Annotated in this window: 55 protein-coding genes, 4 tRNA genes and 1 riboswitch (2 of these 60 running past the window's edge); of the genes, 32 read left to right on the top strand and 27 right to left on the bottom strand. The window is 71.7% G+C overall.

The window, feature by feature from the left end:
- The 3 genes from Psi01_RS17045 to Psi01_RS17035 all read right to left on the bottom strand — a co-directional run.
- Window positions 1-674, bottom strand: partial view of an enoyl-CoA hydratase/isomerase family protein gene (locus Psi01_RS17045; RefSeq protein WP_307819240.1) — the 5' portion only. 82 nt of this gene lie to the left of the window's left edge; the window shows 674 of its 756 coding nt (coding positions 1-674); it begins with the start codon at window positions 672-674; its stop codon lies beyond the left edge, outside the window.
- 70 nt (window positions 675-744) lie between these two features.
- Entirely contained in the window at window positions 745-963 is a 219-nt protein-coding gene (locus Psi01_RS17040) for an alpha/beta fold hydrolase (protein ID WP_204065000.1), read from the bottom strand.
- A gap of 46 nt (window positions 964-1,009) precedes the next feature.
- Window positions 1,010-2,575: a serine hydrolase domain-containing protein gene (locus tag Psi01_RS17035; RefSeq protein WP_204064999.1), complete on the bottom strand. Its 1,566-nt coding sequence runs from the start codon at window positions 2,573-2,575 to the stop codon at window positions 1,010-1,012.
- Between the two features lie 260 nt (window positions 2,576-2,835).
- Between Psi01_RS17035 and Psi01_RS17030 the strand changes: the two genes are divergently transcribed.
- Entirely contained in the window at window positions 2,836-4,548 is a 1,713-nt protein-coding gene (locus tag Psi01_RS17030; RefSeq protein ID WP_239127778.1) for a hypothetical protein, read from the top strand.
- A gap of 37 nt (window positions 4,549-4,585) precedes the next feature.
- Here the strand turns inward: Psi01_RS17030 and Psi01_RS17025 are convergent, their stop codons facing one another.
- The 6 genes from Psi01_RS17025 to Psi01_RS17000 all read right to left on the bottom strand — a co-directional run bounded on the left by Psi01_RS17025 (window position 4,586) and on the right by Psi01_RS17000 (window position 12,566).
- The gene (locus tag Psi01_RS17025) at window positions 4,586-5,608 is read right to left on the bottom strand and encodes a mechanosensitive ion channel family protein (protein ID WP_204064998.1); all 1,023 of its coding nucleotides are present in this window, start codon (window positions 5,606-5,608) and stop codon (window positions 4,586-4,588) included.
- Between the two features lie 62 nt (window positions 5,609-5,670).
- Entirely contained in the window at window positions 5,671-6,666 is a 996-nt protein-coding gene (locus Psi01_RS17020) for a ribonucleotide-diphosphate reductase subunit beta (protein WP_204064997.1), read from the bottom strand.
- 56 nt (window positions 6,667-6,722) lie between these two features.
- Window positions 6,723-8,978: a ribonucleoside-diphosphate reductase subunit alpha gene (locus tag Psi01_RS17015; protein ID WP_204064996.1), complete on the bottom strand. Its 2,256-nt coding sequence runs from the start codon at window positions 8,976-8,978 to the stop codon at window positions 6,723-6,725.
- Between the two features lie 113 nt (window positions 8,979-9,091).
- Window positions 9,092-9,288: riboswitch (cobalamin riboswitch) on the bottom strand.
- 5 nt (window positions 9,289-9,293) lie between these two features.
- Window positions 9,294-10,316, bottom strand: coding sequence for a Bug family tripartite tricarboxylate transporter substrate binding protein (locus Psi01_RS17010; protein ID WP_204064995.1), 1,023 nt, complete (start codon window positions 10,314-10,316; stop codon window positions 9,294-9,296).
- Window positions 10,317-10,402: 86 nt separating this feature from the next.
- A complete protein-coding gene (glmS, locus tag Psi01_RS17005) occupies window positions 10,403-12,223 on the bottom strand; it encodes a glutamine--fructose-6-phosphate transaminase (isomerizing) (RefSeq protein ID WP_204064994.1) in 1,821 nt (606 codons plus the stop codon).
- A 73-nt stretch (window positions 12,224-12,296) separates the two neighbouring features.
- Window positions 12,297-12,566: a hypothetical protein gene (locus Psi01_RS17000; RefSeq protein WP_204064993.1), complete on the bottom strand. Its 270-nt coding sequence runs from the start codon at window positions 12,564-12,566 to the stop codon at window positions 12,297-12,299.
- A gap of 213 nt (window positions 12,567-12,779) precedes the next feature.
- Here Psi01_RS17000 and Psi01_RS16995 point away from each other — a divergent pair, with 213 nt between their 5' ends.
- A complete protein-coding gene (locus Psi01_RS16995; protein WP_239127777.1) occupies window positions 12,780-14,648 on the top strand; it encodes an N-acetylmuramoyl-L-alanine amidase in 1,869 nt (622 codons plus the stop codon).
- A gap of 20 nt (window positions 14,649-14,668) precedes the next feature.
- Here the strand turns inward: Psi01_RS16995 and Psi01_RS16990 are convergent, their stop codons facing one another.
- Window positions 14,669-16,150, bottom strand: coding sequence for an Nramp family divalent metal transporter (locus Psi01_RS16990; protein WP_204064991.1), 1,482 nt, complete (start codon window positions 16,148-16,150; stop codon window positions 14,669-14,671).
- 201 nt (window positions 16,151-16,351) lie between these two features.
- On the opposite strand from Psi01_RS16990, the gene Psi01_RS16985 reads away from it, so the two are divergent.
- The 12 genes from Psi01_RS16985 to pcp all read left to right on the top strand — a co-directional run bounded on the left by Psi01_RS16985 (window position 16,352) and on the right by pcp (window position 24,511).
- A tRNA-Gly gene (locus Psi01_RS16985) sits at window positions 16,352-16,423 on the top strand.
- A 24-nt stretch (window positions 16,424-16,447) separates the two neighbouring features.
- Window positions 16,448-16,518, top strand: a tRNA-Cys gene (locus Psi01_RS16980).
- A 76-nt stretch (window positions 16,519-16,594) separates the two neighbouring features.
- Window positions 16,595-16,666: transfer RNA gene (locus tag Psi01_RS16975), tRNA-Gly, on the top strand.
- A gap of 14 nt (window positions 16,667-16,680) precedes the next feature.
- Window positions 16,681-16,755 (top strand) — tRNA-Val (locus tag Psi01_RS16970).
- Between the two features lie 298 nt (window positions 16,756-17,053).
- The gene (locus tag Psi01_RS16965) at window positions 17,054-17,287 is read left to right on the top strand and encodes a hypothetical protein (RefSeq protein WP_204064990.1); all 234 of its coding nucleotides are present in this window, start codon (window positions 17,054-17,056) and stop codon (window positions 17,285-17,287) included.
- A 214-nt stretch (window positions 17,288-17,501) separates the two neighbouring features.
- Window positions 17,502-18,005 (top strand): flavodoxin domain-containing protein, encoded by a 504-nt coding sequence (locus Psi01_RS16960; RefSeq protein WP_204064989.1) that lies wholly within the window; start codon window positions 17,502-17,504, stop codon window positions 18,003-18,005.
- Window positions 18,006-18,174: 169 nt separating this feature from the next.
- Window positions 18,175-19,017, top strand: coding sequence for a hypothetical protein (locus tag Psi01_RS16955; RefSeq protein WP_204064988.1), 843 nt, complete (start codon window positions 18,175-18,177; stop codon window positions 19,015-19,017).
- Between the two features lie 117 nt (window positions 19,018-19,134).
- Window positions 19,135-19,851, top strand: a complete 717-nt coding sequence (locus Psi01_RS16950) for a nuclease-related domain-containing protein (protein ID WP_204064987.1) — start codon at window positions 19,135-19,137, stop codon at window positions 19,849-19,851.
- A gap of 129 nt (window positions 19,852-19,980) precedes the next feature.
- Window positions 19,981-20,850: a hypothetical protein gene (locus tag Psi01_RS16945; RefSeq protein ID WP_239127776.1), complete on the top strand. Its 870-nt coding sequence runs from the start codon at window positions 19,981-19,983 to the stop codon at window positions 20,848-20,850.
- Between the two features lie 55 nt (window positions 20,851-20,905).
- Entirely contained in the window at window positions 20,906-21,799 is an 894-nt protein-coding gene (locus tag Psi01_RS16940; RefSeq protein WP_239127775.1) for a hypothetical protein, read from the top strand.
- Window positions 21,800-21,928: 129 nt separating this feature from the next.
- On the top strand, window positions 21,929-23,836 hold the full coding sequence (locus tag Psi01_RS16935) for an endonuclease/exonuclease/phosphatase family protein (RefSeq protein ID WP_204064986.1): 1,908 nt from the start codon (window positions 21,929-21,931) through the stop codon (window positions 23,834-23,836).
- 33 nt (window positions 23,837-23,869) lie between these two features.
- Window positions 23,870-24,511, top strand: coding sequence for a pyroglutamyl-peptidase I (pcp, locus tag Psi01_RS16930; RefSeq protein ID WP_204064985.1), 642 nt, complete (start codon window positions 23,870-23,872; stop codon window positions 24,509-24,511).
- 40 nt (window positions 24,512-24,551) lie between these two features.
- On the opposite strand, the gene Psi01_RS16925 is transcribed toward pcp, so the two are convergent.
- The gene (locus Psi01_RS16925; protein ID WP_204064984.1) at window positions 24,552-25,589 is read right to left on the bottom strand and encodes a hypothetical protein; all 1,038 of its coding nucleotides are present in this window, start codon (window positions 25,587-25,589) and stop codon (window positions 24,552-24,554) included.
- A gap of 93 nt (window positions 25,590-25,682) precedes the next feature.
- The gene (locus tag Psi01_RS16920) at window positions 25,683-27,113 is read right to left on the bottom strand and encodes a glutamate-cysteine ligase family protein (RefSeq protein WP_204064983.1); all 1,431 of its coding nucleotides are present in this window, start codon (window positions 27,111-27,113) and stop codon (window positions 25,683-25,685) included.
- A gap of 197 nt (window positions 27,114-27,310) precedes the next feature.
- On the opposite strand from Psi01_RS16920, the gene Psi01_RS16915 reads away from it, so the two are divergent.
- The gene (locus tag Psi01_RS16915; protein WP_204064982.1) at window positions 27,311-28,198 is read left to right on the top strand and encodes a hypothetical protein; all 888 of its coding nucleotides are present in this window, start codon (window positions 27,311-27,313) and stop codon (window positions 28,196-28,198) included.
- Between the two features lie 103 nt (window positions 28,199-28,301).
- Here Psi01_RS16915 and Psi01_RS16910 read toward each other — a convergent pair whose 3' ends face one another.
- Window positions 28,302-29,009: an SDR family oxidoreductase gene (locus tag Psi01_RS16910; protein WP_204064981.1), complete on the bottom strand. Its 708-nt coding sequence runs from the start codon at window positions 29,007-29,009 to the stop codon at window positions 28,302-28,304.
- 102 nt (window positions 29,010-29,111) lie between these two features.
- On the opposite strand from Psi01_RS16910, the gene Psi01_RS16905 reads away from it, so the two are divergent.
- Entirely contained in the window at window positions 29,112-29,942 is an 831-nt protein-coding gene (locus Psi01_RS16905; protein ID WP_204064980.1) for a helix-turn-helix transcriptional regulator, read from the top strand.
- 27 nt (window positions 29,943-29,969) lie between these two features.
- On the opposite strand, the gene Psi01_RS16900 is transcribed toward Psi01_RS16905, so the two are convergent.
- Window positions 29,970-30,548: a carboxymuconolactone decarboxylase family protein gene (locus tag Psi01_RS16900; RefSeq protein WP_239127774.1), complete on the bottom strand. Its 579-nt coding sequence runs from the start codon at window positions 30,546-30,548 to the stop codon at window positions 29,970-29,972.
- Window positions 30,549-30,579: 31 nt separating this feature from the next.
- Between Psi01_RS16900 and Psi01_RS16895 the strand changes: the two genes are divergently transcribed.
- Complete coding sequence (locus Psi01_RS16895; protein WP_204064979.1) at window positions 30,580-31,341, top strand: SDR family NAD(P)-dependent oxidoreductase; 762 nt, start codon at window positions 30,580-30,582, stop codon at window positions 31,339-31,341.
- An 88-nt stretch (window positions 31,342-31,429) separates the two neighbouring features.
- On the opposite strand, the gene Psi01_RS16890 is transcribed toward Psi01_RS16895, so the two are convergent.
- Entirely contained in the window at window positions 31,430-32,530 is a 1,101-nt protein-coding gene (locus Psi01_RS16890) for a class I SAM-dependent methyltransferase (protein ID WP_204064978.1), read from the bottom strand.
- A 231-nt stretch (window positions 32,531-32,761) separates the two neighbouring features.
- On the opposite strand from Psi01_RS16890, the gene Psi01_RS16885 reads away from it, so the two are divergent.
- The gene (locus Psi01_RS16885) at window positions 32,762-34,696 is read left to right on the top strand and encodes a S9 family peptidase (protein ID WP_204064977.1); all 1,935 of its coding nucleotides are present in this window, start codon (window positions 32,762-32,764) and stop codon (window positions 34,694-34,696) included.
- 81 nt (window positions 34,697-34,777) lie between these two features.
- Here Psi01_RS16885 and Psi01_RS16880 read toward each other — a convergent pair whose 3' ends face one another.
- The 4 genes from Psi01_RS16880 to Psi01_RS16865 all read right to left on the bottom strand — a co-directional run bounded on the left by Psi01_RS16880 (window position 34,778) and on the right by Psi01_RS16865 (window position 38,155).
- On the bottom strand, window positions 34,778-35,716 hold the full coding sequence (locus tag Psi01_RS16880; protein WP_204064976.1) for an MBL fold metallo-hydrolase: 939 nt from the start codon (window positions 35,714-35,716) through the stop codon (window positions 34,778-34,780).
- Window positions 35,717-35,804: 88 nt separating this feature from the next.
- Window positions 35,805-36,653 (bottom strand): SDR family oxidoreductase, encoded by an 849-nt coding sequence (locus tag Psi01_RS16875; RefSeq protein ID WP_204064975.1) that lies wholly within the window; start codon window positions 36,651-36,653, stop codon window positions 35,805-35,807.
- 151 nt (window positions 36,654-36,804) lie between these two features.
- Entirely contained in the window at window positions 36,805-37,575 is a 771-nt protein-coding gene (locus tag Psi01_RS16870) for an alpha/beta fold hydrolase (RefSeq protein ID WP_204064974.1), read from the bottom strand.
- Between the two features lie 94 nt (window positions 37,576-37,669).
- Window positions 37,670-38,155 (bottom strand): hypothetical protein, encoded by a 486-nt coding sequence (locus Psi01_RS16865; protein ID WP_204064973.1) that lies wholly within the window; start codon window positions 38,153-38,155, stop codon window positions 37,670-37,672.
- Between the two features lie 119 nt (window positions 38,156-38,274).
- Here Psi01_RS16865 and Psi01_RS16860 point away from each other — a divergent pair, with 119 nt between their 5' ends.
- From Psi01_RS16860 to Psi01_RS16845, 4 genes are all read left to right on the top strand, one after another.
- Window positions 38,275-38,688: an SRPBCC family protein gene (locus tag Psi01_RS16860; protein WP_204064972.1), complete on the top strand. Its 414-nt coding sequence runs from the start codon at window positions 38,275-38,277 to the stop codon at window positions 38,686-38,688.
- A 111-nt stretch (window positions 38,689-38,799) separates the two neighbouring features.
- A complete protein-coding gene (locus Psi01_RS16855) occupies window positions 38,800-39,162 on the top strand; it encodes a hypothetical protein (RefSeq protein WP_204064971.1) in 363 nt (120 codons plus the stop codon).
- A gap of 324 nt (window positions 39,163-39,486) precedes the next feature.
- The gene (locus Psi01_RS16850) at window positions 39,487-39,633 is read left to right on the top strand and encodes a hypothetical protein (protein WP_204064970.1); all 147 of its coding nucleotides are present in this window, start codon (window positions 39,487-39,489) and stop codon (window positions 39,631-39,633) included.
- 184 nt (window positions 39,634-39,817) lie between these two features.
- Window positions 39,818-40,165, top strand: coding sequence for a DoxX family protein (locus Psi01_RS16845; protein ID WP_204064969.1), 348 nt, complete (start codon window positions 39,818-39,820; stop codon window positions 40,163-40,165).
- Between the two features lie 66 nt (window positions 40,166-40,231).
- Here the strand turns inward: Psi01_RS16845 and Psi01_RS16840 are convergent, their stop codons facing one another.
- Complete coding sequence (locus Psi01_RS16840; protein ID WP_204064968.1) at window positions 40,232-40,594, bottom strand: hypothetical protein; 363 nt, start codon at window positions 40,592-40,594, stop codon at window positions 40,232-40,234.
- A 323-nt stretch (window positions 40,595-40,917) separates the two neighbouring features.
- On the opposite strand from Psi01_RS16840, the gene Psi01_RS16835 reads away from it, so the two are divergent.
- Entirely contained in the window at window positions 40,918-41,892 is a 975-nt protein-coding gene (locus Psi01_RS16835) for an aldo/keto reductase (RefSeq protein WP_204065083.1), read from the top strand.
- Window positions 41,893-41,981: 89 nt separating this feature from the next.
- On the opposite strand, the gene Psi01_RS16830 is transcribed toward Psi01_RS16835, so the two are convergent.
- Window positions 41,982-44,072: a WD40 repeat domain-containing protein gene (locus Psi01_RS16830; RefSeq protein ID WP_204064967.1), complete on the bottom strand. Its 2,091-nt coding sequence runs from the start codon at window positions 44,070-44,072 to the stop codon at window positions 41,982-41,984.
- Window positions 44,073-44,207: 135 nt separating this feature from the next.
- Window positions 44,208-45,029 (bottom strand): DUF5995 family protein, encoded by an 822-nt coding sequence (locus Psi01_RS16825; protein ID WP_204064966.1) that lies wholly within the window; start codon window positions 45,027-45,029, stop codon window positions 44,208-44,210.
- A gap of 131 nt (window positions 45,030-45,160) precedes the next feature.
- Here Psi01_RS16825 and Psi01_RS16820 point away from each other — a divergent pair, with 131 nt between their 5' ends.
- From Psi01_RS16820 to Psi01_RS16805, 4 genes are all read left to right on the top strand, one after another.
- Window positions 45,161-46,546: a phenylacetate--CoA ligase family protein gene (locus Psi01_RS16820; protein ID WP_239127773.1), complete on the top strand. Its 1,386-nt coding sequence runs from the start codon at window positions 45,161-45,163 to the stop codon at window positions 46,544-46,546.
- A 47-nt stretch (window positions 46,547-46,593) separates the two neighbouring features.
- A complete protein-coding gene (locus Psi01_RS16815; protein WP_204064965.1) occupies window positions 46,594-47,025 on the top strand; it encodes a hypothetical protein in 432 nt (143 codons plus the stop codon).
- 280 nt (window positions 47,026-47,305) lie between these two features.
- Window positions 47,306-47,503 (top strand): hypothetical protein, encoded by a 198-nt coding sequence (locus Psi01_RS16810; protein ID WP_204064964.1) that lies wholly within the window; start codon window positions 47,306-47,308, stop codon window positions 47,501-47,503.
- A 107-nt stretch (window positions 47,504-47,610) separates the two neighbouring features.
- A complete protein-coding gene (locus Psi01_RS16805) occupies window positions 47,611-47,937 on the top strand; it encodes a hypothetical protein (RefSeq protein WP_204064963.1) in 327 nt (108 codons plus the stop codon).
- Between the two features lie 11 nt (window positions 47,938-47,948).
- Here the strand turns inward: Psi01_RS16805 and Psi01_RS16800 are convergent, their stop codons facing one another.
- The gene (locus Psi01_RS16800) at window positions 47,949-48,371 is read right to left on the bottom strand and encodes a type II toxin-antitoxin system VapC family toxin (protein WP_204064962.1); all 423 of its coding nucleotides are present in this window, start codon (window positions 48,369-48,371) and stop codon (window positions 47,949-47,951) included.
- Entirely contained in the window at window positions 48,371-48,607 is a 237-nt protein-coding gene (locus Psi01_RS16795) for a type II toxin-antitoxin system Phd/YefM family antitoxin (protein ID WP_239127772.1), read from the bottom strand. Before Psi01_RS16795 ends, Psi01_RS16800 begins: the two co-directional genes overlap by 1 nt.
- Window positions 48,608-48,799: 192 nt before the next feature.
- Between Psi01_RS16795 and Psi01_RS16790 the strand changes: the two genes are divergently transcribed.
- Entirely contained in the window at window positions 48,800-49,291 is a 492-nt protein-coding gene (locus tag Psi01_RS16790; protein ID WP_204064961.1) for an RICIN domain-containing protein, read from the top strand.
- Window positions 49,292-49,411: 120 nt separating this feature from the next.
- Entirely contained in the window at window positions 49,412-50,263 is an 852-nt protein-coding gene (locus tag Psi01_RS16785; RefSeq protein WP_204064960.1) for a nucleotide exchange factor GrpE, read from the top strand.
- A 47-nt stretch (window positions 50,264-50,310) separates the two neighbouring features.
- On the opposite strand, the gene Psi01_RS16780 is transcribed toward Psi01_RS16785, so the two are convergent.
- The 3 genes from Psi01_RS16780 to Psi01_RS16770 form a co-directional block, all read right to left on the bottom strand.
- A complete protein-coding gene (locus Psi01_RS16780) occupies window positions 50,311-51,153 on the bottom strand; it encodes a class I SAM-dependent methyltransferase (RefSeq protein WP_204064959.1) in 843 nt (280 codons plus the stop codon).
- A gap of 104 nt (window positions 51,154-51,257) precedes the next feature.
- Window positions 51,258-51,509 (bottom strand): TfoX/Sxy family protein, encoded by a 252-nt coding sequence (locus Psi01_RS16775; protein WP_204064958.1) that lies wholly within the window; start codon window positions 51,507-51,509, stop codon window positions 51,258-51,260.
- A 43-nt stretch (window positions 51,510-51,552) separates the two neighbouring features.
- A complete protein-coding gene (locus Psi01_RS16770) occupies window positions 51,553-52,515 on the bottom strand; it encodes a serine hydrolase domain-containing protein (protein ID WP_204064957.1) in 963 nt (320 codons plus the stop codon).
- Between the two features lie 208 nt (window positions 52,516-52,723).
- Here Psi01_RS16770 and Psi01_RS16765 point away from each other — a divergent pair, with 208 nt between their 5' ends.
- From Psi01_RS16765 to Psi01_RS16755, 3 genes are all read left to right on the top strand, one after another.
- Window positions 52,724-52,885, top strand: coding sequence for a hypothetical protein (locus tag Psi01_RS16765; protein ID WP_204064956.1), 162 nt, complete (start codon window positions 52,724-52,726; stop codon window positions 52,883-52,885).
- 366 nt (window positions 52,886-53,251) lie between these two features.
- Window positions 53,252-54,415 carry an ATP-grasp domain-containing protein gene (locus Psi01_RS16760; protein ID WP_204064955.1) on the top strand — a complete coding sequence of 388 codons (1,164 nt, stop codon included), beginning with the start codon at window positions 53,252-53,254 and terminating at the stop codon, window positions 54,413-54,415.
- Window positions 54,403-55,386: the 5' portion of a SagB/ThcOx family dehydrogenase gene (locus Psi01_RS16755; RefSeq protein WP_204064954.1), read on the top strand. The gene runs 99 nt beyond the window's last position; the window shows 984 of its 1,083 coding nt (coding positions 1-984); it begins with the start codon at window positions 54,403-54,405; its stop codon lies beyond the right edge, outside the window. The genes Psi01_RS16760 and Psi01_RS16755 overlap by 13 nt, the downstream gene beginning before the upstream one ends.

Raw genomic sequence — 55,386 nt, 5'->3', positions numbered from 1 at the left:
TGCCACTCCCGGAAGCGGGCCTCGTCGGCGCGGCCGTCTACGACCTCCTTGCTGGCGGCCAGGGTGAGCTGGGAGCGCGAGGCCATGGTGCGGGCCAGGCCGTACACCCGCTCCGCCAGGGACTCGGGCGGCAGGACCTCGTCCACCAGGCCGAGGCGCAGGGCGTGACCGGCGTCGATCTGGTCGGCGGAGTAGAGCAGGAGCTTGGCGGCCGACGGGCCGACGTGCTCGACCAGGCGACGGGTGGACGACAGCGGATAGACGATGCCGAGCTTGGCCGGGGTGATTGCGAACCGGGCGTCCCGCGCGGCGATGCGCAGGTCGCAGGCCAGGGCGAGCTGGCAGCCGCCGCCCACGCAGAAGCCCTCGATCATCGCGATCACCGGCTTGGGGAACTCGGTCAGCGCCCGTTCGGCGATGACGGTGGCCCCGGTGCCGTCGCCGTTCTCGGCGAGCCCGGCGATCTCCGAGATGTCGGCCCCGGCGCAGAAGGTGCCGCCCGCCCCGGTGAGCACGAGCACCCGCACGGCCGGGTCCTGCGCCAGCGGCGCCAGGATGCCCGGCAGCGCCCGCCACATGCCGGCGCTCATCGCGTTGCGCTTTTCCGGGCGGTCGATCCGCAACGTGGCGACGTGGTCGTCGATGGACAGCGCGAAACCGTCGGAGATCTGCACGGCATAGATTCTCCCGGCCCGCTTCCGCGATCACGATCCGGGCCCCGCCGGGGGACGACGGGCGGGCCGATCACGTGACCGCGACGTCCGTGGAGACGAAGTCCCCGACCAGCCGCATGACCTCGTCGGTCCGCTCGTCACGCGGGTTGTGCCCGGCGCGCTCGATGATCTCCAGGCGGGCTCCCGGGATCCCCGCGGCGAGCTGGCCCTGGTCCTCGGGCGGGAACACGCAGTCGCCCCGTCCGGCGATCACCAGCGCGGGCGTCCTGACCTCGCCCAGACGGTCCATGACCGTCCAGCCCTTCAACAGCCGGCTGAAGGCGAATCTGTGGGCCTCAGCGCGCCCGCCGTCCGCACCTCGGCCCGATCCGGGTGCGGACGCCGGGGCGGCCCCTCCGCCTTCCGCGGGGGCGCCCGATGAACGATGTCGGCTGCCCTCCGAGGTCCACGTGCATGGCCGCCGTGCCGTCCGGGGCGGCGCCGAACACGACGCGCAGGCTCGGCGACCCGGGCCCCGGGAGGTCGAGCCGGAACACCCGGGGATCGTCCTCGTCGTCGGGGCACAGCGGGAGACCCCGGTAGAGGGACGGGACGGGCGTCAGCGCCCGGATCATCAGGCGCCCGCCTCGGACGAACACCTCGACGCCGCCGGGTATCGCCAGACGCCCCCGCAGGTCCGAGATCCGCGGAGGCATCCGGTAGCGGCCGCAGAGCTCCGCCCAGACCTCGGGGCGCTGGGGGATGTCCGTGCGCACGACCTCGTCGGGCACCTCCAGCAGATGGCGCAGCAGCCGCCTGAACTCCGTCTCCATCCATCCGAACGCTCCCTTGGAGCCGTTGGTGAAGGCGACGACGCCGACGCCGTCGTCCGGCGCGAGGAACACCGCCGAGTTGAAGCCGGGCAGGATCCCGTCGTGCCCGGCCACCGGGTGCCGGCCCGCCCGGCCGCTGAAGAACCCGAGCCCCCACCCCGGAACCCGGGGATCCGGCCGGAAATGGGGCTCGTACATCATGTCGAGGGTGTCCGGCCGCAGGACGGAGCCGTTCTCGCCGGCGCCCCCGCCCGTGAGGGCCGCGGCGAGACGGGCGACGTCCCGGGTGGTCGAGTAGACCCCGCCGGCTCCCGCGCCGATCCAGTCCCGGTCGGGTACGGCCTTCGCACCGCGGCGCCCCAGCTCGTAACCGGTCGCCAGGCGCGAGGCGAGCCGTGCGGAGCGGGTGAGGCCGGTGTCCGTCATGCCGAGGGGGTCGAAGATCCGCTCGCGGAAGTAGCGCTCCAGGCTCATCCCGCTCACGTCCTCGACGATCTGGCCGAGCGTGGCGTACCCGTGGTTGGAGTAGGCGAAGACCGTGCCGGGCTCGGCCACGATCGGCAGGCCCGCGCGGTAGTACTCGGCCAGCGACGGCAACGGCTCCCCGACCGGCACGCTGAGCTGGGGAGGACGGCCCCCGAACGGCCCGGCCTCGGGATGGAGCAGGTCGGACAGGTGCCGCACCTCCGCGATCCCGGCGGTGTGGGTCAGGAGATGGCGTACCGTCGCCGGCCCGAACCCGGCGTGCGCCGGGACCAGCGCGTAGGCGCGGAGGTAGTCGCCGGCCGGCGCGTCGAGGTCGACGAGGCCCTGCTCGTGCAGCTGCATCACCGCGATCGCGGTGACGGGCTTGGTGACGGACCCGATCCTGAAGACCGTGTCCTCGGTGACCGGCGTGTCCGAGGCGATGTCCGCCAGTCCGTGGCCGTGGAAGGAAACGAGCGATCCGTCGCGGACCACGCCGACGGCCAGGCCGACGCATGGGTGCCGGTTGAGCATCTCCGCGACCGCCGTGCGCAGCCGGGATTCACCGATCGCGGGAAGCCCGCGGCCCGCCTCACACTCGGGGCAGGTGGCTTGACGTGTCATTGCTCACCTCTCCTTCGGCGCCGGAGGTGCAACGCGCGACACGCCGAGACCCTCGGCCGCCGCTGTCATCGTTTCCGCGGAATGCGGGTCCGCCCAGAGGCGAAAGGCCCGCATCGGCCGGGACGGATCGCGGGCGGCCCGGTGCAATACCGTGATCCCGTCCGCCGCCGTCACCGTCCGGGCGTCGAGCGCCCGGACGTGAACGGCCCTGAACCGGTTTTCCGAAACAGGTCCCAGACCGGAAAGGCCAGGAGATCACCGTGCCCCCGTTTCCGTCCTCCCTGTCCCCCGCCTCGCGCAGGATGCGGCCCGATCGGCGGCTCGGGCGGCTCAACCCGGCCGAGCGGCTGCTGTGGGAGGCCTACCCGACGGGTGCGTGGGTGGATCTGCGGACCGGTGACCCGGCGGTCGACGACCCGGCGAACGGGGCGTCGTGGGGCCCGGAGCGCACGGTCCGGGCGGAGGTCCTGACCGCGCTGCTGCTCGGCGCGCAGGAGGCGGAGCCGGGCACGACCCCGGGCGTACGGCTGGCGGGCGCGCGGATCACCGGCCCGCTGGACCTGTCCGACGCCACCGTCACGGTCAAGCTCCACCTCCTGAACTGCGCCATCCCCGACACCGTCGACTTCACCGACGCGACCACCCGCGGCATGCGCTTCCGCGGCTGCGCGATGGGCCGGGTCCGTGGGGCGCGCAGCACCGTCGACGGACTGCTGGAGTTCGACGGCTCCGCCGTCGGCGGCCTCCGGCTGGACAACGCGCACATCACCGGCCAGTTCCGGCTGGCCGGGACGCGCCTGGCCCCTCCCGAGCAGGGGAACCGGACGCCGGTGGGCGGCCCTCCGCAGGACATCACGCATCCGTTCACCGAGGAGGAGGTCCGGCGCCGGGGCCACGACCGGTACCAGTGGGCGCTGTGGGCGGGCGGGCTGACCGTGGACGGCGGCGCGTTCCTGCGGCGCCTGAACGCCACCGGCGGGCTGCGCATGGTGGGCGCGAAGTTCCACGGCGGCCTCTATCTTCAGGAGGCGTCGATCACCGCCACCGACCCCGGCGGCTCCCCCGCCACCGAACCGGCCGCAGAACCGGCCACAGCACCGGCCGCCGGATCCGCCGCCGAGCCGGCCGCTGAGTCCGCCGCCACCAGGGTGTACGCCGTCTACGCCGACTTCCTGGAGGCCTCGGCCGCCGAGTTCAGCGCCGGGTTCACCGCGGCGGGCACCGTACGGCTGCGCGGGGCGCGGATCAACGGCGTGCTCTCCTTCGACCAGGCGGTGCTCAAGGCGCCCGACCGGTCCCTGCACCTGAGCCACATGCAGGTGGACGAGCTGATCCTCAAACCGGTGGAGATCGAGGGCGAGATCAACCTCAGCTACTCGCGGATCGGCGTGCTGATGGACAGGCTGTCGGCCTACCCGGACCACGTGCACCTGAACGGGTTGACCTACGAGGCGCTGCGCGGGCCGTGGACCGTGGCCGAGCGGCTCTCGTGGCTCTGCCGGGACCCGGGCGGTTACCGGCCGCAGCCGTACGAGCAGCTGGCCGCCTGGTACCGGCGGATCGGTCACGAGCCGGACGCCCGCCGGGTGCTGCTGGCCAAGCAGCGCGAGCGCCGTGCCACGCTCCGGCCCACCGGCCGCCTGTGGGGGCGTCTGCTGGACTCAGCCGTCGGGTACGGCTACCGCCCCTGGATGGCCGGGCTCTGGGCGGCGGTGCTGCTGGTCGCGGGCACGGTCGTCTTCTCCGCCGTCCCTCCGGCGCAGATCGACCCCGGCGAGGTCCGGAACTTCAACGCCTTCGTCTACACGCTGGATCTGCTGGTCCCGGTGAGCGTCTTCGAGCAGCGCGGCGCCTGGGAGCCGGTCGGGTGGACGCGGTGGCTGGCCTGGACGCTGGTCGCCTCCGGCTGGATCCTGGCCACCGCGCTGATCGCCGGGGCCGCCCGGGTGCTCCGTCCTTCGAGCGCCCCCTGACCCGCCGGGCGCACCCGGGGACGGACGTCCCCCGCCGTCAGCGGGGGGCGTCCACCCGGAGCCTGGGCAGCGACTCCGGGTACTTCTCCCTGATGAAGTTGACCATGTGCTCGCGCATGTCGCACCTGAGGTCGAAGGCGCTGGCGGAGTCGGCGGCGCTCATCAGCGCGCGGACCTCCAGCAGGCCGTTGGGGAGGGTGTCGGTGACCTGCAGGACCCAGTCCTTCTGGTCCCAGAGCGGGTTCTCGCGCAGGGCCCGGTAGAGCTCGGTGCGCAGCTCGTCCACCGGGACCGACCAGTCCACCCGCAGGAGCACCGTGCCGATCACCCGGCTGCCGTGCCGGGTCCAGTTCTCGAAGGCGTTGGTGGTGAAGTAGGAGACGGGCAGGACCAGCCGCCGCTCGTCCCACAGCCGCAGGACCACGTAGGTGAGGGTCAGCTCCTCGATGCGGCCCCACTCGTTCTGCACCACGACCACGTCGTCCAGCCGGATCGCGTCGCTGAAGGCCAGCTGCAGCCCGGCCAGCATGTTGCCCAGGGTGGACTGCGCCGCGATGCCGGCCACCACGCCGGCGATGCCCGCCGAGGCCAGCAGTCCCGCGCCGAGCGCGCGCACCTGGGGGAAGCTGAAGAGCATCGCGCCCAGCGCCACCACGATGATCACCGCCGCGGCGACCCGGCGGACCAGCGCGATCTGGGTGCGGATGCGCCGGGCCCGCCGGTTGCGCTCGCCCTCGACGGTGACCAGCCGGTCGAGCACGACGTCGGTGACCGCGTAGGCGGCCTGGATCACCAGCCATGTGACGGAGGCGATCATCGCGATGCTGATGGCCCGCTGGATCGCCTGGTTGGCCGAGCCGTCGGCCATCCCCGGCTCGTAGACCGTGTAGACGGCCGCCACGATGGCGGTGGCGAAGCCGGGCCAGGTGCAGCGCTGCACCAGTGGCCCGGCCAGGACCGACCTCTCTCCGATCAGGCGGGAACGCAGCAGTCTCCGTACCAGTTCCACGGCCGCGACGGCCGCGAGCACGGACACCAGCAGAATGATCCATTCCGACACCGGGCAGGGCCTCCTCTCCTCGTCGTCGACCAGAGGGGGTTGCCCAGTACAAAACCGTCTATTCAGAAGCTTTCGTCGAAAGTGACATTCCCCTCAACTGCCACTTGATACGCCGAAACCCTCCGCTCGAAGAAGTTCGCCAGCTCCTGCACGTCCTGGAACTCCATGAACGCGAAGGGGTTGGCGGTGCCGTACCGGACGGGCAGGCCCAGCCGGGTCAGGCGCTGGTCGGCCACGTACTCCAGGTAGCGCCGCATCTGCTCCGCGCTCATCCCGGGCATCCCCTCGCCGCACAGGTCGACGGCGAAGGCCAGCTCGGCCGCCACGGCCTCCTCCAGCATCCGCGTCACCTGCTCGCCGAGCTTGTCGTCGAACAGCTCGGGCTCCTCGGCCCTGACGGTGTCCACCACGCTGAAGGCGAACTCCATGTGCATGGACTCGTCACGGAAGACCCAGTTCGTCCCGGTGGCCAGGCCGCCGAGCAGGCCGCGCGAGCGGAACCAGTAGACGTAGGCGAAGGCGCCGTAGAAGAACAGCCCCTCGATGCAGGCGGCGAAGCAGATCAGGTTGAGCAGGAAGGCCCGCCGGTCCTCCTCCGTCTCCAGCCGCTCCAGCCCGCCGAGCGAGTCGATCCAGCGGAAGCAGAACTCGGCCTTGTCCCGGATGGAGGGGATGTGCTCGACCGCGGCGAAGGCTTTGACGCGCTCGTCGTGGTCGGGCAGGTAGGTGTCCAGCAGGGTCAGGTAGAACTGGACGTGCACGGCCTCCTCGAACAGCTGCCGGCTGAGGTACAGCCGCGCCTCGGGCGCGTTGACGTGCTGGTAGAGGTTGAGCACCAGGTTGTTGGCCACGATCGAGTCGCCGGTCGCGAAGAACGCGACGAGGCGGTTGATCAGGTGCCGCTCCTGGGGGGTCATCCGCGCCAGGTCCGCCAGGTCGGAGTGGAGGTCGACCTCCTCCACCGTCCAGGTGTTGCGGATGGCGGCGCGGTAGCGCTCGTAGAAGTCCGGATAGCGCATGGGCCGCAGGGTCAGGTCCATGCCGGGGTCGAGCAACATCGGGCGGTGCCTCTCGGGGAGTCGGTCGTCTTACGGGATGGTCGTGCGCCGGGCGCCTACTGGCAGGCGTCGCAGTACTCGGGGTTCTCCAGCGAGCACGCGACGGCCTCGGGGTCGGCGACGGGTGCGGGGACGGGCACGGCGGCGGGCTGGGCCACGGTGGTCTGGGCGATCCGGGTGGCCGGACGCGAGCGCAGGTAGTAGGTGGTCTTCAGGCCCGCCTTCCAGGCGTAGGCGTACATCGAGGAGAGCTTGCCGATCGTCGGCGTGGCCATGAAGAGGTTCAGCGACTGCGACTGGTCGATGTACGGCGTGCGCGCGGCGGCCAGGTCGATCAGCGCCTTCTGCGGCAGCTCCCAGGCGGTCCGGTACAGGAGCTTCAGGTCGGCCGGGATCTCGGGGATGTCCTGGACCGAGCCGTCCGCCCGCTTGATCGCGTCGCGGACCGCCGGGGTCCACAGCCCGCGCTCCTGAAGGTCGCCGACGAGATAGCGGTTGACCTGGAGGAACTCACCCGACAGGGTCTCGCGCTTGAAGACGTTGGAGACCTGGGGCTCGATGCACTCGTAGCAGCCCGCGATGGAGGCGATCGTGGCGGTCGGCGCGATGGCGATCATCAGCGAGTTGCGCAGACCGGTCTCGGCGATCTTCGCGCGGAGCGCGTCCCACTCCGGGGAGGTCGCGGCGCCGTAGTGGTCCGGGTGGAGCACCCCGCCGGCGGCCCGGGTGTCGCCGTAGGAGGGGTGGCGGCCCCGCTCGGCGGCCAGGTCGGCCGAGGTGTCATAGGCGGCCAGCGCGATCTCCTCAGCGATCCGGGTGGACAGCGCCAGCGCCCCGGGCGAGTCGAACGGCAGGCGCAGCGCGAAGAACACATCCGCCAGCCCCATCACGCCCAGCCCGATCGGCCGCCACCGCCGGTTGGCGGCCTCGGCCTCGGGGGTGGGATAGAAGCCCAGGTCGATGGTGCGGTCCAGGAAGCGCACGGCGGTGCGGACGGTACGGCGCAGCCGCTGCCAGTCCAGCCCGTCCCCGCCGTCCAGGTGGGCGGCGAGGTTGACGGAGCCGAGGTTGCACACGGCGGTCTCGGCGTCGCTGGTGACCTCCAGGATCTCGGTGCAGAGGTTGGACAGGTGGATGACGTTCTCCGGGCGGGCCGTCTGGTTGGAGGTGCGGTTGGCCGCGTCCTTGAAGGTCATCCAGCCGTTTCCGGTCTGGGCGAGGGTGCGCATCATCCGGCCGTAGAGGGTCCGGGCCGGGATCCGCCGGACGGCCTTCCCCTCGGCCTCGGCGGCCCGGTAGGCCTCGTCGAAGGCGGGGCCGTACAGGTCGGTGAGGTGCGGGACCTGCTTGGGGTCGAACAGCGACCACATCGAGTCGGCCTCGACCCGGCGCATGAACTCGTCCGGCACCCAGTTGGCCAGGTTGAGGTTGTGGGTGCGGCGGGCGTCCTCGCCGGTGTTGTCGCGCAGCTCCAGGAACTCCTCGACGTCGGCGTGCCAGGTCTCCAGATAGACGCAGGCCGCGCCCTTGCGGCGGCCGCCCTGGTTGACCGCCGCGACGCTGGAGTCCAGGGTGCGCAGCCACGGCACGATGCCGTTGGAGTGGCCGTTGGTGCCCCGGATCAGCGAGCCCCGGGAGCGCACCCGGGTCCAGGAGACGCCGATCCCTCCGGCGTACTTCGACAACCGCGCGACCTGCCCGTACCGCTCGTAGATCGCCTCCAGCTCGTCGCGCGGCGAGTCGAGCAGGAAGCACGACGACAGCTGCGGGCGGCGGGCGCCGGAGTTGAACAGGGTCGGCGAGCTGGGCAGATAGGACAGGCTCGCCATGAGGCCGTACAGCTCGGCGGCCTCGGCGACGGTCTCCGACAGGCCGCAGGCCACCCGGAGGAAGAAGTGCTGCGGGCGCTCCAGGACCTTGCGGGTCTCCGGGTGGCGCAGCAGGTAGCGGTCGTAGACGGTGCGCAGGCCGAAGTACTCGAACGCGGTCTCCCCGGTGATCAGCGCGTCCAGCTCCGCGGCGTGGGCGGCGACGAACGCGGCGAGCCGGTCGGCGACCAGCCCGGCCGCGTGGGTGGCGGCCACCGACTCCGAGAAGGTCCGCACGCCGTGCCCGGCCGCCTCGTCGGCGATCAGCTCGGCCAGCAGCCTGGCGGCGACCCGGGAGTTCTCCGGGTCGGCGATCACCCGGGCGGCGGCCTCCTCGATGGCCAGCCTGCGGTCGGCCGCCGTACCCACCTCACCCGCCGTGTCGGCTGTCGCCCCGGCGGCGGTCTCGGCGGTCTCGGCTGCCTCGGCCAAGGTCTGTGTCACGTGCTACCCCTCGCGTCCCCATGCGTACGGCTTCGCGGGACGGGCACACGGCAGAGGGCGGTTCACGGGCACGCCGGGACCGCCGTCGTCCGCGGGCCCTCCCTCGAGGCCCTGGACTGATCACGTCACCGGCAGGTCTTCGGACTCACGGGCGTCACACGCGTTCCTACTGGCCGTCGCTTCCCAGGTCTCCCCAGTGCTCGACTGACGGCGGTCGTTCCCGTTCACCGCTGCGGGGCAGTCCCGGATTCCCACCGGGTTCCCTCTTGCCTCGCCCCTCGCGGGGCGAACCAGCAACGAGGAAGGATCCTACATCTAGTGGCTCTCGACGCAAGCAGCCCCACACCTTGTGTCGGATGCGCTCAGCAAGCCGAGGTCGTAGAGCACGTCCCGGGTACGCCGGGTCTCGGTGGTCAGCCACTGGCGGAAGTCGCCGCCGCTGAGGTAGAAGCGGTCCCAGCCCTGCGCCGCGCACAGCGCCTGCCAGCGCGGGGAGGCGTCGATGCGGTCACACAGCGCGACGGCGGCCTCGTCGTCCGCCTCGCTCATCCGCCGGGGGCCCAGCACCCCGCACCAGTCGCTGTACTCCAGCCGGATCTCCAGCTCCAGCAGGGTCGGCGCGTCGATCCCCTCGATCCGGTCGGCGGCCGAGACCGCCAGAGGGCGCAGGCGGCCCGCGGCGATGTCGGCGGAGAAGGACCGGGCCGGCCCCATGAGAGCGGCCAGCCGCCCGCTGTGCAGGGCTTCCAGGGCGTCGGCGGAGTCGAGGTAGCCGACGTAGTCGAGCAGCCGGACGTCCACCCCGAGGCACTGGCCGATCATGCCGTAGAGGACGTGGTCGGAGCCGCCCGCGTCGCGGCCGCCGACGGCGGGCCCGGCCGGGTCGCGGCGGAGCGCGGCGGCCAGATCCTCGAAGGAGCGCAGGGGCGAGCCGTCGGCGACCACCAGCGCCACCCAGTCGCCCACCAGCCGGGCCAGCGGGGTCGCGGACTCGACCAAACTGATGCCGCCCGACATCTCGGCCCCGGTGACCGTCGACATCCCGGCCACCAGCAGCCTGCCCTGCCGGGCGAACGGCACGGAGGTGGCGGCGAAGGAGTCGAGCAGGCTCACGACGGTCTCACCCGGCCGGTTGCCGACCCCGGCCGCGGCGGCGAGCCCCTCTGCGGCGACGACCGAGGACAGGGCCCGTGCGATGCGGTCCCACCGCTCCCCGCGCGCACCGGGCGTGACGAAGGACAGCCGGCCCGTCACCGGGCCCGGGGCGTCGTCCCGGCCGCATCCGGCCGCGGCGGCCAGCATCAAGGCGCCGAGCGTGAAGAATCTCCTGCGATGCATCGGCGCCCTCCCCCGAGGTTCCTTCACAGAAGGTTACATGAGCACTACTCTGCGCCATGGACCGGGTGGAGGAGGGCGCCCGGGGGTCACTCCACAGTGACGCTCTTGGCCAGGTTGCGCGGCTTGTCGACGTCGCGCTCCAGGGCCACCGCGGCGTGGTAGGCGAACAACTGCAGCGGGATGCTCAGCAGGATCGGGTCCAGCTCGACCTCGTTCTTGGGCACCACCAGGCAGTCCTCGGCCAGCTTGGGGTCGGCCACCCGGTGCCCGACCATGATCACCTGGCCGCCGCGGGCGCGGATCTCGCCCAGCGCGGTGAGGTTCTTGTCCAGCAGCTCGTCGTCGGGGACGATCGCCACGGTCGGCATCTCGGGGCCGATCAGCGCCAGCGGCCCGTGCTTGAGCTCGCTGGCCGGGTAGGCCTCGGCGTGCACGTAGGAGATCTCCTTGAGTTTCTGCGCGCCCTCGCGGGCCACCGGATAGCCGCGGACCCGGCCGATGAACATCATGCTCGGCGCGGAGGCGTGCTTGCGCGCGAGCTCCTTGATCTCCGGCTCCAGCGCGAGGATCTCCTTGATCTGGTCGGGCAGGCGGCGCAGCCCCTCGCAGATGCGGCGGCCGTCGGCCGGCGACAGGTCGCGCACCCGGCCCATGTGCAGGGCCAGCAGCGCGAAGGCCACGGCGGTGGAGGTGAACGCCTTGGTGCTGGCGACCGAGACCTCGGGGCCGGCGTGCAGGTAGACACCGCCGTCGCACTCGCGGGCGATGGCGCTGCCGACGGTGTTGACGATGCCCAGCACCCGGCCACCCTTGCGCTTGAGCTCCTGGACGGCGGCCAGGGTGTCGTAGGTCTCGCCCGACTGGCTGATGGCCACGTACAGGGTGTCGGGCTCCACGACGGGGTTGCGGTAGCGGAACTCGCTGGCCGGCTCGGCGTCGGCCGGGACGCGGGCCAGCTCCTCGATGAGCTGCGCGCCGATCTGGCCGGAGTAGTAGGCCGAGCCGCAGCCGATGATCTTCACGCGGCGGAAGGACCTGATCTCCCGGGCGTCCATGTTGAGGCCGCCCAGGTGGGCGACGTTGAAGCGCTCGTCGAGACGGCCGCGCAGAGTGCGGGCGACGGTGTCGGGCTGCTCGGAGATCTCCTTGAGCAGGTAGTGCTCGTAGCCGCCGGTGTCGTAGTTCGCGGTCTCCCAGTCGACGGTGAGCGGCTCCTTGGCGGTCTCCCGGGCGTCGCTGGCGAAGGTGTGGAAGCCGTCGGCCTTCAGCACCGCCAGCTCGCCGTCCTCCAGGTGCACCACCTGGCGGGTGTAGCGCACCAGCGCGGCCACGTCGGAGGCGGCGAACATCTCCCGCTCGCCGATGCCCAGCACGATCGGGCTGCCGTTGCGGGCCACGACGATCTCACCGGGGCGCTCGGCGTCGATCACCGCGATGCCGTAGGTGCCGACGACCCGCTTGAGCGCGGTCCGCACGGCCTCGTCCAGCGAGTCGGACTCCTTGACGGTCCGGGCGATCAGGTGGGCCAGCACCTCGGTGTCGGTCTCGGACAGGAAGACCGCGCCGTCGGCCTCCAGCTTGGCGCGCAGCTCGTCGGCGTTCTCGATGACGCCGTTGTGCACGACCGCGATGCGCTCGTCGTTGGACAGGTGCGGGTGGGCGTTCTCGTCGCTGGGCACGCCGTGGGTGGCCCAGCGGGTGTGGCCGATGCCGGTGGCGCCCTTGAAGCGCGCCGGTACGGCCGCCGCCAGGTCGGCGACCCGGCCCTTGACCTTGCGCATCTTCAGGCCCTTGTTGACGACGACCACACCGGCCGAGTCATAGCCCCGGTACTCCAGGCGCTGCAGGCCCTCCAGCAGGATCGGCGCCGCGTCCTTCGGCCCGATGTAGGCCACGATTCCACACATTCAGCTATTCCTTCGCTGTCGACGGCACATCCGCAGACTTACCTGTTGGTGCTCGGTTATCCGTTTGTGACTGCTACCCGTAGACGATCCTGCGCAGCTGGCGCAGGGAGAGCTCGGGCGCCGCCACCCTCCGGCCCGGGAGTTCGGCGGCGATCCGAGGGAAGATCTCGTCGTTGGCCAGCCCCCTGCCCCGCAGCTCGGCGTGACGCCGCCGGACGAACTCCTCCACGGGCTCCGAGAAGTACGCCAGCACGTCGGCCACCACCCGCGCGGCCTCACCCGGGCGGAGCGAGCTCGTCCGGGTCAGGTGGGCGATCAGATCCTCGTGCTGATGCCAGGTCATGGACACAGATCTGGACGATATGCATCCGGCTCGCCGTTCTCCAAGTTCCCTGCCCGAATTCGGGCAGAGATTGACCACTTCCCTTCCCACCCAAACACATCCGTGACTCTAGGTAACGGATAGCGACCAAGGGTAGTCATTGGGGCGGGAGGAACTACTATGCGACGTCTGTCAGGTACCGCAGCTCTTGCCGCTCTCGCCGTTATGATCCCCATGGCTCCGGGGAACGCCGCCCTCCGGGAGGACCCCCCCGACGGCCTGCAGGCCGCCTTCGCCCGGGCCGCCGAGGACTACGGCGTGCCGCGGAGCGTGCTGCTCGCGGTCTCCTACCTGGAGTCCCGCTGGGACGGAAACGGCGGGCTGCCCAGCGTCTCGGGGGGTTACGGCCCGATGCACCTGGTCGACGGGCGGCTCGCCGTACCGCCGGAGTCCGGTGGACACCACCACGGCGAGGAGGACCCGCGCGGCGACGAGACGCGGCCGATGAGGCCTCCGGCCCCGGCGCCCGCCGCGCCCCAACCGCTGGAGGACACCCTGGGCCTGGCGTCCCGGCTGACCGGCATCCCCGCCGACCGGCTGCGCGAGGACCCCGCCGCCAACGTCCGGGGCGGCGCCGCGCTCCTGGCCGAGTACCAGCGGCGGACCGGCGGGCCCGCGGACGACGACCCGGCCCGCTGGTACGGGGCGGTGGCCCGTTACGCGGGCTCGGACGACGCGGGGGCGGCGGCCGTCTTCGCCGACGAGGTCTACGCGACGATCCGCACCGGCGCCGCGCGGGTCACCGACGGGGGAGAGCGGGTGGTCCTGCCGTCCGACCCGTCGGCGAACCCGCCGGCCGGCTCGCCCGAGCGGCTGGGCCTGCGCAGGGCGGCCGGGGCCGCCGCTGCCGCCGGGCCCGACTGCCCGGCCTCGGTCTCCTGCGTGTGGCTGCCCTCGCCGTACAAGCGGCTCAAGAAGAAGGGCCACTACGGCAACCACGACCGTCTCCAGGTGCCCCGGAAGATCGACTACATCGTCATCCACGACGGCGAGAGCAGCTTCCGCTCAATGATCAACTCGGTGCGCAACCCGACCTACCTGAGCTGGCACTTCACGCTGCGCTCCGGCGACGGCCGCATCGCCCAGCACCTGCGCGGCCAGGACATCGGCTGGCACGCCGGCAACTGGGACGTCAACTCCCGCTCCATCGGGCTGGAGCACGAGGGCTATCTGGCCAGGGGCGGTGCCTGGTACACCGAGGCGATGTACCGGGCCTCGGCGAAGCTGGTCAGGCATCTGGCCAGGAAGTACGGCGTGCCGCTGGACCGGGCGCACATCGTCGGCCACGACAACGTGCCCGGACCCACCCGGGCGTCGGTGCGGAGCATGCACAACGACCCGGGGCCCTTCTGGGACTGGGCGCACTACTTCGAGCTGCTCGGCCGCCCGCTGGCGCGGGTGGCCCGCTCGGGCGGCCTGCCCTCGCGCTCGGTGATGATCCTGCCGAGGTTCGCCGCCCACCGGCAGCGCTTCACCGGCTGCGGGGGCGGGTGCCCCGCGCGGGGCTCCTCCTCCGTCTGGCTGCACACCCGGCCCTCCGCCACCGCTCCGCTGGTCAAGGACATCGGCAAGCACCCCGGGGGCCGCTCCAGCTACGGCGTGCAGGACCACGCCGCGCGCGCCTCGACGGGCCAGCGCTACGCCGTGGCCGACCGCCGGGGCGCCTGGACGGCGATCTGGTATCTCGGCCAGAAGGCCTGGTTCCACGACCCGAAGGGCGCCCGCACCGCCGTGCGCGCCGCCGGGCCGCTGGTGACGCCCCGGCCCGGCGTGTCCTCGGTGAAGCTGTACGGCAGGGGCTACCCCGAGCCGGGGGCCTACCGCGGGGTCAGCCCGCAGAAGCTCACCCCGCTGCAGTACGTCATGCCGGCCGGCCAGCGCTACAGCGTCGGCCTGGTCCGCCGCGGCTCCTATCTGCGGGCCGTCACCTTCGACACCTCCAAGCACCGGCTGATCACCGGCGGCACGGTCTACTACCAGGTCCAGTTCGGCCACCGGTTCGCGTTCGTGCGGGCCGCGGACGTCACGCTCCTGCGGCGCTGAGCCCTTCGCGGGGGACCCGGTCAGAAGGTCAGCAGCGGGTCCCCCACGAAGTCGGCGATGAAGTTGACGAAGAAGAACCCGAAGAACAGGAAGTTGAGGACCAGGATCACGTAGTGCCACCAGCGGGGGCGGGCGGCGCGGGGCAGCCGGCTGTTGAGGTACATCAGCAGGAACGGATAGATCAGCGCGCCCAGGTTGGACATGTTCGCCGACCACTGCACCAGGCTGATCGGCAATGCCTGGAAGACGATGATGCTGATGACCACCAGCAGCACGATCATGAAGGGGTAGTAGAACCGGCGCGGGTCGCCCTCGATCAGGGCGCGGAGCCGGGGGCTGGTGGCGTGGGCGGCGTCGGTGGTCACCCGGACCATCGCCTCGAAGATGCCGAGCTGGGTGGAGAACAGGATCAGCACGCCCAGCACCAGGGTGACGTAGAACAGGAACGGGCCGTACTCGGCGCGCAGCACGCCCGCGACGAAGGTGGGGACGTTGGCCTGGGTGGGCCGCTGGCCGGAGAGCTCGACCGCCCGGGCCATCAGGATCGTGGGCAGCAGCATGCCGAACATGGCGCCGACGAAGAACACGCCCCACATGTCGATCATGAGCAGCCGGTACCAGCGCTTCCACAGCGCCGTGTTCCGCTCGTCCTCGGGGAAGGTGACGCCGCTGGACAGCAGCTCCCGGCGCTCGCCGCGCAGGCCGGCGATGAACCCGGCCCGGTGGCCCATGCCGTACCCCTTGTCCCGATAGTGACCCATGACGTACCAGTTGAGGCCGGAGGCCAGGGCGGTGAACCCGGCCAGCGCGCCGATCTGGGTCGCGGTGATCCCGGCGGGCGGGGCGGCGGGGGTGACGAAGCCGCGGATCGCCTCCCACCACTGGCCGAAGGGGACGACGAACAGGTCGATGAGGAGCAGGCTGACGAGGATCGTGCCGACCATGACCCAGTTCGCCAGCTCCAGCGCCCGGCTGATCCGCCGGGCGGAGGCGGTGATGAGGAAGACGAGCACGAGCAGCGCGACGGCCCACCACTCGGGCTCGGTCGATTCGGCGGGCGGCACCTGGCCGTGGATGAGCGCGTAGACGCCCTGCCCGGCGGCGCTCGCCCAGCCGCCCGCGATGAAGGCGAAGATGACGATGAAGACGGAGATCGGCACCCAGAGCAGATAGCCGGGCGGCACCCGCCCCCAGCCGACGACGGGCACCTCCCCCGTCGCGATCACGTAACGCGAGCACTCGACGTTGTAGAAGGTCTGCAGGATCGCGGAGACGAGGATCACCCAGCCGACGCCGACGAACCCGTACTGCCCGACGGCCTGGGGACCGAGCAGCCACTCCCCGCTGCCGATGGAGATACCCAGGGCGATCAGGCTGGGCCCGACCGCGAACTTGAACAGCTCCTTCGCTCCGAGCCGGCGTACCCCGAAGACCTCCTCGGGCTCGGGGAGGTCGGTGACGACCAGGGCGGGGCGGCTGACTCCGAGCTGACGTTCCGTCACTTCCGGCGGATTTTCGGTCACGAGGCGCCTCCCAGGTTCCGGCCGTCCCCCCTCGCTCACCTTGAGCGTGCGCCCCTCCCCAGCGCGGATCAAGGCCCAATTGACGGGCCGTTCCGCATGACCGGCCCCCCGATGCGCGCACGCACCTCCGAAAAGGCGCTAGAGTTTCTCCGTGCCCCGGGCGAATTCACCGGGAAACATGCGGAAGTGGCTCAGTGGTAGAGCATCACCTTGCCAAGGTGAGGGTCGCGGGTTCGAATCCCGTCTTCCGCTCGGCGGATCCCTCGGGATCCGGCTGGTGGAGTGGCCGAGAGGCGAGGCAACGGCCTGCAAAGCCGTGTACACGGGTTCAAATCCCGTCTCCACCTCAGCTCGCGGACATCGGAGCCTCCGGGATCCGGTAAAGTGAAGCACGACTGCGAAGGGGCGACCCGGAGCAGGCACGCGGAAGTGGCTCAGTGGTAGAGCATCACCTTGCCAAGGTGAGGGTCGCGGGTTCGAATCCCGTCTTCCGCTCTGATCTCACCCGAGGACGATTAGCTCAGCGGGAGAGCGCTTCCCTGACACGGAAGAGGTCACTGGTTCAATCCCAGTATCGTCCACCACCCGGCCGGTTCCCCGGCCCCGCCGAAAGCCCCGGTCCACGACCGGGGCTTTCGCCGTTTCTCTCCGGCCTTCTCGCCCTGATCCCAGACATGGCCCTTTCCGGGTCCTCGCTGCCGGCGGCCTGATGGGGCGCCACAGGTGCGCGGTGATCCCGGTGGTCACCCACCCCAACGAGGCGGTCGCCGCCCGTTACGACCGGCCGATGTCCCCGACGAGCGAGGCCGCACTTACTACGATTACCTGCGAGGACAGCTCCCAGAGCCGGTCCGTGCGCAACCGGATGAGGTCACGAGCACCGTGACCCCGGAGGCCGAGACGCCGTTCGAGCGGCTGATGCGGAGGCGCGAGGCTATCAGCGAGACCCGCGCAAAGGCGGAGATGCTGATCGTCATCCTGGAAGCCCGCGGGATCGCCCTTCAGCCCGCCCAGCGCGAGAAAGTCGACTCCTGCACCGATCCCGTCCTGCTGACCATCTGGGCGACCCGCGCGATGACGGCCTCCGATCCGGCCGAGATCTTCGAGGACCGCTGAGGCCCGCACACGGCCGACACGGTCACGCCGCTCCGGGCCGGTCACCCCCTCAAGCCGCGTGGCGATCGGACCGGGTGCACCGAGGGACCATCGGCTTCCTCTTCCGGGACCTCCGGCCCGGGTCAAAGCGCGACTCCGGGCGAATGCTGAAGACATGACCGTCACCGGATGAGCGATCGGGGTGCCGTACCCCGTCCTGCGGAGGGGATCTGTCATGAGGGTTCTGGTCGCCTACGGATCGAAGAACTGGTCCACCGCGGGCATCGCCGACATGATCGCTGAGGCTCTCGCGGCCGAAGGGCTGGAAGCGGAGGCGCGTCCGGCCGACGAGGTGCGTGCGGTGGCGGGATACGACGCCGTGGTGCTCGGCGGGGCGCTCTACAACAACCGCTGGCACCACGCCGCGCGCAGGTTCGCCCGGCGCCATGCCGCGCCGCTGGCAGGCAAGCCGGTCTGGCTGTTCTCCAGCGGGCCGCTCGACGACTCCGCCGACCGGACGCAGGTCCCGGCGGTGCGCCAGGCCGACGCTGTACGGCACGCCCTCGGCGCGCGCGAACACGTCACGTTCGGCGGCTGCCTCACCGACCAGGCCAAGGGGTTCATCGCCCGCTCGATCGTCCGCAACGGCCGGGGCGGCGACTTCCGCAACCCGGAGCGGATCGCGGAGTGGTCCAGGAAGATCGCCGCAGAGCTCCGCCACACCGCCGAGAGCCGCTGAGGTCCGGATCCGATGGGACGCGAACCCGATCCGACCTGCCCGGCCACATCCGGAGCAGGGCCGAAGGTCCCCGCGTCCCCGGCCATCGGCTTGGCCGGTGGCGGCCGTTCGGCCCTGCTCCGGGTGCGGGCGTGATGTGATGCCGGGAAGAGAGCCCGTGGAGCGCATCATGAAGATTCGATTCGTCGCAGCTCTTCCCATCCTGCTGGCGTCGGCGGCCGGGTGCGGTGGCGCGGGCCCGCCTCAGGCCACGGTGACGGCGACGAGCACCGTCACCGCCTCGGCCACTGTCACCGCCGCGACCACCGCCACCGCCACTGCCACCGCCTCGGCCACCGCTACTGTCCGCGCGACCGTCGCCCCGTCGTCCCCGGGCCGGGAAGAGTTCCTGGTGGCCGGGTACTACCAGCCGCTGTGGCCGTTCGCGGACGCCCGGCAGGCCCGTGAGTGGACGGCTAGATACCGCTCCCAAGGTCACCAGCCGTGGCATCTGGACGCCGCCTTCACCGCTCGGGCGTTCACCCGGGACTACCTGGGCTACAAGCAGATCGACCAGATCGTGTCCACCAGGCTCGAAGGACGCCATGCGCGCGTGAGCGTGGGTTTTCGCAGCTCGGAGAGCAGGCGCCCGCTGACGGCGGCCGTCATCCATCTCGTGCGGTACGGCACCGGCAAACACGCGCCGTGGGAGGTGGTGGGCACCGACGACACCACGTTCACCCTGACCACTCCCGAGTACGGCAGCGCCGTGCGCTCACCCGTGACCGTGGGCGGGCGCATCACCGGCGTCGACGAGAGCATCCGGGTCCGCGTCCACCAGCTGTGGTCCGCCGGACCGCTCGGCGAGACGGCCGGAACGCCGGCGGGAGGCGAGAAGCAGCCCTGGTCGACGCGGGTGGCCTTCAAGGGCCGGCCGGGCCGGGTGGCCACCGTCGTCGCCACGACCGGCGGCCACATAGCCGAGGTGGAGCGCTTCGCCGTCACCGGGGTCACGGTGATGGCCACGCCGTGAGCGGGCCTGTCACGGTCCTCCGCGCCCTTCCTCACACCCCGATGGTCACCCACAGTGTTCGGTGTGTCACGATACTGAATCAATGAGTGCGTATCCGCGGTGGAGGGGGAGCCGAGGATGAACGGTCCGGCGGTGTGCGGTGCCCCGCTTGTGGCGCGGCGCCGGGTGGTGCGGAGCTTCGTACGCGAGCGGGAGCTGGTGCCGCGGGGGGCGGTCGTCGCCCTCGTCTTCGCCGTGGCGGCGTGGACGTGGAACTGGCGTGCGGGCGTGACCGCCGCCGCCCTCGCCGTACTGGCCGACCTGCTGTACCGCCGGCGCGTCCGGCCGCGGGACGCCGCCTCACCCGGGGAGCGGGCCACCGCGCGGATACTCCGCGCCCTGCAGCGGCGCGGCTACGTGGTCCTGCACGACCGGGCGCTGCCGGGCGTCGAGGACAAACTCGCCCACCTGGTCCTCGGGCCGACCGGCGTCTACGTCGTGGGCTCCGGGGTCTGGCACCGGCACGCCCGGGTCGCCAGCAGCAAGGGCCGGTTGTGGATCGGGCGCTCCCCCGCCGACGATCATGTGCGCGCCGCGGCGTCCGGGGCGCAGGCGGTCGCCGACATGCTGAGGTACGGCCACGGCCGGCCGGTGGAGGTCACCCCGCTGGTGGCGGTGCACGGCACGCGACTGCCCCGCGGATGCTCGTTCATGGCCTCGAAGGTCATGCTGATGCGCGCGGCCCGGGTGCCGGGCTGGATCACCCACCGGCCCGTGCGGTTCGACGCCGGGGAGGTCGCGGCCCTGGGCGCGGTCGCCGAGCGCCTGCTCCCCCCGTACGGCGACCGCGGCTGAGCGAAGAAGAAGGGACCGAGTATCCCGGCAGGCGTCACGCATACCCCATCACGATGCACCATGGAAGGACGCATCACCCGAAAGCGGGGTGATGGATATGCTTTCGGCTTCGGCGAAGGGGGCTAGCCCGTGCTGCGTGTGGTGGTCGATCCGGAAGTGCCCGCCGAGGTGGCCAACCTCATGCGCCGGAACGGACCGCTGCTCTCCAGGTTCCACAACGGCTGGGACCCCGAGGCGGGAACCGGCATCCCCGGCGCGGTCATGGGGGTCTTCGGGGCGACGACCGTGCTGGCGCTGGGGACCATGTTCCTGGTGGGCCCGGGGGCGTTTCCCCTGCTCCTGCTGATGATCGTCGAGCTGTTCATCCTCCTGGTCGTGTACCTCGCCAGGAAGCCCCTGCCCGCCGACTCCATAGAGCGCGTGCTGTTCCGTCACTCGCGCCAGTGGAAGGGCCGCTTCCTGGTCCTGGAGGACTTCGACCATCCGTCGAGGGAACTGCTCGGCCGGGTCCAGCGGGCCATCGACCGCATCCTGCGCTCCCGGGTCAACGCCATGGGCCTGCTGGACAGCGTGCGCAACTCGGTGATGCTCCCCGCCGAGGAGTGGGAGATCGCCCGGCTGCTGGCCAAGCTGTCGGCCCTGCGCGCCAAGCACCGCGACCTCGCCAGGAGCGGCAGGACCCCGGAGGTGGTCGCGGCGATGCAGCCGCTGGAGCGGGCCCTGGCCGCCAGCGAGGCCGCCGTCGTCGCCCGCGTCGAAGCCCTGGAGCGCTACGCCCGCCACGTCGAGGAGGCCGAGCGCGCGCTGCTGTCCCAGCACCAGCTGGAGGCCCTGCGCTCCCACCTGCCGGAGTACGAGCAGCTCCTGGCCGAGGCCGGCGCCGGCAGGCTGATGGCTCCGGAGATCGGGCACCTGGCGCAGGACGCCGACCGGCTGCAGCAGGCGCTGCGCGACAGCGTGCGCTCGGCGCACGAGGCATTCCGCTATCTCGACGGATAGCCGAAAATATAAGCTTTCTTGACTACGGTATAACCGGAGGAGGGGGAGCCACCAGGTGCAGTATGTGGTTGTCGATCCGGAAGTGCCCGCGGACGTCGCCGACCTGTTCCGCCGGCATGGGCCCCTGCTGTCCCGCATCCGCGCAGGCTGGACCCCCGAACCGCAACCCGTGACCCCCAAGCTCGCGACCCGGCTCCTGCAGGCCGGCGGGGCGACCGCCGCACTCTTCCTGCTGGGCGTCGTCCTGCTCGCCGACGGCGGGCACATCCTCATGTTCGTCACCGCGCTCCTGATCTTCGTGGCCTTCGTCGGCCATCTCGCCGCCAAGGAGCCGATGGAGACCGACCCCGAGGAGCACGACGTCTACCGCCACGCCCGCTGGTACGAGGGCCGTTTCCTGCTGCCGGAGGACTTCGACTACCCCGCCGAGCTGTTGCGCGAGCGCACCCGGCAGGCGGTCGAGTACGTCCTGTCCTCCGGGGTCCACGTCAGCGGGATGCTCGACGGCGTGCGCAACTCGGTGATGCTGCCCGCGCAGGAGTGGGAGATCTCCCGGCTGCTGGCCAAGCTGTCGGCCCTGCGCGGCGAGCACCGCCGCCTGGTCAGCGAGGGCAACAGCCCCGAGGTGGTCGCGGCGATGCAGCCGCTGGAGCGGGCCCTGGCCGCCAGCGAGGCCGCCGTCGCCGCCCGCGTCGAGGCCCTGGAGCGCTACGCCCGCCACGTCGAGGAGGCCGAGCGCGCGCTGCGCGCCCACGAGCAGATCGAGGTGCTCCGGTCCCGGCTGCCGAAGTACGAGGAGCTCCTGGCAGAGACGGGCGCCGACGCGCTGGCCGTACCGCAGATCGACCATCTGGCCCAGGACGCGGGCCGGCTCGAGCAGGCGCTGCGCGACAGCGTGCGCTCGGCGCACGAGGCGTTCCGCTATCTCGACGGCCCCGCCCAGGCCTGATCCGCCCGGCTCCCCGCATCCACCCGATCCACCGGGAGCCCCGGCCCGATTCGCCGTACGACTCCGGTGATCTCTCTTGCCGGGACGGCCCAAGGAAGCGAGGATGGCTCATATTCCTTGGAGGTGGACATGCGAATCCGCCCGGACGTCGCCCTGGGCGTGCTCGTTCTGACCGATGTGCTGCGGGTCTTCCTGCCGTCGCTGATCACGCTCTTCGGCCGGGCCGGCAGCACGCCGGCCGAGATGATGGGCCTGTACGCCCTGTCGTGGTTCGTGGCGGCCTTCCTGGCGGTGCCGCTGGCCCGGCTGGTTCCGGCCCCGCGGATCGCGCTGGGCGCCGGGGCGCTGCTGCTGGCCGCCCGGGCCGTGCTGCAGCTGACCGACGGCGGCGACGCGCAGCTGTACACCGCGAGCGCCGGCGTGCTGGCCGGGCTGGTCTGGCTGGTCGCCGTGGCCATGACCGCCGCAGACGCCCGGCCCGCGCTGTCCGGGGTGGCCGCGGGGCTCGTGCTCTCCACCGTGGTCCACTCCGCGCTCGACGGCGTCGACCTGATGTGGCGTCCCGGAGGGCTGCCGCGGGCACTGGTGATCGTCGAGCTCGCGCTGTTCGCGATCTTCCTGGTGCGTGCCCGGCACACGGAGCGCCCGGTGAAGATCGGGGACGCGGAGCACCCGGTGGACCTCCGGGAGAGGGCGGGCGCCCCGCGCGCCTGGCTGCTGGTCGGACCGGCGCTGCTGCTGTGGGGCCTGTACACCGGCAACGCCGCCTACGCCCAGTCCGCGGCGGGAGCCCCGGCCTGGGTGGCGGCGATCGTGGCGGGGTTCGCGGTGCTGTCGCTGCGGCCCGCCGTACTCCCGTGGCGCTCGCACCCGCTGCTGCCCGGCGCGGTCCTGGTCGTCTCCGCCGTGGCGTTCGCCTTCCTGCACCCGGTGATCGGCGGCATCCACGGCGTCTCCCCGCCGTGGCTGATCGCCGCCCAGGTGCTCGGCCAGCTGGCGCTGGTCGCCTGCCTCGTCTACGCCGCGGCCTCCCCGCCGCCCGCCGGGGCCGACCGGCCCGCCCGGCGCGGCCTGGCCGCCGCCGGAGGCATGCTGGTGTTCGTCGTGCTGACCTTCGCCTACTACGCCGCCTACGACCTCTACCTGCCCAACGACTGGGTGCCGATCGCCGCGGCGCTGCTGGTGGCCGCCGTGAGTGCGACCGGGGGCCTGCGCCGCCTGGAGCCGGGCTCCGGGCCTCGGCTTCCCGTGACCGCGGCGGGCGCCGTGGCCGCCGCCGCGCTGGTGGCCGCCGTCCCGCTCTGGCAGGATCCGGTCCCCGCCTGGCAGCCGCCCGGCGAGGGCCTGCGGGTCGCGGCCTACAACATCCGGATGGGGTACGGCGAGCCCGGCCGGCTCTCTCTGGAGCAGCAGGCCGACACGCTCAGGCAGCTGAGGCCGCACGTGATCGTGCTCAGCGAGGCCGACCGGGGCTGGCTGCTCAACGGCGCCCACGACGACGTGCGGCTCATCGCCGAACGGCTCGGCATGCGTTTCGTCTGGGCCCCGGCCGCCGACGAGGTGTGGGGCGACGCCGTGCTGACGAACCTGCCGATCACCTCGATCCGCAACCACGTGCTCGTCCAGGGCGGGCCCACCGGCGCGCAGGCGGTCGAGGTCGGGGTGCGGTGGCGGGGACGGGAGATCACCGTGATCGGCACCCACCTGCAGCCGCCGCCCGGCTGGCGCGAACTCGACCAGGTGGGGCAGCTGGCGGGGATCGTCCGGCGGGCCGCGGCCTCCCGCCCGGTGGTCGTGGCCGGCGACCTCAACATCGAGCCGTCGGACCCCGCCTGGAAGGTGCTGATGGACGCCGGGCTGACCGACCCCATCGCCCCGGTCAGGCCGTTCAACACGATCCCCTCCCCCGGCCGCTCGGTGGAGCAGATCGACCACGTGCTGGTCACGCCGGGATTCACCGGCGCGGACCAGGCCAACCCGAACGTCCAGCACTCGGACCACCGCCCCATTGCCGTCACACTTATGCCCGATAAGTAAGGTTCGTCCTATGACGAACCACGCGGAGCGGCGATGAGGGCACTGCTCACCGGCTTCGAGCCGTTCGACGGCGCGACCGTCAACCCGTCCTGGGAGGCCGTGCGGCTCGTGGCGGAGGCGCCTCCCGTGCAGCTGACCGTGCACGCCGTACAGCTGCCGTGCGTCTTCGGCGAGGCGACGGAGCGCCTGCGTGAGGCGATCCTGGAGCACGAGCCCGAGGTGGTCGTGTGCGTCGGGCAGGCGGGCGGGCGCCACGCCGTCACGGTCGAGCGCGTCGCGATCAACCTGGACGACGCCCGCATCCCGGACAACGCGGGGGCACAGCCGATCGACCAGCCGATCGTCCCCGGCGGCCCGGCCGCCTACTTCGCCACGCTCCCGGTCAAGGCGTGCGTGGCCGCCGCCAGGAAGGCGGGGATCCCGGCGAGCCTGTCGCACACCGCGGGGACGTTCGTCTGCAACCACGTCTTCTACGGCCTCATGCACCTGATCGCCACGGAGTTCCCCGAACTCCGCGGCGGGTTCGTGCATGTGCCGTACGCCCCGCAGCAGGTGCTCGACCACGGCGAGCCGTCGATGCCGGTGCAGCTGGTCGCCGAGGCGCTGACCGCGATCGTGACGGCCGCGCTCCTGCTCCACGACGACCTGCGGCTGGTCGGGGGCGCCATCCACTGAACGCCGCCGGGGTCTGCGGGTCTGCCCGGGCCTACCGGGCCTACAGGGGGACGCCGTACACCACGCGGCGCCCGGGGAACTCGCTCACGCTCCAGACCTGCTCGCGCACCCGGGTGAGGTCCTCGGGGCCGACCGGGTACGGCCGCCGGGTCACGGCTTCGCCGGCCACCACCAGTGTGCCGTTGCCCCTCGATCCGGCGGTCTGGCTCAGATACCAGGTGCGGCCGTGGGAGAGGGCGCCCTGGATCTTCTGCACGGGCATGGCGTAGGCGTCGACGGCCGCGGCCAGGCCGTCGCCGTCGGCCGCCAGGGTGCCGTCGGCCGACAGCCGCCAGCGCGCCACCCGCCCGACCTTGGTCGGGTCGTCGACGTACTCCCCGGAGACGAGCAGGTCGGGCTCGGCCGTACGGTCGACGGCGGCGAAGGAGAAGCGGACGGTGCCGGTCGTCGTGTTCCAGGAACCGGCCTGCGGCATCACGTAGCGGTAGCCGAAGGCGTTGTACACCCCGTCGCGCCTGCCGATGGCGGCGCCGTCCTCGCCGTTCACCTCGTAGATGTGCCGGACGTCGAAGACCCGCAGGCCCCGTACGGTGTCGGCGACGTAGAGCAGGTCCCCGTACCAGGCCACGCCTCCGGCGTGGATGTTGATCGGGACGATGTTCCCGTCCGGGCGGACGTCCACGAGCAGGACGTGCCGGTAGCGCAGCGTCGCGGTGTTCATGAAGGACAGGCGGATCCCCCGCTCCGGAGCGTCCACGGGCTTGAAGTACCAGCTCACCACGAACACGCTGCCGGACACGCCCGCGTCGGCGGCGCTGGTCAGCCCCTGCGGATACCAGTCGGCGACGTCGTTGTCGGCGGCGTCGAAGGTGTACCAGTCGGCCGGGCGGGGCCTCATCGAGCCGAACGCCCCCGCCCCCTCCGGACCCTTCCTGGCGGTGACCCGGTTGGCCTTGGCCAGCACGGTGCTCAGCGGCACGCGATCGAGCTCGCGCTCCAGCACGGCGATCCCGGGAGGCGGGCCCCCGCCCCTCCTCAGCTGGAACGGCTCCGCAGGTACGGCCTTCATACCACTCATGGAACTCCTTCCCCGTTTTCACCAGTCTGGCGGATCATGGTGTGGAGTTCATGAGTATGCCGTGATCGTCTCCTTTCCGATCACCGTGGCCGGTCACCGGGGCCAGGTGTGCACCGGCTCCCCGGTCAGCGCCAGCTCCCTGTAGCGCGTCACCACCCGGGCCGCGTCGCCGTCCATCGCGGCCAGCGCCTCCCGCTGCCAGACCGACCCGGTACGGCGCCGCGTCACCCGCTCCCGGATGATCTCCAGCATCCGCTCGGACTCCTCCGGCTGCACCCCGACCCGGTCGAGACCGGCCCTGGCCACCGGGAGCAGCTCCAGCGCCAGCTCCGCGGCGGGCTTGTCCTCCTGCAGGCCCGGCCAGCACAGCGAGGCGTCCAGGCCGTCGATCGCCGCCCGGTAGAAGTTGCGGTAGGCGGAGGAGAACGGGAACTCCTCGACCGGCTCGACGGCCAGGGCCGAGGTGAGCCCGAGCAGGAAGGCTGAGTTGGCCACCATGTCCACGGCGGTCGGCCCGGCGGGCAACGCCCGCATCTCCACGCGCAGGTGGCCCCCGTCCGCCGGATCGTAGACCGGCCGGTTCCACTGCCAGACCGTGCCCTGGTGGAGCCGGAGCTCGGCCAAGGCGGGGGCCTGCCCGCTCCCGGGAGCCTGCGGCTCCTGCGAGGTCATCGGCAGGATCGGCTCGTAGTCGCGCACGCACGCCGCGAACAGGTCCTCGGCGCTCTCCACCCAGCCGGATCCGAAGGCCACCCGCCGGTCCCTGCGCCCGAGCCGCTCCAGGTCGCGGTCGTCGGCCGACTCCTCGAACAGCGCGATCCTGGTCTCCTCCCACAGCCGCCGGCCCATGAACGTCGGGGAGTTGCCGCTGACCGCGAGGACCGGCCCGGTGGCCAGCTGGGCGGCGTTGTAGACGCGGGCGAAGTCGCCGGGGGCCGTGCGCAGGTGGATCTGCCAGGAGGTGTTGGCGCTCTCCAGGATCACGCCCTTGACCTCCAGCTCCAGCTTCTCCGCCCCGTGGATGCGCACCCGGTACGGCTCGACCCGCAGCCGCCGCATGCCCCGGCTCAACGCCCGGTAGCGGCTCTCGTCGCTCATCGTCTCGTGGCTGAAGTCCAGCTCGCTGAGCGTGGGCAGGATGCCGATGGCCACCACCTGGCCGCCCTCGGCCGCCGCCGCGGCGTCCACCTTGGCGACGACCTCGTGCAGTTCCCGCTCCAGGGCGGTGAAGGGCCTGCCCGCCAGCGGCAGCGGGGTCAGGTTGGCCTCCAGGTTGAACCTGCCGAGCTCAAGAGTGAGCCGGTCGTCGCCCGCGACGTCGCGCACCTCCTGGTTGCGCGGGAGCGGGTGCCCGTCGGGAGTGGTGAGGAACAGCTCCACCTCGGCCCCGATCGTCGCAGGCCCCGTCCCGAACCCCGGCCGGGCCAGCAGCTCGTGAAGCTCGGCGAGCTGTTCCCCCAGCCGCTCCCCGAAGCGGGCGAACTCCGCCTCGGAGTAACGATCCTTGTCGACCTGCTGACCCATCACACCATCCGTTCAATCCGTCCTGGCCTATGTCTCCCGTCTTCCCCGATGCCGCCTTCTAATCTGCGCGAGACATAAATCACCCCTGCGCAGACCGGGAGGAAAGGACCGGGACCGTAATGAACCGGCCGGTGGCCGGGCCGGGAAGGGCGTTGTTCACTGAAGCTCGGGTCGCCGCGACGACGAGGAGGTCGGTCATGGCCGTCGAGAACGCGCAATACGACAGGAACAACCCGGACAACAGCGAACTGGCGAAGGCATTCTTCCAGGAAGTCGACAGGGCGACCCAGCAGGCTTACCTGCACGCGGTCTCCGTACCGAGTCTCGGCCCGCTGACCGGCCTGAACGGCTACACCCGCAGGTGGGGAGAGATGTGGGCCGACTTCCTGCAGGGCAAGGCCGTCATGTGCATGGCCGCCTGCTTCGGCTACGTGATCGAGACGTTCGTCAGCGACCAGCGATCGGGCCTCGCCCACAGGATCCCCGACGGATACACCGTCACCCCGCAGATGACCCACGGCGGCACCCGGCCGGATCTCGTGCTCGCGGAGAAGAGCGGAAGGGAGATCGCCTGGGTGGACCTGACCGCGTCACAGAGCGTGGACCACATCTTCGACAAGGCGGGCTGGTCGAAGCAGATCTCGATCTTCGCGGAGGTCACCTATCCGTCGCTCGACCCGCAGTCCCTCACGCTCATGCGGCAGAACAAGGACAACACGGGGACTCTGAGCCAGCAGGAGTTCGACCAGCGGATAAAGCAGGCAGCCGAGACGTACGCCCAGGTGAGGAAGGAGTGGCTGTCGATCGGGGAGATCATGAGCCTCAAGTTCCTGGGGGACGAGATCGGCCGCTCCGCCGAGGAGCAGAGGCTCAACCCGGAGATCCGCCAGGACCACATCTCCGAGGAGATTCGGTGGTACTTCAACCTGCCCGTACCGCCCGACAAGAAGCTGGTGCCCAGCATCCTGACCGCGCTGGGAGTGCGGCCCGCGTCGTGGGGCTTCACCACGGGCTACCCCGCAAGTCAGCGGGCCGGTGAGACCTGGCTGATCGACAACGCTCCCCAGTTGCTGAAGCAGGGCTGAGCCCTCCGTCCGGGCGGCAGGGCCCGCCGGGACTGCGCGGACGGGGACCGGGACGGCCGGCGAAGGCACGGCCGCCCCGATCCCCACCTCCGGCGGGCACCCGTCACCAGGGGGCGGTGCCGGTCTCCTCGAAGAACCCGCCGGTCGGGCCGTCGGCGTCCAGCAGAGCCAGCCGTACGGCGACCGCCGCGCCCTGCTCGGGGTCGCGGGGACCGCTGTGGCCGTTCATGTCCGTGGAGCAGTAGCCGGGGTCGGCGGCGTTGACCTTGACGGGGGTGCCGGCCAGTTCCTTGGCGTAGGACACGGTGATCATGTTCAGCGCCGCCTTGGAGGAGTTGTAGGCCAGGTAGTTGGCGGCCCAGAACTCATCCTGCGGATCGGTCATGCGCGCCAGCGAGGCCAGCCCGCTGGAGACGTTGACGATCCGGCCCGCCGCCGACCGGCGCAGCAGCGGCAGCATCGCGTTGGTGACGGCGACCACGCCGAAGACGTTGGTCTCGTAGGTGGCGCGCAGCGCGTCCACCGGGGTCGCGCTGGGCGCCGCCGGATCGTCCTGCGAGACCATGATCCCGGCGTTGTTGACGAGGATGTCGAGCACGCCGTACTCCTCCTCGATCCACTTGGCGGCGGAGGCGACGGACTCGGCGGAGGTCACGTCGAGCTGGACGGAGCGGACCCCCAGCTCCTCGGCGGCCCGCTGCCCGCGCCCGGCGTCCCTGGCCCCGACCAGGACGGTGGCTCCCTTCTCGGCGAGGAGCCTGGCGGTCTGGTATCCGATGCCCTTGTTGGCACCCGTGATGAGAGCGATCATGCGTCTCACCGTGCCGGGGTCCGGGCCGGGGCGGGAGAGACCCGGGGAGGCTGGGATCGGCGGTACCACCCACGGCGGCCCGCGAGCGGCCATCCTGGAGGCATGAACCGCAGCGAGCTCGCCGAATTCCTCCGCAACCGCCGCGCCCGCCTGACTCCGCGCGAGGCCGGTCTTCCCGAGGCCGGGCCCCGGCGCACCCCGGGCCTGCGCCGCCAGGAGGTGGCCCAGCTCGCGGGCATGTCGATCGACTACTACATCCGGCTGGAGCAGGCCCGCGGTCCCCGCCCGTCCCGCCAGGTGCTGGGCGCGCTGGCCCGCGCGCTGATGCTGACCGGCGACGAGCGCGCGCACCTGTTCCACCTGGCCGGGGAGGCCGCGGCGCCCGGTGGCGGACCGTCCCGGGAGGTGCCGGAGGGGGTGCTGAACCTGCTGGAGTCGCTGGAGGACACCCCCGCCTACGTGCTCGACGCCAAGTACGACGTCCTCGCCTGGAACCGGCTGGCGGGCATGCTGCACGACCTGGACGACGCCGCGCCGCAGGACCTCAACATGGTCCGCGGGGTCTTCGGCTCCTCCGACCTGCGCATGGGGCTCTGCGAGCCGGAGCGGGGCGGCTTCGCCCGGACCGCGGTCGCCGACCTGCGCGCCGCCACCGCGCGTTATCCCGGCGACCCGTCGATCGGCGAGCTGGTGACGGAGATGCTGGCCGCCAGCCCGGAGTTCGGCCGGCTGTGGGCGGCGCACGACGTGGACGTCCAGCGCGACCAGCGCAAGCAGATGCACCACCCGCTGATCGGCATGATCGAGGTGTGGTGCCAGGTGCTGCACCTTCCCGACCGGGACCAGCGGGTGGTCCTGTACACCACCGCCCCCGGCTCCCCTTCCCACGACGCGCTGCGGATGCTCAGGATGCTGCAGGACGCGCCGCGCTGACCCCGACCGGCCGGTACGGCAGGCGGGTCACGGGATCCGGCCGGGTTCCTCGACGGGCACGCGCAGGGTGTTCAGGACGACGGCGAGCATGTCGTAGTGGGCCACGAGCATGACGAGCTCGATCCGGCCGGGTTCGTCGTAGCGGGCGCACAGCGCCTGCCAGGTGGCGTCGGCGAGGTCGCCGCGCGCGTGGAGCTCGTCGGCGACGTCGAGGACCAGCCGGTCGGCGGGATCCCACTCGTGGCCGCGAGCCGCCGCGGGACCGTCGTCCCCCGTCCGGGCCGTCGCGGGATCACCGGGTGCCCCGGTCGCCCGGACGGCCTCGATCTCGGCGTCGGTCAGGCCCGCCTCGCGCGCCAGCCGTACGTGCTGGGCCCACTCGTAGGCGCTGCCGCGGTGGTGCGCGGTGCGCAGGATCGCCAGCTCGCGGTCCCTGGCCGGCAGCGTGCCGTACAGCAGCGCGGCGCCGAAGCCGATCCACGCCTGGAACAGGGCGGGATGGCGGGCCAGGGTGGTGAAGACGTGGTAGGGGCCGGTTCCCTCGACCACCCGGGTGAGGAACGGGTCCCACTGCTCGGGCGGCAGCGGCTCGACTCGGGGATTCACGGACCAGAGGTTACTTACTACGATCACCGTTGTGAACGATCGCTTGGTAGGTAAACGTGTGCTCGTCGTGGGCGCGGGGACCCGCCCCTCCTCCGAGCCGGACGCGCCGCCCGGCAACGGCAGAGCGATCGCGGTCGAGGCCGCGCGGCAGGGCGCCGCGGTGGTCTGCGCCGACGTGGACGACAAGTCGGCCGCCGAGACCGCCGAGTGGATCACCCGCGAGGGCGGGCGGGCCGAGGTGGTCGCCGTGGACCTCGCCGACGGCGACGCCTGCGAGGCGCTGGCCGGCCGGGTGGGCGCCGTGGACGGGATCGTGCTCAACGCCGCGATCGGCGCCGGGCTCGCCCTGGCCGGGACCGGCGCGGACGACTGGGACCGGGTGTTCGCGGTCAACCTGCGCGGCCACTTCCTGATCTGCAAGGGCGCGCTGCCGCTGCTGAGGTCCGGCGCGTCGATCGTCTTCATCGGCTCGGTGGCCGGACTGCGTCCCGGCAGCCTGATCCCGGCCTACGACGCCTCCAAGGCCGGGCTCGTCGGCCTGGCCAAGCACGTCGCGCTGGAGGGCGCGGGCCTGGGGATCAGGGCCAACCTGGTCGCCCCCGGCCTGATCGACACGCCTCTCGGGCGGGACGCGGCCAAGCTCTGGGAGCACCGGGACCGGGTGATGATCCCGATGGGCCGTCAGGGCACCGCCTGGGAGGTGGCGAGCGTGGTGACCTTCCTGCTGTCGGCCGAGGCGGGCTACGTCACCGGCCAGGTCCTGGCCGTGGACGGCGGTCTCACGCTGCTGTGACGGCCCGGGTCTGCCGGTGAGCCTCGGGCTCGACCGGTGGACCCGGGATCGGCCGGTGCGCCGCGTGGTCGGCCGACGGGCCGAGTGATCAGCCGACGGGCTCGGACGCGCCGGTCAGGCGGCGGACCTTCATGCCCGCGCCCCACTTCTCGATCGCCTCCTCGTCGGCGAACGCCAGCGCGCGCAGCATGTTCCCGCCGTCGGCGAGCTCGACGTTGCGGCGCAGCCGCCGCCGCATCGGCTCGGGCAGCCTGGTGGTGCCCGCCTCGACCGTGTCGCCGTAGAAGGGCGCGAAGGTCACTCCGGCGAATCCGGTACGGCGCAGCAGCGCCGGCATCGTCTCGGCCGAGTAGAACATCAGGTGGTTCTTGGTGAACCCGTTCCACTTGCTGCCGTAGGCCTTGAGCTGCAGGGAGGCCGCGTTGACCGTCAGGATCAGCAGCACCCCGCCCGGCCCCAGCAGGCCGCGGAAGGTGCGGAAGTCCTGGATCGGCCGGGGCAGGTGGGCCAGGACCGACCAGAGGGTGATCACGTCGAAGCCGCCCCCGGCGATCTCCGGCACCTCCTCCGGGACGCCGTAGTAGGCCCGGGCCCGGGTGAGCCGCCGGTTGGCCTCCTCCACCGAGTCGGGCGACAGGTCGATGCCGACCGCGTCGAATCCCCGCTGCTCGGCCAGCTCCAGGAACAGCCCCGACCCGCACCCGAAGTCCAGCAGCCGGCGGTCCCTGTCTCCGTCGCGTCCCTGGTCGAAGACCGGGCTGAAGGCGTCCATGGTCAGCCGGTAGCGGCGCTGACGGCCGGCCGCGTAGTTCCCGGTCAGGAAGCCGCTGTAGTTCTTGGCGTACAGGTCGCCCAGGCGCTCGGGCCGGATGTTGGGGTTGCGGTACAGGAAGCCGCACGCCGGGCAGCGCACCACCCGGTAGCTCCAGCTGATCTTCTTGCCCTTGCCCCCGGTGGGGCGGAACAGCGGCTGCTGGCGGGTGTCGCCGCACAGGTGGCAGGTGATGAACTCCTCGATCTCCCCCAGTTCCATCTGCTTCTGGAACTCCTCCAGGGTGATGACCGGGGCCCGGCGCAGTCTCATGCGCCATTGCATCTCGCGGGCGAGGCGCTCGCCCGGGCGAACGTAGATCCGCTGCCCCCAGGGCACGCGGTCGTAGCGGGAGCCGTACACAACGCGGGAAATCACTCTTCTGGCAGAGACCACGGAATGTCCATTCACCGGCTTTTCTCCCAACGTGTCACGACATCACTGATCGCTCAACCGTTACCCGTGATCCGATATGCACAGCCCCAAATCCCGACATGCCGCTCTTCAGATGATCCTCATGGAGGGGTAAGACCTGTCCGTCAAGGGATGAGAAATATGGCTTTCCGCAACCAGTGACCGGTTCGTCCCCCAGTGATAGCGTCCCAGGTCATGCGCCCAGAAGACCTCGCCCTACTGCACGTCCCCGGCACCGTCGCCCTCCACGGCGACCTTCTCCTGACCGACGTCTCACACCCCGACCTGGAAACCGACTCCTACCGTGGCAGCCTGTGGCGGATCCCGGACGACGGCCCGCCCGTGCGCTTCACCCATGGCGACCACGACACCGCGCCGCGGATCTCCCCCGACGGCGCCTGGGTGGCCTTCCTGCGGGCGAGCGCGGGCGGCCGGCCGCAACTGCACGTGATGCCGACCGGCGGGGGCGAGGCCCGCGCGGTCACCGACCTGCCACTCGGGGCGGGCGCCCCGGTGTGGGCTCCCGACTCCCGCCGCATCGCCTTCGTGGCGCGGTGCCCCGAACCCGGCCGCTACGGCACCGAGGAGGGGGTGCAGGCCGCGGCCGAGGCGCCGCGCCGGATCACCCGCTTCCGCTACCGCTACGACAACATCGGCTTCATCCAGGACCGGCCGGCGGTCCTGTACGTGATCAACGTGCTGGCCGACATCCCCCAGCCGGTACGGCTGACCGACGGACGCTGCGGCGTCGAGGACCCCTTCTGGCACGAGGAGCACGTGCTGGTCTCCGCCCCGCGCGACCTCGACCCCGACAGCCTGCACAACGACCTGTACGCGGTCCCGGCGATCGGCGGCGACCCCGTCCTGGTGGTCCGCAGCGCCGGCTCCGCCTCCTGCCCGGTCGCGCTGCCCGGCGGCGAGGTGCTCTACCTCGGCACGGAGTTCACCGGCGTCCAGACGGTGGCCCGCAACACCGGCCTGTACCGCGCGCCCCTGCGGATCGGCGGCGAGCCCGCGACCGGGACGCGGCTGACCGAGGAGGAGTCCGTCGACTGCGAGCCGCTGACGCCGGTGCCCGTCGAGGACGGGATCCTGGTGGCGGTGCGCACGCGCGGCGCGATCGAGGTGCGCCTGGTGCGCTCCGGCTCGCTGGACGCGCCGCTGGAGAAGCTGCCCGTTGTGCTCGGCGAGCGGGCCAACGTCAAGGCGTTCGCCGCCGACGCCGGGCGCACCGTCGCGACGCTCTCCACCCCCGAGCACCCCGGCCAGGTCGTCGAGGCCGTCCCGGCCGGCGGGGACCCGGGCCCGGACGCCGAGCCGTGGGGCCGGGTGCTGGCCGACTTCTGCGGCCCGCTGGCCGGGACCCGGCCGCTGCGGGAGCTCAACGGCGTCTCGCGCGACGGCTACCCGGTGCACGGCTGGCTGGCCGTACCCGAGGGCGAGGGGCCCCACCCCGTCCTGCTCAACGTGCACGGCGGACCGTTCCACCACCACGGGTGGGGCTTCCTGGACGAGACCCAGGTCTACACCGCCGCCGGGTACGCGGTGGTGCTGCCCAACCCGCGCGGCTCGGCCGGGTACGGCCAGGCGCACGGCCAGGCCGTGGTGGGCGCGCTCGGCACCGTGGACGCCGACGACGTGCTCGCGCTGCTGGACACGGCGCTGGCCGAGCCCGAGTGCGACCCGGAGCGGGTGGGCGTGATGGGCGGCTCCTACGGCGGGTTCATGACCAGCTGGCTGTCCGCCCACCACGGGTCGCGCTTCAAGGCCGCCTGGAGCGAGCGCGCGGTCAACGCCTGGGACTCCTTCGTCGGCTCCTCCGACATCGGCTGGTACTTCGCCGAGGCCTACTGCGGCCCCAGCGCCGAGGCCCAGCGGGCGATGAGCCCGCTCTACCACGCCGACCGGATCACCCTGCCGTTCGCGGTGGTGCACTCGGAGGAGGACTGGCGCTGCCCGGTCGAGCAGGCCCAGCGCATGTTCGTCGCCCTGCGCAGGAACGGCGTCCCGGCCGAGTTCCTGCTGTTCCCCGGGGAGGGCCACGAGCTCACCCGCAGCGGACGGCCCAGGCACCGCCTGCAGCGCTTCGAGGCGGTCCTGGAGTGGTGGTCGCGGCACCTGGCCCCGTGATCCGCGTGCCCGGCGGGCGTCTCACCGGCACCCGCCGGGCCGTCGGGTCGTCTGGATCAGGCCGGGCCGCGCGGATGCGGGTCAGGCCAGGCAGGTCAGCGGCTTGCCGCCGTTGAACTCGATCATCTCCAGGACCGCGGTCACCACGTCGATCGGCTCCCCCGGCGCCCGGCCGTCGAGGTCGGCGTAGGCCCGGTGCAGGTTGCCGACGATGCGCTCGGGGTCGCGCATCTCGCCGTACTCCCCCAGGTCGGTCTCGCGCGCCGTCTCCAGCGGCGAGAGACCGGCCTTGCGGCCGCGCTCGGCGGTCTCCAGCACGAACCGCAGATAACCCCGGACCTGGTCGATGGCGCCCGGCCCGCAGACCCCGCCGTGGCCGGGCACGATCGTCCGGGCGTCCAGGGCCTGCAGGTCGTCGAGCACCCGCAGCGCGCCCAGCACCGACCCCATCAGGACGAACGGCGTGCTCTCGTTGAAGACCAGGTCACCGGAGAACAGCACCCGGCGCTCCGGGATCCACACGATCGAGTCGTTGGTGGTGTGCGCGGCGACGCCCACGTGCCGGACCTCGCAGCGCAGGTCGTCGGAGTAGAGCGTGACCCCGTCCGTGTAGGTGAGAAAGGGCGGGTCCGTCCTGAGGTTCCCCCATTCGACGGGCGTCCAGGCCACGGTGAGGTACTCCGAGACCCCCTCCTCGATGACCCGCTCGCGGGTCTTCTCGTGCCCCACGATGGTCGCCTCGGGGAAGGCGAAGTTGCCGAAGGTGTGGTCACCGTGGTGATGGGTGTTGACCAGCGTGGTGACCGGCCGGTCGGTGACCGACCTGATCGCCTCGCGGTAGGCCAGGGTGCGCCGCTCGGTGGCGCAGGAGTCGATGCTGATCACACCGCGCCGCCCGGCGAGGAAGCCGGTGTTGTTGATCCACCAGCTTCCGTCGGGCTGGATGTAGGCGTACACGCCGTCGGAGACCTCCTCGACGCGGGCCGGAGGCAGGGCGTGGTCGTGCCGCGATGAACTCATGAACCGAATTGTCCGTCACGGCCCGGCTCCGGTCACGGAGATCGCGGGGTCCGGCTCCGGTCAGGGAGATCCTGAGGGCCGGCTCCGGTCACGGAGATCCCGGGGTCCGGCGGAGCAGGTCGGCCAGGGAGGTCGCGGGACGGCCGGTGATGTCCGGTACGGCGGAGCCGACCCCCGCCAGTTCCCCGGCCGCGACGGCGGTGTAGGTCGACACCCAGGCGTCCACCTGCCAGTCCGGGGCGCCGTAGGAGGCGCGGGAGGCGTAGGCCTCCTCCAGCGTCTCGGGGTGGTAGGTCACCTTCCTGCCCGTGACCGAGCTGATGATCTCGGCGATCTCGGTGAAGGTGAGGGCCTGCGGCCCGGTCAGGTCGTGGGTCCGGCCCGCGTGCCCGGCCGGATCCCGCAGGACGGCGGCGGCCACCTCGGCGATGTCGTCCTGAGCGACGACGGCGACGCGCCCCTGCCCCGCCGGACCGCGGATCACCCCGTCCTCGCCGACCATGAAGGGCAGGAAGTCGGCATACAGGTTGTCGCGCAGGAACGTGAACGCCAGCCCGTTGCCGCGGATGTGCTCCTCGGTGGCCCAGTGGTCGCGGGCCAGGGTGAAGGTGGCCGTCGGGCTCGCGCCGTAGAAGGAGATGTAGACCAGGTGCCCCACCCCGGCCTCTGCCGCGGCGTCGACGAAGGCGCGGTGCCGCTCCACCCGGTCGGGCGTCTCCGAGGCCGAGACCATGAGCACGGTGCCCGCGCCTTCCAGCGCCCGGCGCGCCGCCTCGGCGTCGCCGTACTCGGCCGCGACCACCGTGGCCCCGTCCAGCCGCGGGGCCCGCGCCGGATCGCGTACGACGAGCCGCTGCGCGAGACCGGCCCCGGACAGCAGCCGGGCGACCCGCCCTCCGAGTCTCCCGGTGGCACCGGTGACGACGATGACGGTCATGCCCCCTCCTCCGCTGTTCGCGCCCGACCGGCCCACCGCCGGCCGGGCGGTGGAGCGCCCACGACCACGCGTCCGGCCTGCCGGTCCGTCCCCTCAACCTATCCGGGCGTCGCGATCCTCTCCGGCCCGACCCCTCTTCGCCCGGGAAGCATCATTCTCCGAGGCCGGGCAGAGCCTCCACCGCCTCGCGGACCTTCTCGGGGGCGTCGGAGGGCACCTCGTGCCCGCTGTCCTCGGCCACCAGCAGCTTGCCGCGGGCGGACCTGCCCGCCAGCGCCTGCTGCGCCGCCAGCCAGGCCTGGCTCACGCCCTCCCCGCGTCTGACCACGACCAGGGGAAGCCGCTCCAGCGAGCCGACCTGGCCGACCTGGCGCTCCACCGTCTCCAGGTCCAGGCCCTCGCGGCCCTGACGCGCCTCCTTCCAGCTGCCGGCGCCCAGCGCGGCCAGCAGACCCAGCCCCGGGTCCACGGCGTCGGCGAGCACCAGGCCCGCCACCCGGTCCGGGTGCGCGCCCGCCATCAGCAGCGCGGGATAGCTGCCGAAGGAGTGCGCCACGACGATGACGGGAGCCGAGGGGTCGGCCAGGTCCGCCACCGCGGACAGCTCCGCCACCAGGTCGTCGCCCGTCCGCCCGGTCCGCGGCGGAGGCGGGCTCTGCCCCGCCCCGGGCCGGTCGTACCGGCAGGTGCGGTGCTTGTCCGACAGCAGCTCCTGCGCCGGTACGAGGTCACCCGAGTTCGCCCGGTCCCCGATGCCGTGCACCATCACGACGGCCGGACTCCCCGTCCCCATGCACACGACGCTCTGCCGTACCCCCGCGGCCTCCAGCACCTGCGCCGGCGCCTCCGCACCGCCCCCACACCCGGCGACCCCGGCCAGAACCACCGCCGCCAACCCCAGCGAACCCACACGCCGCGCCATCGACTCTCCCCCGAGGGACGTTCTCCGCATCACCGGCAGAACACAAAAAAAGACCCCCAAAGTCTGCCAGCCCTCCCCCGATTGATCACGGGGATTACCCGGCACGGCGGGCCGCCTCCCGCCGGGAGGAGACCACCAGCACGACGCCCACGGCCACGGCCACCAGCAGGTGCAGGCCGTACCACGCGGGGATGGGCACCTCGCCCAGGACGGTCCCGGACAGGATGTCGTCGGCGGCCCCGTAGCCGGAGATCCCCGCGAGCGCGCCCAGGCCCAGCACCGCCGACGCGTACCGGAACCGGCCGAGCAGAAGCCATACGACGACTCCTGAGCCGAGCAGGATCGAGGAGCTGTGGTGCAGGTTCCGCATGAACGACCCGCCGCGCACCTCGAGGCTGATGTCCAGGATCGAGTCGTACGCCGCACTCAGGGCGACGCCCCGGAGCGGCTCATGACTGCCGTCGTAGGCGACGAGCTCGCCGCTGGGCGTGTAGAAGAACGCCAGGAAGGCCCCGGTGAGCAGGACCACCACGAAGCAGCAGACCAGCATCTCCCCCAGCAACTGCCTCGCCCGTTCCACGCGGCACATTCCACCACGAAAAGCCGCCCCGTCCGTACCGCCGGGGCCAGTGGATCATCCCGATGCGGGCTGGCTAGGTTGGTCGCGATCCGTACCCTCCTGAGAGGAGCCCCCGGCCCATGGCCTCCATCCGCCACGAGATCGTGATCGACGCGTCCCCCGAGCACACCTGGGACGTGCTGCGCGACGTCGGGGCCGTGCACGAACGCCTGCTGCCCGGCCGCGTCGCCGATACCCGGATCGAGGGCGACCAGCGGTTCCTGACCTTCCCCGACGGGCACGTGGTCCGTGAGCTGATCGTCTCGATCGACGATGACACGCGCCGCCTGGCCTACTCCGTCGTCGAGGGCGCCCGCCCGCCGCTCGAGCACCACCACGCCTCGTTCGAGGTCCGTCCCGAGGGCGAGCGGGCGAGCCGGCTGATCTGGACCACCGACGTCCTGCCGCACTCGTTCGGCGCCGAGCTCCGGATCCGCGTCGAACGCGGCGCGGCGGAGATGAAGCAGGCGATCGAGACGGCCGTGCGGGACTGAGCCGCAGGTCGGCGGAGGGGTGGGAGAAGCCTCCGGTGATTGGGCCTTACGGGGTGATCGGCGTCACTGACATACTGACCCCACCCAGAAATGATCAAGGAGACCGACTCCATGCGTACATCCTTGAAATCAGCCCTCGTCGCCCTCTGCGTCCTGACCGCGTCCGCCGCGTTCTCCCAGCCAGCCGCCGCCGAGACCTACCACACGTGCCGGCCGGACCTGTGGAGCGGCAAGTGCGCCAGCGGCCACACCCCGGCCAGGGCCGACCTGCACCGGGTGTGGATCGGCATCGAGGCCAACACCCACATCGCCCGCTGGGAGGTCTGGGACCGCGAGACCGGAGCGCGGGTCGGCTCCGGCGAGGTACGGCCCAACCAGAGCTTCCGCACCGGGATCTACGGTCTCTACGGCAGCAAGTACCAGCTGACCATCAAGGCGGACTGGGGCACCTACGGCTTCATCTGCGACTGCTAGACGAGCGGGTTCCCAGGCCGGGGGCGGGTACGGCGGTGCATACCGGGCGGGTGAGCCCACCCGTGAGGCGTGTCCCCGCTGGGCCGGGTGCCGCCCGCCCGCGCTGCGCCGCACGGCAGCCGAGCCTGCCCCGATATCGGCAACCCTGCCCGCATGCCGGACAGCACGGGACCGCTGCCGAGCCGACCGTGCGCCGGGCATGATCGGTCACGAGCAGCGCGGCGATACCTCCTGCCCTGGATCAGGGCCACCGGAAGCAGACCGGGGCATCCACGGCTTCATCCGCGACTGCCGATGCAGGATCACGCGACGACGATGGTGGCGATGATCACTACGACGAGGAAGGGCAACATCAGGACGCCGGTCACAACGATCGCCTTCCTGGAGCCGGTAATGATCGCGCCGAAGAACACCATGACCGCCAGGCCCAGTCCCGTGCCGGCCGGCGGCAGGGCCGCCCGCCACCTGTGATCGACTGGTGGTCGACAGGCTCCGGCAGCACCGGAATGCCGTTTGGACGAGTACGTCGTCGGGTTGGGAGCGAGTACGGCTGCCGCGGCCTTCCTGTCGCGACGCATCGTGAACGCATCGCGGAGTTATCAACCGGGGCTTCCAGGATCGGTGTGGCAGGAAAGCACCAGCAAGGGAGCACCTCATGTCCACCACCGCCACCGTCGTCACCGTCCTGGCCGCCCTCTGGGTGGGTTTCTCGGCCTTCTCCCTCCTTCGCCGCGCCGAGTGGGTCGTCAAGCCGCTGACGGACTACGGCGTCCCCCGCTCGTGGTGGACCTGGCTCGGCGCGGCCAAGGCCGCGGGAGCCGCAGGCCTGCTCGCCGGCCTGTTCGTACCGGTCATCGGCGTCCTGGCCGGCATCTGCCTGGTCCTGTACTTCGCCGGAGCCGTCGTCACCGTCCTCCGGGCGCGCTCGTACTCGACCGTCGTCTTCCCCCTGCTGTACATGGGCCCGGTGATCGCCGCCCTGATACTGGGACACGCCGCCTGACAGCCGGACGCCGCGACCGGGGATGGGCGCCGGATCGAACAGGGCCGGGGAGCGGGAAAGCCTCCGTCAGTGGCAGCGGAGGTCCCAGCCTGAATCATGGAGGACGTCCTGGACCTCGACGATGATCAACCGATCGCCGAGGGTGAGCGGGAAGGGCGGGGTGTCCGAGGGCGTCCAGACGGTGACCGAGACCCCGGTGCCGTTGATGCCGAGTTCGGCGGATTCGTAGTACTTCACGACCTCATCCGCCGAGAGCCCCGTCGACAGGTTGAACCTCAGGCGGTAGTCACAGTGGTTGCCGTTGCCCCGTACCGCCACCGACGACTGCACCTCGTCATCCGCGAACGCGGTCTCCGGAGGAAGAGGGTGGTTCAGGAAACGGTCGGCAAGGCCGTTCAGGTGACGGTCGTGAACCCATGCGGGAGCCATGACCAGGACGTAGAGCGAGACGACCGGCGTGAGGACGATCGCCCAACGGCGAATCCTCCGCCGCTTCCCGGCCCTCTCCCCCGGCACGCCGGGGGACGGGCGAAGCCACCGGGCGTGTTCCGCCCGGACAGGCTCAAGCCGCCGTCCCATGTCCCGTTCCGGTCCCATGGGCAGAGCCAAGCACGGCCGTACGCCGGAACCGGGGAGAGGGTGTGAAGGTTCCGTGCACGATCAGGTCCGTGCAGGACGTGTCACCCTCTCCAATCAAGAATGGCGCGGCGGTCGTAGGCTGGGGACGGTCATCAAGATCGGGAGGGTTCGTGATGGAGTACGTGCGGCTGGGCTCGACCGGGATGAAGGTCTCCCGGGTGTGTTTGGGCATGATGAGCTACGGCGACCCGGCCAAGTGGAGTCAGTGGGTGCTGGACGAGCAGGCCTCCGAGCCGATCGTGCGCCGGGCGGTGGAGGCGGGGGTGAACTTCTTCGACACCGCCGATGTGTACTCCTTCGGCACCAGTGAGGAGGTCACCGGGCGGCTGCTGGCGCGGCTGTTCGCCCGCCGCGAGGACTACGTACTGGCCACCAAGGTGTTCTTCCCGGTCGGCCGGGGCCCCAACGACCAGGGCCTGTCCCGCAAGCACATCCATGCCGCCATCGACGACTCGCTGCGCCGACTGGGCACCGACTACGTGGATCTGTACCAGATCCACCGCTGGGACGACGAGACTCCGATCGAGGAGACCATGGGTGCCCTGCACGAGGTCGTGCAGGCCGGCAAGGCCCGCTACATCGGCACCTCCAGCATGGCCGCCTGGCAGTTCGCCAAGGCCCAGCACACCGCCGAGCGCCACGGCTGGACCAAGTTCGTCTCGATGCAGAACCACTACAACCTCCTCTACCGCGAGGAGGAGCGGGAGATGAACCCGCTCTGCGCCGACCAGGGGGTGGGGCTCCTGCCGTGGAGCCCGCTGGCCCGAGGGCTGCTCGCCCGGGCCGGGTCGGACACGGAGAGCGTGCGCGCCGGGAATGACCCGCGCATCGAGGAGCTCTACACCGACCCCGACAACGACCGGCAGATCCTCGACCGGGTCGCCCAGGTGGCCCGCGAGCGCGAGGTGCCCGCGGCGCAGGTGGCGCTGTCGTGGCTGCTCCGTCAGCCGGGCGTCACGGCCCCGATCGTGGGCGCGACCAAGGAGCGGCACGTCGACGACGCCGTGGCCGCGGTGGAGCTGGAGCTGACCGACAAGGAGCTGTCCTTCCTGGCCGAGCCGTACCGTCCGCGCGCCGTCCGTCACTGACGCGGCCGGACCGTCGCTGATACGGCACGGCCGCCACTGACGCGGCCCCACCGTCACGGAGTCAGGGCGTCTGGCCGTACGACACGGGGTCAGGGCACCTGGCCGTACGGCACGGGCGTCTCGCCGTAGGGCCGGGATGTCCCGCCGTACGGCCGTCGCCCCGTCTCGTCCAGGACCACGACCTCCCAGGAGAACCCGGCCACCAGCCGCCCGTCCGGGTGCCAGGCCAGGGCGGAGACCGGCCAGGGGAAGTGCGCCGGCGAGCCGATCTGCTCGCCGGTGCGCAGGTCCCAGGTCCTGAGGGTACGGTCCCAGCCCGCCGAGACCGCCCGGTGCCCGCGGACAGCCACCGCGGTGACGCCGTCCGGGTGCCCGCCGAGCGACACGGCGCAGGCCGATCGTCCGCCGTCGAGCGGTACGGCGGAGCCGGAGGACGATCCGGTACGGCCCCGGCCTCCCGCGAGCCCGTCGCCGCGCAGGCTCCACAGGGTCAGATCGGCTCCCCCGGTCAGGACGCGGTCGCCCTCGGCCGCGATCGCGTTGACCTGACCGGTGGGCAGGCTTCCCCGCGGTTCTCCGGTGCGCAGGTCCCACAGCCGGGTCAGGTCCCCGGCGCCGCCGGTCAGCACGGTACGGCCGGTGACGGCGATCGCGTTGACCGCGGCGGGGCTCAGCGCGGCCCGGGACCTGCCCGTGCGCAGGTCCCAGATGCCGACCATGCCGTCCTCGCCCCCGGTGACGGCGATCGGCCCGGCCGTGGCGATCGCGTGCACGGCACCGGTGTGGCCGGTCAACGGCTCCCCGTCGCGTTCCCCGCTCTCCAGGTCCCACCGCCGGACCACCCCGTCGCCGCGGCTCGCGACCAGCAGGACGCAGCGGCCGCCGACCGTCGCGGCCGCCACGGCGTCGATCCGGCCGGGCACGTCGTACGACCGGCGCCGCCCGCGGAGCCGGCGCGACTCGTCCCCGCCCCGGCCGCGATCACCGTTCCAGACGGGATCGTGGATCCACGGGCCCACCGTGGTGTAGTCGTGCAGGCTGCCGTCGCCGAGGTCGGCGACCGACAGCCAGTGCCCCTCCTCATAGGCGTGGGCCATCACCGGCCATCCGCCGGAGTCGCCGAGGGCGACGGCGCCGACCCGGGAGGCGGCCACCAGAGGCGTGCTCCGCCGCGTGCGCAGATCCCAGAGGCGGGCGACCCCGTCGGAGCCGCAGGTCACGACCGTGTGGCCGGTGGCGGCGAGGCCCGCCCCCGACTCGCCGAGGGGTCTGCCCCACTCGCGTCCCGTGCGCAGGTCCCACACCCGGGTCCGGGCGCCGCCGGTGACCGCGACGGGCCTGCCGTCGAGGACGGCGGTCGCCACCGAGGACGCCTGAACGGCGACGGTCCGGCCGTACCGCTCACCGGTGAGCAGGTCCCAAACCCGCAGCGTGCCGTCCTGCCCGCAGGAGACGGCGACGGGGCGCCCGCCGAGACGGGCGGTGGCCACCCCGGGCACCGGCCCGTCGTGACCGGTCAGGGGATCACCGTGACGCCGGCCCGTGCGCGGGTCGCATACCTGCACCGTCCCGTCGTCTCCGCAGGTGACCGCCATGGTGCGCCCGCGCAGCCCGATCGTCGCCACGGCGTTGATCTGGCCTTCGTGCCCGCGGAACAGCACGCCGTGCAGGGCCTTTCCGGTGTGCACGTCGCGGATCCGCAGGTCGGAACCGCAGGCGGCCAGGGCCAGCGACCGCGATCCGGCCCTGACCATGGCCAGTGCCCGAACGCCGCGGACCCGGTTGCGATCCAGCGCGCGCGGCTCGCCGGCGCCGGTCACGTCCCAGGCCAGGATCCTCCAGTCGTCCGAGACGAGGGCGAGCGTGCCCAGGAGCGCCACGGCGTTCAGTCGTTCGTGCCCGATCCTGGTCTCGCGCAGCAGCCGGGCCGTACGCAGGTCCCACACGCGCAGGACGCCGTCGTCCCCGCCGGTGACGGCCAGGTGCTCGTTCGCGGCCACGCTGATCGCCCCGCCCGACTGGTTGTCCCAGGAGGGGCGGACCTGCTGGTTGACCTGCATGCCGTCCGCCCACAGGATCCGCCACACGTCACGGTCGGAGCCCCGGTCGGGCGCCGGGAGGAACTGGCGGCGGGCGTCGTCGACGCGCCGCAGCCACTGCCGGACGCCGGGATCTTCCATATCGGCGCAGGGTACCCGCTGCGGGCCGCCGGGTTCCCGATCCGCAGGCCGTACGGTCCCCGCCGTGGAACCCGATCGGCGTCCCGCGGCGGCGTACGGCGGCTCAGGCCGCGGACGGTGCTCAGGCCCGGGCGCTCAGGCCGCGGACGTCGCGAGAGCACGCATCCCGGGGACGCGCAGGACGCGCATCCCGGGGATGCGGCGGATGAGGGACACGGCCGGCCCCACCAGCGGCGGGCCCGTGATGAGCAGGGCGACGGCCCGGGAGTTGAGGTCCATCCGCTCGATGACGGCGCGCCGCGCGTCGTTCCCGGCGGTTGCCGCCTCCAGCAGGTCCAGCGCGTTGCGCCAGACCAGCTCCCGCCACTGGGAGATCACCGCCAGCGACTGCCGCCCGGCCGGCCCGCCCAGCGGTCCGGTGAACAGTGGGGCGATCGGGCATCCGTACCGCTCGGCGAGCAGCCGCATCACCACGGGCATGGCGGTCTCCAGGATCTGGTTCACCGCGTCGTGGTCGTGCTTGAAGACGCTCATGAGCGCCGGGTCGCGGTCGGAGGCCAGCTCGCCGACGACCTCGGCGATGCCGAGGGCGAGGTCGAAGTTGATGTGGGCGCTGATGCCCAGCCCGGCGTGCTGGAGCGCGGCCACGCCGGGCCTGCCCACCTGGGCGTAGGCGACGGACCAGGCGGCGCAGTCCTGCGGGGCGCCGGACAGCGACCAGGAGAGCGTCTCCAGATAACGGGCGGCGAACTTGCCGGCCAGCCGGGAGATGAACTCCGGATGCCTGAACAGGCCGGTCGCCATGCCGTCGACCACCCCTTCGGTGATCACCGCGTAGACGTCCGGGAAGATCGCCCGGGCGTCGCCCTGGCGGCGCAGCGTGTCCGACACCTCCCGCAGGGCCGTCAGGGCCTCCTCGGGAGAGGCCGGTATCCGGTTGTGAATGAGATTTTCCATCAGAAGAGGCATGCCGGAAATCCTGACCAATGCGGGACGTGTCCGCTGTGTCGCCGTACGCGTTCGGCGGCGGTAGAAATACGCGGAACGGGTCCTGGCCGGGCGCGAGGGCCGGGCCGTACAGTCGGCTGGTGAATCCTCATGACGGCGTGGTCGAGCTGTTCCACCGGGTGGCGGCCTCGGTGCCCGCCTATCGCGCGTTCCTCGCCGAGCACGGCGTCGACCCAGAACACATCCGGACATATCAGGATTTTGCGGGATTGCCGCTGACCACCAAGGACAACTACATCCGCCGTCATCCTCTGCCCGACCTCTGCCGCGACGGCACGATCGGGGACATGATCGCGGTGTCGTCCGGGTCGACGGGGGCGCCGGCGTTCTGGGCCCGCTCCACGGCCGACGAGCAGGTGATCGCCGAGCGCTTCGAGGAGGTCTTCCGCGACGCCTTCGGCGCCCGCGGGCGCCGTACCCTCGCCGTGGTCTGCTTCGCCCTCGGCACCTGGGTGGGCGGGCTGTTCACCACCGCCTGCTGCCGCCACCTGGCCGACCGCGGCTATCCCCTCACCGTGGTCGCCCCCGGCAGCGACCGCCGCGAGATCCTGCGGGTCGTCCCCGAGCTGGCCCCGTACTTCGACCAGGTCGTCCTGCTCGGCTACCCGCCGTTCCTCAAGGACGTGATCGACGCCGGGACCGCCCAGGGCGTCCCCTGGGCCGACTACTCCGTCAAGCTCGTCACGGCCGGAGAGGTGTTCAGCGAGGAGTGGCGCAGCCTGGTCGCCGAGCGCGTCGGCATGACCGACCCGGTCCGCGACACCGCCTCGCTGTACGGCACCGCCGACGCAGGCGTGCTGGGCAACGAGACCCCGCTGTCCGTCGAGATCCGGCGCTTCCTGTCCGCCCGTCCCGAGGTCGCCAGGCGGCTGTTCGGCTCCGCCCGCCTGCCCACCCTCGTCCAGTACGACCCCGCCGTCCGCTTCTTCGAGGAGCACGAGGGCACCCTGCTGTTCTCCGGCGACAACGGCGTCCCGCTGATCCGCTATCACATCGCCGACGAGGGCGGCCTGACGCCGTACGACCGCATGCTCGCCTTCCTCGGCGAACACGGCTTCCGGCCCGCCGCCACCGGCCCGCAGCGCCCCTTCGCCCACGTCTTCGGCCGCAGCCACTTCACGGTGTCCTACTACGGCGCCAACGTCTATCCGGAGAACATCTCAATCGGCCTGGAGCAGCCGGAGGTCAGCGGCTTCGTCACCGGCAAGTTCGTCCTGGAGACCGTCGAGGACGAACACCGCGACCGGCACCTGACCGTCACCGTCGAACTCGCCCCCGGCATCTCTCCCTCCGACAAGATCGCCCAAGCCGCCGGCGAGTCGATCCTGACCCACCTGCTCCGCCTCAACAGCGAGTTCGCCGCCTACGTCCCGCACCACCGCCGGGCCCCCGGCATCCGCCTCCGCGAGACCGGCGACCCCGACCACTTCCCACCCGGCGCCAAACACCGCTACACCCGAGGATGACAGAACCCCTCCCCCTTGGCCGCTGCGGGTCCACGGACACGAACACCGTGGTCGAAGGCGATAGCATCGATTTCGAGCGCGAGCGGAAGGAGAACGTGATGGGCTATCGTCCGATGACGCTTTCCGACCTTGCCGCGCGCCTGACGGCGAACACCGGTGACAAGATCCGCTGGAAACTCGTGTGGGAGTTCCTGGAGGAGTACCGCTGGGAGCCACCGGAGGTTCAGCCGTCGCTGCTGCAGGCCGAACCTGAATCCGTCGGGGACGAGCGGTGGGACGCGTTGCTGGCCGCCCTCGCCGAGCACCTGGCCGCCAAGCACGACCTCGCTCCCCCTGCGTGGACGGCTTCGCGGGTGCTCCGGCGGCCCTGGTTCCCGGCCGAGCTGGCCAGCCAGCGGACCGATGCGCTCGTCTGGGCGCCGGCGGCCTTCCGCAAGCACGGTGTCTACCTGTCGAGCAAGGATCTCGAGGCGGCGTGAGCGACGACGGGCTGCTCGGCCGGGCCGAACTCGAGCATGCGTTCACTGCGCTGGGAGAGCGGCTGGTACGCCGCGATGGCACTCGCCTATAACGCTGTCAGAGTCACCCGCGATGTCGACGCGCTCTTCGTGCCGCACGGAGTGGTACTGGAAGAGGCTTCCAGGTCGCCAAGGACCTCGGCCTGCCGCCCTGGTGGCTGAACGAGCAGGCCAGTGTCTACACCTCCGGCAAAGACGACCGGGGAAGCGACGGGTCTTCGATCACCCGGGGCTGCGGGTGATGGCGGCCTCCCCCGAGCACATCTTCGCGATGAAGGCGATGGCCGCGCGGACCCGCGACGTGGACGATCTCCGTCATCTGGCGGGCCTTGCCGGGGTGACGAACTCGGATGAGGCGTTCCTGCTGTGTGAGCAGTTCTTCCCCGGCGAGGAGCTCTCTCCCCGGGCGCGGGCGGTACTGGTCGATCTGTTCGGTTGAACGGACATCCATCTCTCCCGCGAACGTCCAAGGTCCGAGGGACCATCCACGCAGGGCATCCCATGAGCCCCGCATATGAACGCCGTACGGTATTACCGCATCAACTCATGTTCTACCCGGAGAACATCTCAATCGGCCTGGAGCAGCCGGAGGTCAGCGGCTTCGTCACCGGCAAGTTCGTCCTGGAGACCGTCGAGGACGAACACCGCGACCGGCACCTGACCGTCACCGTCGAACTCGCCCCCGGCATCTCTCCCTCCGACAAGATCGCCCAAGCCGCCGGCGAGTCGATCCTGACCCACCTGCTCCGCCTCAACAGCGAGTTCGCCGCCTACGTCCCGCACCACCGCCGGGCCCCCGGCATCCGCCTCCGCGAGACCGGCGACCCCGACCACTTCCCACCCGGCGCCAAACACCGCTACACCCGAGGATGACGCCCATCCGGTCAGTCCAGCGGCTCGAAGGGGTTGACCACGGACACACCGGTCCCCGCGAAGTCCTTCGCGTTCCTGCTCGCCAGCGTCCACCCGTGCACCCTGGCCGTCGCCGCGATCAACCCGTCCATCGTCGGAAGCGGGCGGACGGAGTTCAGCCGCCCCCATTCCTCCGTGACCTCCGGCGTGACGGGGATGATGCGATCGCCGAACTGCCGGTGGAGGGTGTGCAGCCAGCGTTCCAGGAGGGTCGCCTGGGACGGATCCTTGCGCCTGCGGAGCTCGACTCCGCAACGGATCTCGCCGACGGTCAGGGCACTGAGGTAGAGCGTGGGTCCATGAGCCCCGCCGATCCAGTCCCGGACGTGCGGGCTCCCGTTCCGCTTGCGGGCTTCGGAGACCACGTTCGTGTCGAGCAGATAGCCGGCGTCCATCAGTCGAAGTCCACCTCTCGGGGCAGCTCCCGGCTCCGGGGGAACTCGATGTCGTCGTCCCAGTCAGGATCTCCCAGGAGGAACTGCCCGAAGTCGGGGGCCTTTCCCTGGAGGCGGCGGTACTCGGCGATGTCGATGACCACGGCCACCTCTTCCCCGTGCCGGGTGATCACCTGGGGGCCTTCGCTCACCGCTCGCCGTACGACCTCGCTGAAGCGCTGTTTCGCCTCCTGCACCTGCCAGTCACCTATGGCGTCCCCTGTCTAGTCTGTCTAGACCGACGGTAGATCAATACAAGATCACATGCAGTCGTAGGGCACTACGTGATGGAACGGCTTGGAACGCCTAGGTCTGAAAGACCACGGAAAGGCGTGCGCGCGATGGACCGTTCCGTCGCCGTGGACGCCGATCACCGAGAGGGAGCCCTCATGCGAAAGTCACTCATCGCGTTGTTGTCCGCGGCGGCGGTGACGACCGGTATCGGGTTGACGGCGGCGCCGGCGCTGGCAGAGAGCCAGATCGTCAAGCTGGTGAGCGTCCAGAACGGCAAGTGCCTCCAGCCGAAGACCATGGCGGAGGGAGATGTGATCATCCAGCAGACCTGCAACGGGACCCATGCTCAGCAGTGGTTCATCGACTACCTTCCCCGCAACAAGATGCACCTGAGGAACAGGGCCAGCGGTTACTGCATGGAGGTCCGTGACGGGGCCTACAACGGGGCCCGCGTCGACCAGTGGGGATGCGCCAACATCAGCAACGAGAACTGGACCTTCGGCATCGGCAACAACCTCCTGGGATCGGGGATCTCCGGCACCTGGAGTCACTGCGTCGCCACACCGGGGTCCCAGGACGGCCTGGCCGTGGAGCTGCGGTTCTGCAACGGCAACTCCTCACAGCTCTGGAGCCGCCCCGCGGGCTGACATCCGGGTGCCCGTCCCGCGGGTGGGACATCTCAGGCGTGGGAGATGAGAGGGGCGGGCGCTCCGCGGGTCTCCGGCGGTCCGGGACCGGAGCCGTCCTCGCGTGTGAACCTGGGACGCATGGATGACATGGATGACGATGTCTATTCGGGCCACCACTGGCGCTCCTTGTACGAGAGCATTCTCGGCCACGAGGGCGCCGGGCTGGCCGACAGGTTGCGGCGGTGGCTGCGGGAGCATCCGGCGCACGTGGCGGAGGTGCGGGAGGCGGGCCGGGCCGGGAGTCATCTGGTCTCTCTGCGGAAACCTCTCCGTCCGGGCCACTACAGCCCGCTGGAACGGCTGTACGCCGTGAACCGCATCCTCGACCTGCTCATCCTGAACTACCGGGATCCCCCGGACGGTCCCGCGGCGGCGCCGGACGCGCGATACCCGTCGGCCGACGCCCATCCCGCCTTCTGCGAGGCGCTGGGCGCCGATCGGATCGGCGGGCGCGGGTTCCACCCGTTCTTCCACGAGGTCGTCGAGGTACGGCAGGCGGACGACCCGGACGAGCCTCCCTCGATCGTCGAGGAGCGCTGGCCCGGTTACCTCCTCGGGTCCATGCTGCTCATGCGGGCCGGAGTGGTCGTCACCGCCGGAGCCCGGCACCTGGTCGCGGGGGTCGCCGACCGGTCCACCCTGTACTGGACCTTCCGGCGCCGGTCGCGACCGACCGACGATCTCTCGCACGGCTGGGGAGGCAACTCGCAGTGGGCGACCGGCTTCCGCCGTGACCACCTGGTCGGCGGCGAACTGCACTACAACGTGGAGAAGGCGCTGGATCGGACGGACGCCAGAGAGGAAGAGGAGAAACTCGATCCTGCGGCGATGATCGAGATCGTCCGCTACCGGTGCAGCACCGTCGTCGACCACGGTGATGATCTGTTCCCCTACGACCACCACCATGTCGAGCCGGCCCCCGCGGACTGACGCGGCGCGGCCGCGGAGGTCGTCGGTGTACGGGCGGTGCGGGGATTTCAGGACAGGCGTACGCCGGGGGAGGTCGCGCGCAGGGAGTACAGGATGGGGAGGTGGGAGTCGCCGAAGGGGAGGCGGTACAGGCCGTCCTTGTCCGGGGGGAGGATGCCGCGGGGGTCGAAGTCGGCGGTGATGTGCTCGCCCAGGTGTTTGACCGTCAGACCGGCGCGGGCGACGGCGGTGACGATCTCGCCGAGCGAGTGGGGGTACTGGACCGTCTCCTGCTCCGGTGTCGCCAGATCGGGATCGGCGTAGGTTCCGCTGACCGTCTCGCGCTGCGGTTCGCCGCCGCCGTACGGCCAGTCGACGACCAGCGGGTCGACCGAGGCCACCGACTGGTAGGCCGGGTGCAGGTCCACCAGCACCAGGCTGCCCCCGGGCCGCAGCGCCATCGCCGCGCCCCGCGCCCACGCCGCGAGGTCGGCGATCCAGCACAGGACGCCGTAGGTGGCGACCGCCAGGTCGAAGCGGCCCGCCAGGGAGGAGGGCAGGCGCTGGGTGTCGGCCTCGACGAAGGTCGCCGCGAGCCCGGCCCGTCCGGCCAGCAGGCGCGCCCGCTCGACCGCCACCGGGGAGAAGTCGACGCCGGTGACGTGGGCGCCCAGGCGGGCCCAGCTCAGCGTGTCCATGCCGAAGTGGCACTGCAGGTGGAGCAGGTCCTTGCCGGTCACGTCGCCCGCCAGCTCGCGTTCGAGCGCGTAGAGCGTCTGGCGGCCGGCCAGGAACGACTCGACGTCGTAGAACCGGTCGGCGGCGGTGGAGCCGTGCAGGCGGGCCCGCTCGTCCCAGAGCGCGCGGTTCTGCGCGAGCCCGTCTTCCCCACCCGCTCTGCTCTCGGACATGCACCGAGCATGGCACACCGGCACCCCGGAAAGCGCCGTGCTCCCCCGCTCACCCTGCCGTGCTCCCCCGCTCACCCTCCGCCGAGCCGCCCGCTGACCCCCGCTCATCCCTCGGCCAGCTCGGCGAGCAGTTCCTCCTTGCGCCCCGCGGGGATGAGACGCCAGTCGGTGTCGGTGAGCGCGCCCTCCATCGCCCACAGGGCGTTCAGCGACAGTCCCGGGACGGCGGCGTCCTGCAACCGCCGGTAGACCTCCACCGCGCCCAGCTCGGCCAGTCCGTCGGCGTCGTGGACGCCCACCCGTCCCAGCCACTCTTCGCTCTTGGGGCCCAGATTGCGCAGGTCCGTGATCCTCATCCCGGCATTCTCCAGCACCCCGGCCCCCGTCCGGCGTCGCGCGTCAGGCCCGCAGCCCCGCCAGGAGCACCTCGTCGAGCACGACCGAGGCGGTCGTCTGGTCGGTGTCGTACTGCCCCGCGGTGACGGCGACCACGAGGTCCAGCTCGGGTGCGACGTAGATGCGCTGGCCGCCGTTGCCGAACCCGGCCGCCCAGGTGTCGCCCACGTACCAGTGGTAGCCGTAGTGGAGGCCGTCGTCGATCCGCACGTGCGGGCGCAGCGCCGTCTCCAGCCAGGAGGCGGGCACGACGCCGCCGCCCCCGCCGAGCACGAGCCGGCCGATCGCGAGCATGCCGCGCGGGGTCAGCCGCAGCCCGGAGGCCGCCATGGCCACCCCGTCCGCGCCGGCGGACCACTCGAAGCGCTCGATGCCCAGCGGGGCGAACAGCCGGTCGCGGGCGTAGTCCGGCAGCGCCAGCCCGGTGCCCTTCTCGATGAGCCGTCCCACCAGCGCCGAGGCGCCTCCGCAGTAGGTCCTCCGCACGCCGGGCTCCTCCGCGATCGGCCGCTGCAGGATGTAGCGGAACCGGTCGGGCGCCAGCTCCATCGCGATCTCGCTGTTGGCCGCGCTCGTGTAGGGGACGTCCTCGTTCCAGTCCAGGCCGAGCGTCATGGTGAGCGCGTGCTCGACCGTGAGCCGGGCGCGCCGGGGGTCCTCGGCGAGGTCCGGGTACTCCGGGAAGCCGCGCAGCAGCGGCTCGTGCGGTCCGGGGACCCGGCCGTCGGCCAGGGCGATGCCGTACAGCAGGCCGACGACGCTCTTGGTGACCGAGCGGAGGTCGTGGAGGGTGTCGGGCGTGAAGCGCACCCGGCCGAGGGGCTCGTTCAGTTTGAAGTCCTCGCCCTCGCCGTAGTGTTCGAGGATCACCCGGCCGTGGCGGGCGGCGACGACGGCGTGCAGGTCGGGCGCACGGCCCTGTTCGAGGGTCCGGGTCAGGCGGTCGGTGAGCGTCGCGGTGTCCATGATCCCTTTCTACGCCCTGCCACCGTGTCAGGGTACAGACGGCCGGAGAGAGCCGCTGCGACTTCTGATGAACGGGCTCATCGATGATGCCTGTGCAGCGTTTTCCGCAAATCCCGAAAATTAGGAAAAGTGTGAAATTTTACGTGGTCGAGGCGCCTTCTCCTCTGGTTTCGTTCCGACCTGTTGTTACCGAAGGGGGGTGAATCAAATGACGATTCAGGAGCAGGCTCAGGCCCTGATCGCCATGTCGGCCGGAGAAGCTGCGGCGCTGCAGGAGTGGTCGGAGATCGAGGGGGCGACCTTCGAGGCGTTCGCGAGCGCGTACGCCGGTGACCAGGTCTACTACTGCAAGGGCTGCCACGGCGGCTGATGAGGTGACGGTGGTCTGAAGGTGAGGGCGCGTCGCCTTACGGCGCGCCCTCGTTCAGCCGTCCGGGGCGTCGGCACGGAATCCCCGCACCGAATCACCGCACCGAATCACCGTTCCGAATCACCGCACCGAATCACCGCACCGAATCACCGCACCGAATCACCGCACCGAATCACCGCACCGAATCACCGTTCCGAATCACCGCGCTGAATCACCGCACCGGATTTCCGGCCCGATTCCCGCACCGGATCACCGTACGGAAATCCGGTACCGGACCGGGCGCGGTAATCCGCCAAGGAAAATCCCCACCGGCCCCCTTCTCACCGGGCCTTCCGGTGAACTCCCCCATCGTCCCCGGAGCATCCGTTGATCCCGCTGTTGCTGCGCGCCGTGCCGTACCGCACGACCGCCCCCGCGCTGAGCCTGGACTTCCAGGCCCGTGTCGGCCGTCCCGCCGCGACGGAGGGGCGGGACGGCGCCATCCCCTGCGTGGTGGTGATGACCCGCGCCGCCGACCGCGAGATGAACGAGCTCTCGCTCCACCTGGCGGCGGCCGGGATCCCCCTGGTGCGCGTCGACAGCGACCGGTGCCTGGGCGCGCCCATGTCGTGGGACCCGGCGGCGGGGGTCGTCGAGTGGTCGGGGGAACGCTTCCGCCCCGTGGTGAGCTGGCTGCGGTACTTCGCGCCGGAGTCCATGGGCGCCCGCAACCCGGCCGTCGCGCTCTACGCCAGGGAGCAGTGGGGCGCATGTGTGACCGCCCTGCACGCGGCGGGCCGCTCGCGCGCGGTCAACGCCGGCTGCCGGCCCGGCGTGCCCGACCGGGTAAGCCAGCTCGCCATGGCCGGGGCCGCGGGCCTGCGCACGCCCGCGTCGGTGGTGACCACCCGGCTGGCCGACGCGGCACGGGCCCTGCCGGGCACCGGCGACCTGCTGGTCAAGAGCCTGGGGCGGCACGCGATCGAGAATCCGCCGGGACGGCTGCGCGGGATCTTCCCCCGGCGGGTCCCCCGGGAGGAGCTGGCCCGCGAGAGCGGCGTCGAGCCGGGCCCCGTACTGGTGCAGGAGTTCGTCGAGGCCTCGCGGGAGCTGCGCGTCTTCGTGGTCGGCGGGCAGGTCATCGCCTACGCCGTCACCCGCCCCTCCCCGGAGGCGCTGTGGACCGACACCGGGGCGATCGGGGTGGAGCCGGTCGCCCTGCCCGGGGAGCTGAGCGCCGTGCTGGCCCGGATGGCCCGGCGGCTCCGCCTCGACGTCGCCGCCTTCGACCTCCTCGACGCCGACGAGCCCGTCTTCCTGGAGGTCAACCCGGAGTGCGACTGGCTGTGGGCGGACCGGACCGCCGGGTCGAGCCGGACCTCGCACGCCGTCAGGGATCTGATCGTCACGTTGTTCCGCGAAGGGTTCCGCGAAGGGCTCCGCGAGGGGGTCCGCGAGGGGGTCCGCGAGGGGGTCCGCGAGGGGGTCTACGAGGACCCCCGCGAGGGGGAAGCCGCGCGGGACGAGGGGGAGCTCTCATGGAAGAGGTGAAGACGGCCGCCTGCGCCGTGATGTTCTGGCAGGACGGGAAGCTGGTGTGGGACGACTACCTGCGCCAGCGGCAGTTCGCCCTGACCGGGCAGAGCGAGCGGGTGGTCCGCTGGTTCTGCGAGTGGCGGGACCTGGAGAGCGCGCGGCTGCTGGGCGAGCGGGCACTGGAGATCGCCGGCCGGCTGCTCGAGACCGGGGTGCTCATCCGCCGTGACTCGCCCGAGGACCTCGCCGAGCGCGAGCTGCTGGCCGAGTGGGGCGCCTTCGGCCCGGCCACGCGGTACCTGCACTTCGGGGCGCGCACCACCGCCGAGGCCCGCTACGTCGACCTCGCCGACGACGAGGCGTACTTCACCCGCAAGGCGCGCACCGATCCCCCGCCGCCGGTGGCCAAGACCTACCCGGACCGGCCGCTGGTCGGGCTGCCGGAGGGACGGGTCACCGGTGCGGACTGGCCGCGGCCCGGTCTGGTCGAGGCGCTGTACGGCAGGCGCTCGACACGGAGCTTCACCGCCGAGCCGGTGTCCCTGGAGGCCGTCGGCGAGATCCTGCGCCTGGCGGGCGGGGTGGTCGAGGAGCTGTGGCACCCGGAGCTCGGGCCCGTCCTGTTCAGGTCCGGCCCCTCGGCCGGGGCCCGGCACCCGCTGGAGCTCTATCTGTACGCCGACCGGGTCGAGGGCCTGGAGGCGGGGCTGTACCACTTCTCCCCGACCAGGGGCGGCCTGGAGCCCGTCGGCCCCGCCGTGCCGTACGACGTGCGGCTCGCGGCGACCGGCGGCCAGCACTGGCTCGCCGACGGGGCGGCGATGATCGTCCACACCGCGGTCCTGGCCCGCACGCGCTGGCGCTACGCCGGCCGGCGGGCCTACCGGGACGTCCTGATCGAGCTGGGACACCTCAGCCAGACGGTCCTGCTGGCCGCGACCGCCCTGGGCCTGGGCTCCGTCTTCGGCACCGCCGTACGCGACGAG

The sequence above is a fragment of the Paraplanobispora siamensis genome (assembly GCF_016863175.1).
Taxonomy (GTDB): Bacteria; Actinomycetota; Actinomycetes; order Streptosporangiales; family Streptosporangiaceae; genus Planobispora; species Planobispora siamensis.
Note: the sequence above shows the minus strand (reverse complement) of the source record. Positions and strands in the feature narration are given on the sequence as shown.

What these genes read in the sequence shown, in the direction of transcription:
- Psi01_RS17040 (WP_204065000.1), bottom strand. Translation starts at nt 963, where the DNA reads ATGGACCGTCTGGGCGAGGTCAGGACGCCCGCGCTGGTGATCGCCGGA.
- Psi01_RS17035 (WP_204064999.1), bottom strand. Translation starts at nt 2,575, where the DNA reads ATGACACGTCAAGCCACCTGCCCCGAGTGTGAGGCGGGCCGCGGGCTT.
- Psi01_RS17020 (WP_204064997.1), bottom strand. Translation starts at nt 6,666, where the DNA reads ATGTTGCTCGACCCCGGCATGGACCTGACCCTGCGGCCCATGCGCTAT.
- Psi01_RS17010 (WP_204064995.1), bottom strand. Translation starts at nt 10,316, where the DNA reads ATGCATCGCAGGAGATTCTTCACGCTCGGCGCCTTGATGCTGGCCGCC.
- glmS (WP_204064994.1), bottom strand. Translation starts at nt 12,223, where the DNA reads ATGTGTGGAATCGTGGCCTACATCGGGCCGAAGGACGCGGCGCCGATC.
- Psi01_RS17000 (WP_204064993.1), bottom strand. Translation starts at nt 12,566, where the DNA reads ATGACCTGGCATCAGCACGAGGATCTGATCGCCCACCTGACCCGGACG.
- Psi01_RS16995 (WP_239127777.1), top strand. Translation starts at nt 12,780, where the DNA reads ATGGCTCCGGGGAACGCCGCCCTCCGGGAGGACCCCCCCGACGGCCTG.
- Psi01_RS16960 (WP_204064989.1), top strand. Translation starts at nt 17,502, where the DNA reads ATGAGGGTTCTGGTCGCCTACGGATCGAAGAACTGGTCCACCGCGGGC.
- Psi01_RS16955 (WP_204064988.1), top strand. Translation starts at nt 18,175, where the DNA reads ATGAAGATTCGATTCGTCGCAGCTCTTCCCATCCTGCTGGCGTCGGCG.
- Psi01_RS16950 (WP_204064987.1), top strand. Translation starts at nt 19,135, where the DNA reads ATGAACGGTCCGGCGGTGTGCGGTGCCCCGCTTGTGGCGCGGCGCCGG.
- Psi01_RS16935 (WP_204064986.1), top strand. Translation starts at nt 21,929, where the DNA reads ATGCGAATCCGCCCGGACGTCGCCCTGGGCGTGCTCGTTCTGACCGAT.
- pcp (WP_204064985.1), top strand. Translation starts at nt 23,870, where the DNA reads ATGAGGGCACTGCTCACCGGCTTCGAGCCGTTCGACGGCGCGACCGTC.
- Psi01_RS16925 (WP_204064984.1), bottom strand. Translation starts at nt 25,589, where the DNA reads ATGAGTGGTATGAAGGCCGTACCTGCGGAGCCGTTCCAGCTGAGGAGG.
- Psi01_RS16920 (WP_204064983.1), bottom strand. Translation starts at nt 27,113, where the DNA reads ATGGGTCAGCAGGTCGACAAGGATCGTTACTCCGAGGCGGAGTTCGCC.
- Psi01_RS16915 (WP_204064982.1), top strand. Translation starts at nt 27,311, where the DNA reads ATGGCCGTCGAGAACGCGCAATACGACAGGAACAACCCGGACAACAGC.
- Psi01_RS16910 (WP_204064981.1), bottom strand. Translation starts at nt 29,009, where the DNA reads ATGATCGCTCTCATCACGGGTGCCAACAAGGGCATCGGATACCAGACC.
- Psi01_RS16905 (WP_204064980.1), top strand. Translation starts at nt 29,112, where the DNA reads ATGAACCGCAGCGAGCTCGCCGAATTCCTCCGCAACCGCCGCGCCCGC.
- Psi01_RS16885 (WP_204064977.1), top strand. Translation starts at nt 32,762, where the DNA reads ATGCGCCCAGAAGACCTCGCCCTACTGCACGTCCCCGGCACCGTCGCC.
- Psi01_RS16880 (WP_204064976.1), bottom strand. Translation starts at nt 35,716, where the DNA reads ATGAGTTCATCGCGGCACGACCACGCCCTGCCTCCGGCCCGCGTCGAG.
- Psi01_RS16875 (WP_204064975.1), bottom strand. Translation starts at nt 36,653, where the DNA reads ATGACCGTCATCGTCGTCACCGGTGCCACCGGGAGACTCGGAGGGCGG.
- Psi01_RS16870 (WP_204064974.1), bottom strand. Translation starts at nt 37,575, where the DNA reads ATGGCGCGGCGTGTGGGTTCGCTGGGGTTGGCGGCGGTGGTTCTGGCC.
- Psi01_RS16860 (WP_204064972.1), top strand. Translation starts at nt 38,275, where the DNA reads ATGGCCTCCATCCGCCACGAGATCGTGATCGACGCGTCCCCCGAGCAC.
- Psi01_RS16855 (WP_204064971.1), top strand. Translation starts at nt 38,800, where the DNA reads ATGCGTACATCCTTGAAATCAGCCCTCGTCGCCCTCTGCGTCCTGACC.
- Psi01_RS16850 (WP_204064970.1), top strand. Translation starts at nt 39,487, where the DNA reads ATGATCACTACGACGAGGAAGGGCAACATCAGGACGCCGGTCACAACG.
- Psi01_RS16845 (WP_204064969.1), top strand. Translation starts at nt 39,818, where the DNA reads ATGTCCACCACCGCCACCGTCGTCACCGTCCTGGCCGCCCTCTGGGTG.
- Psi01_RS16840 (WP_204064968.1), bottom strand. Translation starts at nt 40,594, where the DNA reads ATGGCTCCCGCATGGGTTCACGACCGTCACCTGAACGGCCTTGCCGAC.
- Psi01_RS16835 (WP_204065083.1), top strand. Translation starts at nt 40,918, where the DNA reads ATGGAGTACGTGCGGCTGGGCTCGACCGGGATGAAGGTCTCCCGGGTG.
- Psi01_RS16830 (WP_204064967.1), bottom strand. Translation starts at nt 44,072, where the DNA reads ATGGAAGATCCCGGCGTCCGGCAGTGGCTGCGGCGCGTCGACGACGCC.
- Psi01_RS16825 (WP_204064966.1), bottom strand. Translation starts at nt 45,029, where the DNA reads ATGGAAAATCTCATTCACAACCGGATACCGGCCTCTCCCGAGGAGGCC.
- Psi01_RS16810 (WP_204064964.1), top strand. Translation starts at nt 47,306, where the DNA reads ATGGCGGCCTCCCCCGAGCACATCTTCGCGATGAAGGCGATGGCCGCG.
- Psi01_RS16805 (WP_204064963.1), top strand. Translation starts at nt 47,611, where the DNA reads ATGTTCTACCCGGAGAACATCTCAATCGGCCTGGAGCAGCCGGAGGTC.
- Psi01_RS16800 (WP_204064962.1), bottom strand. Translation starts at nt 48,371, where the DNA reads ATGGACGCCGGCTATCTGCTCGACACGAACGTGGTCTCCGAAGCCCGC.
- Psi01_RS16790 (WP_204064961.1), top strand. Translation starts at nt 48,800, where the DNA reads ATGCGAAAGTCACTCATCGCGTTGTTGTCCGCGGCGGCGGTGACGACC.
- Psi01_RS16785 (WP_204064960.1), top strand. Translation starts at nt 49,412, where the DNA reads ATGGATGACATGGATGACGATGTCTATTCGGGCCACCACTGGCGCTCC.
- Psi01_RS16780 (WP_204064959.1), bottom strand. Translation starts at nt 51,153, where the DNA reads ATGTCCGAGAGCAGAGCGGGTGGGGAAGACGGGCTCGCGCAGAACCGC.
- Psi01_RS16775 (WP_204064958.1), bottom strand. Translation starts at nt 51,509, where the DNA reads ATGAGGATCACGGACCTGCGCAATCTGGGCCCCAAGAGCGAAGAGTGG.
- Psi01_RS16770 (WP_204064957.1), bottom strand. Translation starts at nt 52,515, where the DNA reads ATGGACACCGCGACGCTCACCGACCGCCTGACCCGGACCCTCGAACAG.
- Psi01_RS16765 (WP_204064956.1), top strand. Translation starts at nt 52,724, where the DNA reads ATGACGATTCAGGAGCAGGCTCAGGCCCTGATCGCCATGTCGGCCGGA.